The 57,671-nt window shown below is 41.7% G+C and carries 58 protein-coding genes, 4 tRNA genes and 2 pseudogenes (2 of these 64 running past the window's edge); 30 read left to right on the top strand and 34 right to left on the bottom strand.

Annotated features, from left to right (window positions below):
• The 7 genes and pseudogenes from C3F22_RS18545 to C3F22_RS09070 form a co-directional block, all read right to left on the bottom strand.
• A protein-coding gene (locus C3F22_RS18545; protein ID WP_265735201.1) for an ImpA family metalloprotease crosses the window boundary here: on the bottom strand, positions 1-529 show its 5' portion. 320 nt of this gene lie to the left of the window's left edge; the window shows 529 of its 849 coding nt (coding positions 1-529); it begins with the start codon at positions 527-529; the stop codon falls past the left edge of the window.
• A gap of 99 nt (positions 530-628) precedes the next feature.
• A complete protein-coding gene (locus tag C3F22_RS09095) occupies positions 629-892 on the bottom strand; it encodes a hypothetical protein (protein ID WP_158651676.1) in 264 nt (87 codons plus the stop codon).
• Positions 864-1,073, bottom strand: coding sequence for a hypothetical protein (locus tag C3F22_RS09090; protein WP_104426364.1), 210 nt, complete (start codon positions 1,071-1,073; stop codon positions 864-866). The genes C3F22_RS09095 and C3F22_RS09090 overlap by 29 nt, the downstream gene beginning before the upstream one ends.
• A 105-nt stretch (positions 1,074-1,178) precedes the next feature.
• Positions 1,179-1,469 (bottom strand): hypothetical protein, encoded by a 291-nt coding sequence (locus tag C3F22_RS18270; protein WP_158651675.1) that lies wholly within the window; start codon positions 1,467-1,469, stop codon positions 1,179-1,181.
• Positions 1,470-1,705: 236 nt separating this feature from the next.
• A pseudogene (locus tag C3F22_RS09080) lies at positions 1,706-2,685 on the bottom strand (methyltransferase).
• A 305-nt stretch (positions 2,686-2,990) separates the two neighbouring features.
• On the bottom strand, positions 2,991-3,689 hold the full coding sequence (locus tag C3F22_RS09075) for a pirin family protein (protein ID WP_104426362.1): 699 nt from the start codon (positions 3,687-3,689) through the stop codon (positions 2,991-2,993).
• 164 nt (positions 3,690-3,853) lie between these two features.
• Positions 3,854-5,071 (bottom strand): L,D-transpeptidase family protein, encoded by a 1,218-nt coding sequence (locus tag C3F22_RS09070; protein ID WP_104426361.1) that lies wholly within the window; start codon positions 5,069-5,071, stop codon positions 3,854-3,856.
• Between the two features lie 206 nt (positions 5,072-5,277).
• On the opposite strand from C3F22_RS09070, the gene hemE reads away from it, so the two are divergent.
• From hemE to C3F22_RS09045, 5 genes are all read left to right on the top strand, one after another.
• Complete coding sequence (gene hemE, locus C3F22_RS09065) at positions 5,278-6,348, top strand: uroporphyrinogen decarboxylase (protein ID WP_104426360.1); 1,071 nt, start codon at positions 5,278-5,280, stop codon at positions 6,346-6,348.
• 10 nt (positions 6,349-6,358) lie between these two features.
• Positions 6,359-7,162 (top strand): DUF817 family protein, encoded by an 804-nt coding sequence (locus C3F22_RS09060; protein ID WP_104426359.1) that lies wholly within the window; start codon positions 6,359-6,361, stop codon positions 7,160-7,162.
• A 143-nt stretch (positions 7,163-7,305) separates the two neighbouring features.
• Entirely contained in the window at positions 7,306-7,776 is a 471-nt protein-coding gene (locus tag C3F22_RS09055; protein WP_004782788.1) for a DUF3015 family protein, read from the top strand.
• A 73-nt stretch (positions 7,777-7,849) separates the two neighbouring features.
• Positions 7,850-9,736: a DUF4105 domain-containing protein gene (locus C3F22_RS09050; protein WP_104426358.1), complete on the top strand. Its 1,887-nt coding sequence runs from the start codon at positions 7,850-7,852 to the stop codon at positions 9,734-9,736.
• A 204-nt stretch (positions 9,737-9,940) separates the two neighbouring features.
• Positions 9,941-11,338: a diguanylate cyclase gene (locus tag C3F22_RS09045; RefSeq protein ID WP_104426357.1), complete on the top strand. Its 1,398-nt coding sequence runs from the start codon at positions 9,941-9,943 to the stop codon at positions 11,336-11,338.
• Here the strand turns inward: C3F22_RS09045 and C3F22_RS09040 are convergent.
• From C3F22_RS09040 to C3F22_RS09025, 4 genes are all read right to left on the bottom strand, one after another.
• Entirely contained in the window at positions 11,335-11,889 is a 555-nt protein-coding gene (locus C3F22_RS09040) for a DUF4385 domain-containing protein (protein ID WP_005234845.1), read from the bottom strand. The genes C3F22_RS09045 and C3F22_RS09040 overlap by 4 nt on opposite strands.
• Before the next feature lie 267 nt (positions 11,890-12,156).
• Positions 12,157-12,516 (bottom strand): cupin domain-containing protein, encoded by a 360-nt coding sequence (locus C3F22_RS09035; protein WP_104427005.1) that lies wholly within the window; start codon positions 12,514-12,516, stop codon positions 12,157-12,159.
• Between the two features lie 64 nt (positions 12,517-12,580).
• Positions 12,581-13,129 (bottom strand): GTP cyclohydrolase I FolE, encoded by a 549-nt coding sequence (gene folE, locus C3F22_RS09030; RefSeq protein WP_171064799.1) that lies wholly within the window; start codon positions 13,127-13,129, stop codon positions 12,581-12,583.
• Positions 13,130-13,223: 94 nt separating this feature from the next.
• Positions 13,224-13,907, bottom strand: a complete 684-nt coding sequence (locus C3F22_RS09025) for a Smr/MutS family protein (RefSeq protein WP_104426356.1) — start codon at positions 13,905-13,907, stop codon at positions 13,224-13,226.
• Between the two features lie 251 nt (positions 13,908-14,158).
• Here C3F22_RS09025 and C3F22_RS09020 point away from each other — a divergent pair, with 251 nt between their 5' ends.
• On the top strand, positions 14,159-14,593 hold the full coding sequence (locus C3F22_RS09020; RefSeq protein WP_005234852.1) for a GFA family protein: 435 nt from the start codon (positions 14,159-14,161) through the stop codon (positions 14,591-14,593).
• Positions 14,594-14,667: 74 nt separating this feature from the next.
• On the opposite strand, the gene trpC is transcribed toward C3F22_RS09020, so the two are convergent.
• The 4 genes from trpC to C3F22_RS09000 form a co-directional block, all read right to left on the bottom strand.
• Positions 14,668-15,474, bottom strand: a complete 807-nt coding sequence (gene trpC, locus C3F22_RS09015; protein ID WP_104426355.1) for an indole-3-glycerol phosphate synthase TrpC — start codon at positions 15,472-15,474, stop codon at positions 14,668-14,670.
• Between the two features lie 20 nt (positions 15,475-15,494).
• Positions 15,495-16,541, bottom strand: coding sequence for an anthranilate phosphoribosyltransferase (trpD, locus tag C3F22_RS09010; protein WP_104427004.1), 1,047 nt, complete (start codon positions 16,539-16,541; stop codon positions 15,495-15,497).
• A 17-nt stretch (positions 16,542-16,558) separates the two neighbouring features.
• The gene (locus C3F22_RS09005; RefSeq protein ID WP_104426354.1) at positions 16,559-17,143 is read right to left on the bottom strand and encodes an anthranilate synthase component II; all 585 of its coding nucleotides are present in this window, start codon (positions 17,141-17,143) and stop codon (positions 16,559-16,561) included.
• A gap of 298 nt (positions 17,144-17,441) precedes the next feature.
• The gene (locus tag C3F22_RS09000) at positions 17,442-18,404 is read right to left on the bottom strand and encodes an IS30 family transposase (RefSeq protein ID WP_104425752.1); all 963 of its coding nucleotides are present in this window, start codon (positions 18,402-18,404) and stop codon (positions 17,442-17,444) included.
• Positions 18,405-19,025: 621 nt separating this feature from the next.
• Here C3F22_RS09000 and glnA point away from each other — a divergent pair.
• The 6 genes from glnA (at position 19,026) to C3F22_RS08970 (ending at position 23,931) form a co-directional block, all read left to right on the top strand.
• Positions 19,026-20,441: a type I glutamate--ammonia ligase gene (gene glnA, locus C3F22_RS08995; RefSeq protein ID WP_171064793.1), complete on the top strand. Its 1,416-nt coding sequence runs from the start codon at positions 19,026-19,028 to the stop codon at positions 20,439-20,441.
• A gap of 86 nt (positions 20,442-20,527) precedes the next feature.
• Positions 20,528-20,803 carry a hypothetical protein gene (locus C3F22_RS08990; RefSeq protein ID WP_005234859.1) on the top strand — a complete coding sequence of 92 codons (276 nt, stop codon included), beginning with the start codon at positions 20,528-20,530 and terminating at the stop codon, positions 20,801-20,803.
• A gap of 55 nt (positions 20,804-20,858) precedes the next feature.
• The gene (locus tag C3F22_RS08985) at positions 20,859-21,317 is read left to right on the top strand and encodes a chorismate--pyruvate lyase family protein (RefSeq protein WP_171284750.1); all 459 of its coding nucleotides are present in this window, start codon (positions 20,859-20,861) and stop codon (positions 21,315-21,317) included.
• A 6-nt stretch (positions 21,318-21,323) separates the two neighbouring features.
• A complete protein-coding gene (gene ubiA, locus C3F22_RS08980; protein WP_104426352.1) occupies positions 21,324-22,202 on the top strand; it encodes a 4-hydroxybenzoate octaprenyltransferase in 879 nt (292 codons plus the stop codon).
• A 106-nt stretch (positions 22,203-22,308) separates the two neighbouring features.
• Positions 22,309-23,559: an alpha/beta hydrolase family protein gene (locus C3F22_RS08975; RefSeq protein WP_104426351.1), complete on the top strand. Its 1,251-nt coding sequence runs from the start codon at positions 22,309-22,311 to the stop codon at positions 23,557-23,559.
• A 111-nt stretch (positions 23,560-23,670) separates the two neighbouring features.
• Positions 23,671-23,931, top strand: coding sequence for a hypothetical protein (locus tag C3F22_RS08970; RefSeq protein WP_005234866.1), 261 nt, complete (start codon positions 23,671-23,673; stop codon positions 23,929-23,931).
• 5 nt (positions 23,932-23,936) lie between these two features.
• Here C3F22_RS08970 and C3F22_RS08965 read toward each other — a convergent pair whose 3' ends face one another.
• From C3F22_RS08965 to C3F22_RS08935, 7 genes are all read right to left on the bottom strand, one after another.
• The gene (locus C3F22_RS08965; protein WP_004782760.1) at positions 23,937-24,380 is read right to left on the bottom strand and encodes a DUF2726 domain-containing protein; all 444 of its coding nucleotides are present in this window, start codon (positions 24,378-24,380) and stop codon (positions 23,937-23,939) included.
• Positions 24,381-24,442: 62 nt separating this feature from the next.
• Positions 24,443-24,518, bottom strand: a tRNA-Asn gene (locus C3F22_RS08960).
• A 6-nt stretch (positions 24,519-24,524) separates the two neighbouring features.
• A tRNA-Asn gene (locus C3F22_RS08955) sits at positions 24,525-24,600 on the bottom strand.
• 278 nt (positions 24,601-24,878) lie between these two features.
• Positions 24,879-24,954, bottom strand: a tRNA-Asn gene (locus C3F22_RS08950).
• A gap of 6 nt (positions 24,955-24,960) precedes the next feature.
• A tRNA-Asn gene (locus tag C3F22_RS08945) sits at positions 24,961-25,036 on the bottom strand.
• A gap of 147 nt (positions 25,037-25,183) precedes the next feature.
• The gene (locus tag C3F22_RS08940; RefSeq protein ID WP_104426350.1) at positions 25,184-25,810 is read right to left on the bottom strand and encodes a superoxide dismutase; all 627 of its coding nucleotides are present in this window, start codon (positions 25,808-25,810) and stop codon (positions 25,184-25,186) included.
• Positions 25,811-25,962: 152 nt separating this feature from the next.
• Positions 25,963-26,721, bottom strand: coding sequence for a Nif3-like dinuclear metal center hexameric protein (locus tag C3F22_RS08935; protein WP_104426349.1), 759 nt, complete (start codon positions 26,719-26,721; stop codon positions 25,963-25,965).
• Positions 26,722-26,891: 170 nt separating this feature from the next.
• On the opposite strand from C3F22_RS08935, the gene C3F22_RS08930 reads away from it, so the two are divergent.
• The 9 genes from C3F22_RS08930 (at position 26,892) to C3F22_RS08890 (ending at position 34,894) form a co-directional block, all read left to right on the top strand.
• Entirely contained in the window at positions 26,892-28,073 is a 1,182-nt protein-coding gene (locus tag C3F22_RS08930) for a trypsin-like peptidase domain-containing protein (protein ID WP_104426348.1), read from the top strand.
• Between the two features lie 135 nt (positions 28,074-28,208).
• Positions 28,209-28,466, top strand: a complete 258-nt coding sequence (locus C3F22_RS08925; RefSeq protein ID WP_004782755.1) for a hypothetical protein — start codon at positions 28,209-28,211, stop codon at positions 28,464-28,466.
• 80 nt (positions 28,467-28,546) lie between these two features.
• Positions 28,547-29,338 carry a pyrimidine utilization protein D gene (rutD, locus tag C3F22_RS08920; RefSeq protein WP_104426347.1) on the top strand — a complete coding sequence of 264 codons (792 nt, stop codon included), beginning with the start codon at positions 28,547-28,549 and terminating at the stop codon, positions 29,336-29,338.
• A gap of 336 nt (positions 29,339-29,674) precedes the next feature.
• Positions 29,675-30,781 carry a pyrimidine utilization protein A gene (gene rutA / locus C3F22_RS08915; RefSeq protein ID WP_005234871.1) on the top strand — a complete coding sequence of 369 codons (1,107 nt, stop codon included), beginning with the start codon at positions 29,675-29,677 and terminating at the stop codon, positions 30,779-30,781.
• Positions 30,778-31,539, top strand: coding sequence for a pyrimidine utilization protein B (rutB, locus tag C3F22_RS08910; protein ID WP_104426346.1), 762 nt, complete (start codon positions 30,778-30,780; stop codon positions 31,537-31,539). The genes rutA and rutB overlap by 4 nt, the downstream gene beginning before the upstream one ends.
• Before the next feature lie 32 nt (positions 31,540-31,571).
• Positions 31,572-31,952 (top strand): pyrimidine utilization protein C, encoded by a 381-nt coding sequence (gene rutC, locus C3F22_RS08905; RefSeq protein ID WP_004646493.1) that lies wholly within the window; start codon positions 31,572-31,574, stop codon positions 31,950-31,952.
• Between the two features lie 142 nt (positions 31,953-32,094).
• Positions 32,095-32,613, top strand: coding sequence for an NADH-dependent FMN reductase RutF (rutF, locus tag C3F22_RS08900; RefSeq protein ID WP_376745105.1), 519 nt, complete (start codon positions 32,095-32,097; stop codon positions 32,611-32,613).
• Between the two features lie 33 nt (positions 32,614-32,646).
• Positions 32,647-34,002 (top strand): pyrimidine utilization transport protein G, encoded by a 1,356-nt coding sequence (gene rutG / locus C3F22_RS08895; RefSeq protein ID WP_104426344.1) that lies wholly within the window; start codon positions 32,647-32,649, stop codon positions 34,000-34,002.
• Between the two features lie 52 nt (positions 34,003-34,054).
• Positions 34,055-34,894, top strand: a complete 840-nt coding sequence (locus C3F22_RS08890; RefSeq protein WP_265735216.1) for an NAD(P)-dependent oxidoreductase — start codon at positions 34,055-34,057, stop codon at positions 34,892-34,894.
• A 133-nt stretch (positions 34,895-35,027) separates the two neighbouring features.
• On the opposite strand, the gene C3F22_RS08885 is transcribed toward C3F22_RS08890, so the two are convergent.
• The 3 genes from C3F22_RS08885 to lipA form a co-directional block, all read right to left on the bottom strand.
• Positions 35,028-35,420 (bottom strand): carboxymuconolactone decarboxylase family protein, encoded by a 393-nt coding sequence (locus tag C3F22_RS08885; protein ID WP_104427003.1) that lies wholly within the window; start codon positions 35,418-35,420, stop codon positions 35,028-35,030.
• A 166-nt stretch (positions 35,421-35,586) separates the two neighbouring features.
• Positions 35,587-38,091, bottom strand: a complete 2,505-nt coding sequence (locus C3F22_RS08880) for an acyl-CoA dehydrogenase (RefSeq protein WP_104426342.1) — start codon at positions 38,089-38,091, stop codon at positions 35,587-35,589.
• A 351-nt stretch (positions 38,092-38,442) separates the two neighbouring features.
• Positions 38,443-39,456 (bottom strand): lipoyl synthase, encoded by a 1,014-nt coding sequence (gene lipA, locus C3F22_RS08875; protein ID WP_104426341.1) that lies wholly within the window; start codon positions 39,454-39,456, stop codon positions 38,443-38,445.
• Positions 39,457-39,673: 217 nt separating this feature from the next.
• Between lipA and sthA the strand changes: the two genes are divergently transcribed.
• Positions 39,674-41,089, top strand: coding sequence for a Si-specific NAD(P)(+) transhydrogenase (gene sthA, locus C3F22_RS08870; protein WP_104426340.1), 1,416 nt, complete (start codon positions 39,674-39,676; stop codon positions 41,087-41,089).
• A gap of 99 nt (positions 41,090-41,188) precedes the next feature.
• Here sthA and C3F22_RS08865 read toward each other — a convergent pair whose 3' ends face one another.
• The 8 genes and pseudogenes from C3F22_RS08865 to C3F22_RS08835 all read right to left on the bottom strand — a co-directional run bounded on the left by C3F22_RS08865 (position 41,189) and on the right by C3F22_RS08835 (position 48,270).
• Entirely contained in the window at positions 41,189-41,518 is a 330-nt protein-coding gene (locus C3F22_RS08865; RefSeq protein ID WP_005234894.1) for a four-helix bundle copper-binding protein, read from the bottom strand.
• A gap of 300 nt (positions 41,519-41,818) precedes the next feature.
• Positions 41,819-42,779, bottom strand: a pseudogene (locus tag C3F22_RS08860) (TauD/TfdA dioxygenase family protein).
• Between the two features lie 185 nt (positions 42,780-42,964).
• Positions 42,965-43,099 (bottom strand): hypothetical protein, encoded by a 135-nt coding sequence (locus tag C3F22_RS18740; protein WP_034170050.1) that lies wholly within the window; start codon positions 43,097-43,099, stop codon positions 42,965-42,967.
• Positions 43,092-44,306, bottom strand: coding sequence for an MFS transporter (locus tag C3F22_RS08855; protein WP_104426339.1), 1,215 nt, complete (start codon positions 44,304-44,306; stop codon positions 43,092-43,094). The genes C3F22_RS18740 and C3F22_RS08855 overlap by 8 nt, the downstream gene beginning before the upstream one ends.
• Before the next feature lie 179 nt (positions 44,307-44,485).
• Positions 44,486-45,580, bottom strand: a complete 1,095-nt coding sequence (locus C3F22_RS08850; protein WP_104426338.1) for an OmpW/AlkL family protein — start codon at positions 45,578-45,580, stop codon at positions 44,486-44,488.
• Between the two features lie 65 nt (positions 45,581-45,645).
• Positions 45,646-46,397 (bottom strand): IS5 family transposase gene (locus tag C3F22_RS08845; protein WP_414629817.1). Its coding sequence is split into 2 segments (ribosomal slippage): positions 45,646-46,163 and positions 46,163-46,397, totalling 753 coding nucleotides; the frame shifts between segments, so codons are not numbered across the junction.
• A 207-nt stretch (positions 46,398-46,604) separates the two neighbouring features.
• Entirely contained in the window at positions 46,605-47,306 is a 702-nt protein-coding gene (locus tag C3F22_RS08840) for an IS1-like element ISPa14 family transposase (protein WP_001223318.1), read from the bottom strand.
• A gap of 82 nt (positions 47,307-47,388) precedes the next feature.
• On the bottom strand, positions 47,389-48,270 hold the full coding sequence (locus tag C3F22_RS08835) for an IS982-like element ISAba9 family transposase (protein WP_004282326.1): 882 nt from the start codon (positions 48,268-48,270) through the stop codon (positions 47,389-47,391).
• Positions 48,271-48,643: 373 nt separating this feature from the next.
• Between C3F22_RS08835 and C3F22_RS08830 the strand changes: the two genes are divergently transcribed.
• Positions 48,644-48,823, top strand: a complete 180-nt coding sequence (locus C3F22_RS08830) for a hypothetical protein (RefSeq protein ID WP_004782731.1) — start codon at positions 48,644-48,646, stop codon at positions 48,821-48,823.
• Positions 48,824-48,879: 56 nt separating this feature from the next.
• On the opposite strand, the gene C3F22_RS08825 is transcribed toward C3F22_RS08830, so the two are convergent.
• Positions 48,880-49,668 carry a hypothetical protein gene (locus C3F22_RS08825; RefSeq protein WP_034580895.1) on the bottom strand — a complete coding sequence of 263 codons (789 nt, stop codon included), beginning with the start codon at positions 49,666-49,668 and terminating at the stop codon, positions 48,880-48,882.
• Between the two features lie 339 nt (positions 49,669-50,007).
• On the opposite strand from C3F22_RS08825, the gene uvrB reads away from it, so the two are divergent.
• The 7 genes from uvrB to C3F22_RS18540 form a co-directional block, all read left to right on the top strand.
• Positions 50,008-52,029, top strand: a complete 2,022-nt coding sequence (uvrB, locus tag C3F22_RS08820; protein WP_104426336.1) for an excinuclease ABC subunit UvrB — start codon at positions 50,008-50,010, stop codon at positions 52,027-52,029.
• Between the two features lie 142 nt (positions 52,030-52,171).
• Entirely contained in the window at positions 52,172-52,771 is a 600-nt protein-coding gene (locus C3F22_RS08815) for a lipocalin family protein (RefSeq protein ID WP_104426335.1), read from the top strand.
• A 97-nt stretch (positions 52,772-52,868) separates the two neighbouring features.
• On the top strand, positions 52,869-53,732 hold the full coding sequence (locus tag C3F22_RS08810) for an IS982 family transposase (RefSeq protein WP_004729973.1): 864 nt from the start codon (positions 52,869-52,871) through the stop codon (positions 53,730-53,732).
• Positions 53,733-53,930: 198 nt separating this feature from the next.
• Complete coding sequence (gene rarD, locus C3F22_RS08805; RefSeq protein ID WP_005234915.1) at positions 53,931-54,863, top strand: EamA family transporter RarD; 933 nt, start codon at positions 53,931-53,933, stop codon at positions 54,861-54,863.
• A 246-nt stretch (positions 54,864-55,109) separates the two neighbouring features.
• Positions 55,110-56,567, top strand: a complete 1,458-nt coding sequence (locus tag C3F22_RS08800) for a glyceraldehyde-3-phosphate dehydrogenase (RefSeq protein ID WP_004782721.1) — start codon at positions 55,110-55,112, stop codon at positions 56,565-56,567.
• Between the two features lie 209 nt (positions 56,568-56,776).
• A complete protein-coding gene (locus tag C3F22_RS08795) occupies positions 56,777-57,151 on the top strand; it encodes a winged helix-turn-helix transcriptional regulator (protein WP_005234916.1) in 375 nt (124 codons plus the stop codon).
• A 29-nt stretch (positions 57,152-57,180) separates the two neighbouring features.
• Positions 57,181-57,671, top strand: partial view of a hypothetical protein gene (locus C3F22_RS18540; protein WP_228203527.1) — the 5' portion only. Its footprint extends 79 nt past the window's final position; 491 of the gene's 570 nt are visible here — the first part of the coding sequence; the start codon lies at positions 57,181-57,183; its stop codon lies off the right edge, out of view.

Raw genomic sequence — 57,671 nt, 5'->3', positions numbered from 1 at the left:
CATCATCAAAGGGATTGCCCCAAGCACGTAAATAGCTGGTCTGGACTGAAAGCTGTGTACCTTGAGCATCAACAATCTCAATACTGACAGGTTTGCCCGGAATGCTGGCACGACCAATTGCGGTAATTCCGCTGCCTTGCGGAATGGTCACAGTAATGGTTTCAGCGTGAGCACTGACAGCCATGTTTTGTGCAGAGGCTGGCATATAATCGCCAGCACCATTTGGATTCACCAATGTGGTTTTGCGTTTATAGTCCGTCCAGGAATCACTGGCATAAGTACGCATAAAAGTCAGAGTATCGCCATTTTTCGACAGTCCGCTGTAATTCACGTCTGGACGCCAAAGATCTGCCAATAACACCAAAGCTTTTAAAATCTGATTATTATTTTTTGTGCTGAATGCAGTGATTCCCTGTGCATTCAAATTTTGTAGATTGGTAGAAGCTTTATTGATGGTTTGAATCAACGGATTATTGGCATTTAAATCACCTAGACGTGCTGCACTTGGTGACTTGAAATATTCCAGCATTTGGATCGTACTATCGATGTCATTAGACCTCTTGCGAAAGTATCGTTTTACCTAATTTTTGAATTGGCTAAAACCTTATAAATTGTAGCTTTAGGCTGTTTAAATTTTAACTAACGCAAGAAGTCTATTCACTTTATTCCATTGATCTGTGATGGAACGTCCTGTATTACTGCCTAAAATCATCAGGTCAGCCTCTTTCCAGCAGGTATTGGTTTGATCCAGTACATTACATTGTAGAAAGGTAACTTTAACTCCTAAATGCTGGGCAAAATAATTTTCTATCATGCTCAGGTTAGTTTGTGCCAAGCCATTAACGGTAAGTTTTAGTTCTTGTTTAGGCTGTGTTTGTGTTTTCCCCGTCAAAAGCCAGCGCACGGCCTTTACGGATTTGTGATGCGACTCCCAGACCACAACCTTTATTCGCCTGCTGACTTAAATTCCAGCCGCAGGCTTGATCTGAAACTGCGATGGGCAAAGCTGCACTTAAATCATAAGGATAAAGATTAATTGAAGCAGTTGGCGTAAATTGCAGTTGAGGTTGCAAAACTTTGCCATTTGAACTGGTATAAAGTGAGGTAATTAAACCCTTTTGCCATGTTTGTTGTTACTTGGCGAGCTGTAAGGCCCAGTCTAACAATATAGTGGAATCTTACTGAATCAACGGTCGGGCATCACCTGTACTCAATGCCTTATTAATCCGGGTGGTTGTTGGCGTTTGTGGATTTAAAGGTGGTGTACTGCCATCAGGTGTTTCTACAGGTGAGGGGGATGATTCTTCGTTATCAGATGGATTATTTGTTGATGGTGGATTAACAGCAGAATCTGGTGTTTCTGCAGGAGAAGATGTTCCGCTACTGCCACCTCCACCACAGGCAATCAGACTGCTCGATAGCGATAAGGTCAGTAAGGCTGTTCTCAACCTCAAATAATTTCTTTCCACAATTTTCCCCAAGGTATAACCAAAAAGACGACATTATTTTTAAAGTTGTCGTAAATATCAGATGAGAATTATAGAAGTAAGTAGTGATAAAATAGAACTAATATTTAGTTTAAGTATATGTTTTTTAATAATAAATAATTATTGAAAATAATTTTAAATGTGATGCGGGTTGAGTTAATTTTTATTTGTTTTAATTAGGCCGCAGTTTAAAAATTGCCTCAATCCCAGCTGAAAATTCATGTTCTATCAGTTTTGACTTCGAACTTGAGTAGGGCCAGCGCAATTCTTTCTACATGTTGATAAGCAGGTTGCTCTAATTCTTCACCAAAAATATCCGGATCAATTTCCTCATAAGACCAGTCAATATTTTGATGCTGCTTCATCAAAGCTTCCAGATGCTGCAAGAAACGATTGCCATCCTGACAAATAGTGACGCCAGTATATAAAAATAGACGTCCATCTGGACTGAGTCGCTGTAAACCCTGTTTAATAATCTTAAAAGACAATTCATTGCCATTCAGTTCATTGCCACCATGACGGTATTGCCGTTGATCTGGATCAATTAAATAAGGAGGATTGGCAAAAATCATATCGAACTGGCCTTCAAGACCAGAAAATAAATTACTCTGCACAGGATGAATCGTATCAAAACCTGAAAAATCGATATTAATCTGGCTATAGAGAAGGGCTTTCGGATTCAGATCTGCGACAAAGATTTCCTCATGATCTGGAAAATGTTTAGCCATATGAATTGCAGCAGCAGAAGTACCACAGCATATTTCAGCCGCCCGCTTAAAAGAATTGGCCTGGCAAGATAAATACTGCTTTAAATGATAGGCAAAACGGTAAGTATCAGGACCAAAAAAACAGCGTCCTGTTGGATCGTGGGAAAGGCTGAATGAATAAATAATTCGTCTTCGAGTGATGCGACTCTGACCAGACTTTTATATGCATTATCCTGAACTTCTAGAAGCTGATGTTCTAACAATAATGAAAAAAGAACAGGATCAAGATCGGTAATTGTAAATTCCAGATTCCAGCCAAAGATATCCTGTAGAGTTTTCTGTTTATTTTTCTCGCTTCTTTTGCGATCCAGAATTCGTTGATGGGAAAGTGGCGTAATAGCGGTAAACTGATATTGCTGCTGTTTTAAAAAGTCTAATAAAAAGCGCAGAGCTTGTTGCTGGCTATTTTGAATTTCTAAAATCTGGTTCATTAGATGTGCTCTTCGGTTTATTCAGAATAAATGAAAAGGTGCATACACCTGTTTAATCTATACAAGATAATGACCAGAACAGCCATTCGCTATATTGATTCAATCAAAATGGATCAGCTCAATCTTCGCCCAAAATTTACTGTTGTTCGGTAAAAAACTGATGTGAATTGGTTTAATTTGTATAGCGGTATTTTGAAGTTCAAATCCTTATAAAGAATGAATCACTTTTATTTTTATATGTTTTCTATAAAAATGCCGACTGATCAAAATGATAAGTCGGCATAGACTGAATATAAATAGAAGTTTTAATGAGCAGCTTTTGGTAAATCAAACCAGATCACTTGAGCATCTTCAATTGCTTTAATTTCTGCATCATCCATAAAGGCAATCGCACCACCAGCTTCAACTGTATATTCTGCAATTTGTACTGAGCCAGAAATCACATGTACATAATTGATATGCTGAGTCGCTTTGATGTCCAGACTTTGGCCTTGATGGATCACGGCTGTTTTGACTTCTGCATTTTGACGAATGTGCATGGGTGCATTGTCATTCGGTCCACAGATTAAATGCCATTGATTCGGTTGTTCTTTGGCATCCAGACGAATTTGCTGATAATTCGGCTGAGCATCACGTTCATTCGGAATAATCCAGATTTGCAGGAGATGTACCTGTTCATCACCCTGGTTCATTTCACTATGACGTACACCGGTTCCGGCACTCATCAATTGCCATTCACCTGCTGCAATACCGCCATGATTGCCCATACTGTCCTGATGAGTAATCGTACCTTTCAATACACAGGTCAGAATTTCCATATTGTCATGCGGATGGGTACCAAAGCCCTGATGTGCATCAATCAGATCATCATTAATAACGCGTAATGCACTCACGCCCATATAGTTCGGATTGTACCAGTTGCCAAATGAGAAGCTGTGTTTAGACTCTAGCCAGCCCATTTTTACATGACCACGATTTTCACTTGGATGTAGAAAAGCTTTCATGGATTTATCTCACTTTAATTTTTAACTTGAGATCATCATACCGTTGTTTTAATTCTTAAAAAATCATAAACAGGCGACAGATCATTGCATTTTTGCAACGATACAAAAGGATGTAGGTATAAAAAAAGCCCACTCGTAAGCGGGCTTAGGTATTTAAATAAAGATTATTCAAGGAAACGGACAGTTACACCTGATTTCACTTTACGGCCTAAATCATTCGCATCCCAGTTAGTCAGACGGATACAGCCATGTGACGCAGTTTTAGAGATTGCAGAAGGATTCGGTGTACCGTGAATACCAAATGATTTTTTGCTTAAACCGATCCAGATATTACCTACAGGACCGTTTGGACCAGGTGGTAAAGAAAGTGGTTTCTTGTTATTGCCTTGAACGAAGTTAGATGGCGAGTAGCTATACCATGGGTTTTTCGCTACGCCAGTCACCTTATAAGTTCCTGTTGGCGATGGAGTACTTGAACTACCAATCGTTGCCGGGAAAGAAGCAATCATCTGGTTGCGGCTATTGAACAGATAAAGCTGCTTAGCACCTTTATGCGCCACAATCAAATGAATATCTTCAGGAACTTCATTGCGGATATTGGCAACAATCAGCTTTTCCCCAGCTTTCTTAAAGGTAGCTTTTGGATTTAACTTTTTCAAAAAGTCTTCATCCATATGGAATTTTTCACCCAGCATTTCAGTTACGCGAGTGTAATACAAACCTTTCATTTTTGCCTGTAAGGCATAGTCAGAAGGAATAGATTCGGCATAAGGACCTTTTAGGTCTTCTTCAGTGATGGTGTATTCCACAAAAGCAGGCTTAGAACCCTGTTTAGCCAATAGGGCATCCCAAGTTTCCTGAGTCAACGTACCTGTTGGTTTAATACCATTCATTTGCTGGAAAGATGCGATCGCTTTCAAGGTATTTTTACCGCTAGTACCGTCAATCGCACCTGGAGAAGCATGGGCATTATTCAACATGACATGCGCACGTGCATACACCGGAAATTGACCTTTACCAATATCTTCATACCAGCTTGCATTATTAAGGCCATCTAAAGTCCAAGATGCTTTCGCAGCAGCAGAATTCGTCGGTGCTTTAGTCTTGGTTGAAGCAGCACCGATATCGGCCGTCTGGTCTTCAGTATTTTGTAATACATCTAATGCTTCAGAAGCTTTCTTCAGATCTTGTTGTTCTTGAGCACTAATTCGAGTTTCTGCTTGTGCTGCCGAAGCTTCAGTCGCTAAAGGATCAATCGGATCCTGTACCGCAACATCAGTGACAACTTGGGGATTTAATGGTTGTTCAGCAGTAGACGCAGCGAAAACAGTACCTGCGAAAATGCAACCTAGACTCACAGCGAGCATTGTGCGAACGAACATGTAACTCAACCTTAAAAATATTTCGTTAACTATGTGAAAAAACACTATAAGTATTACAGAAAAAATGTGGAGATGCAGTAGTTCTTTTGTGTAATTCCTCACATTTGATCACTTAACATGATCGGTTTTTAAAGTCATGAGAAGTTATTCAAAATGCAGTCATTTTGTTATGATGTGGGCAATATCAAAGATAGATAGGAAAGTGAATGACGACCTTAAAAAATGATCGTTTTCTGCGCGCATTGTTACGTGAACCTGTAGATACTACCCCTGTATGGATGATGCGTCAGGCAGGCCGTTATTTACCAGAATATCGAGAAACACGTGCCAAAGCAGGGGATTTCCTTTCTCTTTGCAAAAATACTGACTTTGCCTGTGAAGTGACTTTGCAGCCTTTACGCCGTTATGAGCTGGATGCGGCCATTTTATTTTCGGACATTCTGACTGTTCCGGATGCTTTAGGTCTGGGTCTTTATTTTGAAGCAGGTGAAGGTCCGAAATTCCACAAAACTGTGCGGACTGAACAGGATGTGGCTAATTTACCCAAATTTAATGCCAAGTCTGACCTTGATTATGTAATGAATGCAGTATCGACCATTCGTTCGGCTTTGGGTGGGCAAGTACCATTGATCGGCTTCTCCGGCAGCCCGTGGACCTTGGCGACGTATATGGTTGAAGGGGGTTCGAGTAAAGACTTCCGTTTCACTAAAAACATGATGTACGCACAGCCAGAAGTTCTGCATGCTTTATTAGAGCGTTTGGCAGATGCCGTAACCGAATATTTAAATGCCCAGATTGATGCCGGTGCTCAGGCGGTACAGATCTTTGATAGCTGGGGCGGGGCACTTGCTCATCGTGAATATATTGAATTCTCACTTAATTATATGCAAAAAATTGTGGCAGGTTTGCAACGTGAAAAAGATGGTCGCAAGATTCCAGTGATTCTGTTTACCAAAGGTGGCGGTCAATGGCTAGAGCCAATGGTTGCGACCGGTGCAGATGCCTTTGGCCTGGACTGGACCACACCGCTCAATGTTGCACGCCAGACTGTTGCAGGTCGTGCTGCGTTACAAGGCAACCTGGATCCAGCGACTTTATATGGCACTCCGGACGCGATTGCTAAAGCAACCAAGCTGATGCTGCATGATGCCTATGCCAACGGTGAAAAAACTGGCTATGTAGCCAACTTAGGTCATGGCATTACCCAGTGGGTGGATCCAGCCAATCCTAAAGTATTTATTGATACCGTACATGAGTACAGCGCTAAATATCTTTAGGATGTAAACGTTGATCGACTTTTTTAAATCAGGGTTTGAATTTACCTATAAGGCAGCTTCGGCTGCCTTATTTGGGATTCTGCTCCTTCTTGCTTTTGCACAAACCGCATCTATGGGTAGTGAACTGTTTTACGGTTTCTACCGCTATGACTATTTATTATTTTTCGCTTTACTGATTCAGGTGATATTGCTCTATACCAAACTAGAATCCTGGGCTGAAGCCAAAGTAATTGCCTTGTTCCATATCATGGCGATGGTCATGGAAATTTTCCTGACCCATCCGGCGATTGCATCCTGGCAATATCCGCAACCTGCAATTTTTAAAATACTGACTGTGCCTTTATTTGCCGGTTTTATGTATTCGGCTGTCGGCAGTTTTTTCGCACGTTCCTTACGCTTATACCAAGTCTCATTTGAAAAATTGCCGCGCTTTAGCCATATGCTGGCTTTGGCAGTCTTGTCCTACATCAACTTCATGAGCAAATTCTTCATTCCGGACTATCGCTTGCTGTTATTTGTCTGGAGTGTAGTGATGTTCTGGAAAACCAAAATCCGATTTCAGTTGAATCAGCACGCTTTTCAGCTGCCGATGTTACCTGTCCTGTTGATTTTGGCCTTTATTATCTGGGTGGCTGAGAATATCAGTACCTTTTATCAGATCTGGCTATATCCAAGCCAGGTAGAAAAATGGCATATGGTCGGTTGGGGCAAGCTCGGTTCCTGGTATTTACTTTTATTGCTCAGTCTGGTGCTGGTATTAAAGATTCTAGGACAGCGTAATTCTCAAGGTAACTGGAGCCTAAAAAACCGGTAAAACTATTCTGTTTATGTTTATGTAAATTGGACATTTTTTTCATTGCGCCAAATTAGACTTCCCGCTACTCTCCTGAATGTGTAATGAAGATTACATCATTAGCGTAATAACAAAAGATGCATGAGAATAACCGGAGAATAAGTATGTTAAAAAAGATTATGCTCGCTGTGGTATTGGCAACGGGTTCTGGTATGGCGATGGCGGATAGAGATGTAGGTTGTGGTATTGGTAGCCAGGTATGGGCAGGCCAGTCAGGCATTATTCCTAAGCTGCTTGCAGGTACAACAAACGTGCTGTTCACTAACCAGTGGCTAGGTATTACTTTCGGTACTTTAGGATGTAGCCAGGGCGGTACAGTAACGGCTCAAGTTGTGACTTTTACCAATGAAAATGCTGAGGCATTGGCACGTGATATGGCCGTAGGTGAAGGTGAAAGCCTGAATGTACTGGCTGAACTGCTAAATATCAAGGCAGAAGACAAAGCACGTTTCTTCACTGTATCTAAGCAGAATTTTTCTGAAATCTATTCAGAAGAAAACCAGAATACTTTACAAGTGTTAAGTACTCTACAAACAGTCATGGCTAAAGATGAAGTATTAAAAGCTTATATCTAAGTATCGCTGTAAAAACCCTGCTGTCCTGGCAGGGTTTTCTTATAAATAAAAATTGAAAAGAACCGTAGACTGAATGAAATATGCTGTTTTGCTCTCAGCCTTGCTGTGGAGTCCGCTAAGTTTTGCATCCGAAATTTCTCCAGATATTCAAGCTTATCTAGAACAAGCCACACAAAAAAAATTGCACCAGACTTCGACCTGGCAGCGTTTGATGTATGCCAATGCTGAAGGAAAAAGTGAAGTCAGTTATGCAGGCTATTTTCTGGCAAAGCAGGGCAAGACAGACCTGCAACTTGAATTGGAGCAAAATATACAGGCATTGTTTGAGCCTGCAGAACCCAATCAGTCTGTACGATGTAAATTCCCGGCACGTAGTCAATGGTTAATGCAACAGCTGAATATTTCTGAACAGCAACTGCCTGAAGCGAGTTGCCCGGATTTTGATCGCTGGATGAATGAAGTCAAGCCTTATCAGGCGACCCTGATTTATGCCACCGATTATATGGGTAATCCCAGCTCCATGTTTGGTCATACTTTGCTGCGTCTGGATCCCAAAGACCAACAGCAACTGAATCTGGTTTCTTATGCAGTCAATTATGCTGCCACAGTCGACAGCAATGATAACTGGTCCTTTGCCTGGAAAGGGCTGACCGGCCAATATCCGGGTGAATATTCCTTGATGCCGTATTACCGCAAAGTCAAGGAATATGGTGACTTTGAAAGCCGTGATTTATGGGAATATGAACTTAATCTGACGCCTGAAGAAACCGGATTTTTGGTGAAGCATCTCTGGGAAATGCAGCAGGTAAGTTTCCCTTATTATTTCATTAATGATAACTGTGCCTATCGTCTACTAGGGCTTTTTGATCTGGTGCGTCCTGAACTGAACTTGCAGCAGCAATTCGATACCGCCGCGATTCCGGTCGAAACTTTAAAAGTTGTGGAACAGCAGGGACTGATCAGGAAGAAGACTTACCGTCCGGCCCTGGAAACTCAATTGCTGGCTCAAGCCCGGCAACATGGCAAATCCTTGGCAAAAACTGCGCATCAGGTAGCGTATGCAGAAACCTCTGAAATGGAAGCCAGGCTGCAAAGTTATCCGGCTGAAGATCAGGCCAAGATTCTGGAAATGGCCTACGACCATTTATATCTGGATTTTCTTCGTCAAGAAGTAGATGAATCTTTTGCCCAGCCACGCTTTCGCAAATTATTGGGCCTAAGAAGTCAGTTGGCGATAGACAAACAGCGTCAGCAGCCAGAGCGTCCAAAAATAGATCCGGTTCAAAGCCATCATGCCCGAAATATCGTTCTTGAAACTGGGCAAGTACAGGGTGAGACTTTTGTGCAGCTTGGTCATCGTCAGGCTTATCATGACCTTATGGACCCGCAAGGCGGGCTGCGTACAGGAACCCAATTATTATTCCTGGATGGTTCATTGCAATACCGTGATGACCGCGTGAAGCTGGAGCACCTGGATCTACTGACAGTAAATTCCTATAACCCAATTAATGCATTTAAAGCACCGTTATCTTGGGGCTTTAATTTAGGCTGGAAACAGGAAACACTAGATCAGCATGGCCAGTTTAGTACCGAGCAGCAGCATGGTGTAGCCAATTTTCAGGTTCGGGGTGGCTATAGCTGGGCAAATGAAGCACTTGAACATCTCTGCTATGTGCAGCTACAAAATCATGTACAGGCCGGAAAAGCGCTAGACAAAGGATGGCGTATTGGTATGGGGCCAACGGTGGGTTGTCAGAATATCTGGACGGATCAGATCAATAGCCTAGTACAGGTGGAATTACCGTATTGGGAAGACTCCCATCAGTGGCAGCTGAAATTAAAAAGCCAGTTGCAATATGCATGGAATGCACAAAATGCCATTCGGGTGAGCTGGGAATATCAGCAACAGGACTCGAAAGACTGGGAAAAATGGAGTCTGGGCTTAGTCCATTATTTTTAATTTGGCTAACACAACATCGAATATTGAGTAAATAAAGTTTATAGATCAAATGACTTGTATTTGAATGTTTAAAATAAATTCATGTTCGGAGACTTCTACCGATATTATCAAAGATTGTATTCAGTAATTGGGTTAAAATGCCTGAATATTGTTGTATTTTTCACATAATATCACTGAAAATCGCAAAGTATCGGGAAAAGTTATATGAATAATGAGTGTATGGCTATGCTGGCGGAGCAGTGGAAGCAGATCTGTCAAAATTATTCATCGGATGATTTGCTACACGCATTTCAGTTTATTCAAGACCACTCGTCGGTACTGGTAGAAGAATTCTATAAAAATATGCTTCTGGAAGAAGAAGCCTCTCAATATTTTACTGATGAGCTGATTCAGCAGCGTTTACGCGATACTTTACATCAATGGCTTTCAGAAAGTTTCAGTGTGGCGCTGAATAAGCGTTATGCAGAAGCCGTGCAAAAACAGAATATCGTTGGACATGTGCATGCACGCGTTGGGATTCCATCCTGGCTGATTATGCGCGGTGTACGAGAAATTCAGCGCAAAATGTTTGAATTGCTGAGTTTAAATCCGCAGCCGAACATGCTTACTACCTGTAGCTATATTGTACAAATCATGGGATTTGCCACAGAAATTATGTGTCGTTCCTATGAGGCAAAATCAGTCCAGAATCAGGAAATGAAGCACAGTTACCGGGTATTTTCTGCAATGCAGGATGTCGCGGTACAAAAAGATAAGCAGCGCAGTTCATTGCTGGATTGGGAAAATGAGCTGATGTTCAAGGTCTTTTCTGGCACTACAGGCATTAGACATCAAATGCTGTCCAAGTCAGAATTTGGCTTATGGTTTATTCATAAAGCGTCTTATGCCTTTACCGGTTCTGATCAGGTCGATTTAATTATCGAGCGAATTTATCAGATCGATACGCTAAATCAGGCAGTGCTGAAATGTACTGAAAAAGATCAGATGCTGAATCTGATTCAAAGTATTCGTGATTTAAACCGTGAAATACAGCACCTGGTCGATCAATTATTCCAGGTTGCAGATTATATCGAATCTGGAAATGACTCGTTAACCCAGTTATTGAATCGCCGTTATTTAAATACCATTATTTCACGTGAAATCAATTTCTCTCGTGATAACCAGACACCATTATCCTTGCTAGCGATTGATGCCGATTTCTTCAAAGCCATTAATGATAAATATGGTCATGCAGCTGGCGATCTGGCCTTAAAGTTTATTGCGGATGCCCTACAGAAATACATTCAGGGTAGTGACTATGCATTCCGTGTCGGTGGTGAGGAATTCCTGCTGCTGCTGGTCGATTCCGATGAAAGACGCGCGCTGAACATTGCTGAAAATATCCGTAAATATGTAGAGCATGGCTTGATCAATACGGTTCAAGGACAGCAATTCAGACTCACAGTCAGTATTGGCTGTGCGTTATTTGATGGTCATCCGGATTACCAAAGATTTCTGGATGCCGCAGATGCTGCATTGTATATGGCTAAAAATACGGGGCGTAACCGGGTCTATCTGGCGCAACCTTCTCAAATTCAGGGCGCACAAAAAGCGTCTGTCTAATTTAAAATTTGCTGCTGAATCGCAGCCTGAAATTGCTGTTTTTGCCGCACATATTCGGGATGGATTTTGGCTTCATCCCATTTTTGTTTAAATATTTTGGCTGCAGCAGCTTTAACCGGATCTTCAGAACTGCGCGGCAATTCCTCACGCCCATGTGCACCACTTAAGCCCTTTTTATCATCTGGAACCGGGCCATCGTATTTTTTGCCGCCTTTATGATTGGCATAACGCCGGGCGCGGGTATAACCCATTTGTAAAAACTTGCGTGCCATATCAGCCCCGACGAAATCTTCCTGTTTTAAATATTCCAGAAATAGAGCATAAATTTTTTTACTACTGACTTGGGCTTTTTCAGCATCTGCAAAACGCCAGTGGGGCAGGATTTCCGACTTATAAGGTTCTACTAAAAGCACGCCTTGCTCACCGCGTCCAATCCGGTATAAGTCCGGACGTTTACGGAAATCAATTTTCTTAAAATCCAGACTATAGTCAAAACTATTTGAATGAACACGTGAAGGGCGTTTAGGCGGATCAAGCTGCTTTTTACTCATGGCTGTTTCCAGAATTTATATACTTGGATCATGCAGACTTCTAAACAAAAGGTCTGTATTTAAACATGGCAGGAAATGTAGTCAGGAAATTAATTATGCAGCATCAATCTGTTTATTTTTTAAAGGAAGGAAACTAAGTTAATAAGATAAATTTTTGAAAAGAATGTAGGAATTAAATTTTAAGAAATTGAGTGAATACGTAGAAAAGTTAAGGAATTGATCGCAAAATTCCTTAACTGATGAAGATATTAAACTCGTACTTATGTTTTAACTTTCTACCACGACATAATATTTTTTAACGGCTTTAACCACTTCAAAAGTGCCAACAAAACCGGGTGGAATAATGCCAGCTTCACCTGCCTTGATTTCAACAAAGGATTGTCCTTGAGCATCATGTAAACGGACGATCCCTTCGATTATCTGAAAGAATTCCTGTTTATTTTCAGCGAATACGATATTCCAGGCACCCACTTCACATTGCCAGATCCCGCAATCCATATTGGGATGTTGATAGGCACTCTGGGTCAAGCGTTTAGGATTACCTTTAACCAGCCGGTCTGGACGTGGATAATCGATACTTTCTTCAGCCTGACCTAAACCTCGACCCGCAATCCAAATAGATGACATTTTCATAACCTCATCGTGTAAAAAAGCCCCAATATCAATTGAGGCTTTCATTTATGAATCTATATTAATAACTTTCTGGTACAGCGCCTAAAAACTCACGGCGGACTTCTTTATCGGTTTTAAAGTCACCGATAAATGACACCGTACGCGTCGTTGATTCCTGTTTGCCAACACCACGCATCATCATACACATATGTGCTGAATCAATCATTACAGCCACACCACGTGCATTGGTGACTTCAGCAACCGCTTCTGCGATTTGCTGGGTCAGATTTTCTTGAATCTGCAAACGACGGGCAAACATTTCAGTAATACGTGCAAATTTAGATAGCCCCAATACTTTGCCTTCAGGTAAATAGGCAATATGTACACGGCCATAAAATGGCAATAAATGGTGTTCGCAGAGTGAATAAAATTCGATATTTTTCACTAAAACCATTTCACGGTTATCTGATGGAAAAACCGCACTATTGGTCACTTCTTCCAGAGTCTGGCTATACCCTGAGGTTAAATACGAAAACGCTTTCGCAGCACGCACGGGCGTATCTTTGAGACCAGGGCGATTGAGATCTTCACCAACGGCAGTAAGAATGTTTGCGTAAGATTGCTGCATAGTCATATGACGTATTCACTTAAACTGAGAATGAACAAAGACGGCATTGTAGCAGAAATCTTTTACAATGCCTTGTTTTGTGGGGTAAATCCGCTTACTGTTTAAACTTTGGATTTTTTTCTGCACGTTTTAGCAAAACTAAAACTGCACCAGTGCCACCCTGTTTTTCAGGAGCACTGACAAAGGCCAGAACATCACGGTGCTGACGTAGCCAGCCGTTGACATAAGTTTTTAAGATTGCTTCTGGCCCTTTGCCATGTACGATCTTGATCACGTTCTGGTTTTCATCTTTAGCGATCTGGATAATCTGAAGCACAGCCTGACGTGCTTCTTCGACCGTACAACCATGCAGGTCGACAGCTTCGAACCAACGCAGATTTCCCGCTTTCAGGTCTTCAAAAACCTTATGCTGCAAGGTCGCAATGCGGTAGCTTAAGCTCGCCTGACTGCCAACCGGATTGAGCACGGCTTGTGTATCAGACAGCACGGTTTCATCGGTATGCATGGGACCTTCGGCAGCAGCACGCTTGGCCAAGATTTGTGCATCGACTTTTTTCTTGGAAGATTTTTCAATTTTCGCAATATTGCCGGCATCAATTTTTTGTACGCCTTGCATCTGTTTGCGAAATAGATCGAGGTCTTCCGCCTGTTCCTGCTCCGCTGTTTTCACGACAGGGGCAACAGGTTCAGCCTTAGGCTGAGGATGACTAATTTGCTTTTTAAGATCTTTCAGTAAATTGTACTGATCTTTAGAAAGCGAAGAATCGTGTTTGCTCATAATCTGGAAACGGGAGGGATACTGAATTTGGTAAATTATAGTCTTAAATGACTGAAAGGAGAAATGAATTGCATTAAATACAACATATCCTAAACCCAGCTTTAATTTCTGGGTGGTTTTCTAATATTGTATAGTTTGATGAACCTTAAATAGAAAATAATTCATGAATATTCTCCTTTTATTATTTTAACAGTTGCCTCGATGGAACATCTCTCTTTAAATATAAATCAATCAAACCTGGAAAATTAAAAATGAGTTATTCAGGCAGTTGTTTGTGTGGCAATGTCCAGTTCAAAATAAATACGAATATTCAGACCATGTATCATTGTCACTGCAGTTTATGTCGTAAACAGAGTGGTACGGCCGCGAATGCAGCAACTTTAGTTCATCAGCAATATTTTGAATGGACCTCAGGACACGCTTCCATTTCCTGTTATCAAAAAGAGACCGGATTTCGTTCTCATTTTTGTCAACACTGTGGCTCGCCTGTACCGAATCAGGTAGGTACTATTGCATTGATCTGGATTCCTTTAGGGCTTCTGGATCAAGTACCCAAAATTCAGCACAGACTGAATTTTTGTCTGAACTCTAAAGTAGATTGGGCAAATGAAATCAAGGCGGATGAGTACTATTCTGAACTGCCAGAATTTGAAAAATTAATCTCTTATTTTGATCATTTAACTTAGTATTAAATGAATTAAATTAGTTAATAGAAAAAAAAGCCCCATGCTGAGCCGGGGCTTTTTTTATACTTAATATTTTAAACTGATTCAGGCTCACCGAATAAATCACGGAAAGCATGATCCGGGCGTGGCTGTTTCATGAAACTTTCACCGACCAGGAAAGCATGAATATCATGTTCTTGCATCATCGCAACATCAGCAGGGATCGCAATACCGCTTTCAGTGACCAGCAGGCGTGAAGGATCCAGTAGTTTTTTCAGACGTAATGATGTATTCAGGTCGACATCAAAAGTTTTTAAATTACGGTTATTCACACCCAGCAGACAACGATCAGAAAGTTTTAAAGCACGCCCTAATTCTTCTTCATCATGTACTTCAACCAGTACATCCAGATTATGCTCGAACGCAGTTTTAGACATTTCCTCTAACTGCTGATCAGAAAGACAGGCCACGATCAGCAAAATACAGTCTGCATGCAGGGCACGCGCTTCAATCACGCCATAAGGATCGATCAGGAAGTCTTTACGCAACGCAGGCAAGTCACAGTGCGAACGGGCAATCTGAATATATTCATCAGCACCCTGAAAAAAATCCACATCAGTCAGTACAGATAAACAGGCAGCGCCGGCATCCTGATATTGCGCCGCAATTTCTGCAGGATTGAAGTTTTCACGAATCACGCCTTTGGACGGAGAAGCCTTTTTAATTTCAGCGATTACACCTGGGCATTTAGACATTAAAGATTGGGCAAAGCCACGGACTGGTGTCGCACCTTGTGCCAGTTCTTCGATATCCTTATAGCTTTTCTGCTTAAGACGGAGAGCGAACTCTTCTTTCTTACGATCAACAATTTTACCCAAAATTGTATTTGCAATATCAACCATGATTCAAATTCCTGACCGTATTAAGCTTCGTATTGTTTGATGGTTTTGGTGAATTCAGAGAGCACGCTCATTTTTTCCAGCGCCTGGCCACCATAAATAATATCCTGTGCCAATGCCACACCTTGCTTATAGCTTGAAGTCAGGCCTGATACATAAATACCAGCACCGGCATTTAGGGCAATCATATTGGCAGCTTTATGACCGATCTCAGATTTCTTCTTGCCTAAGGCATCTTTAATCAAAGCCAGACTTTCTGCTGAGCTTTCAATAATTAAACCGGTTAAGGTTTGTGATTCAATATCAACCTGTTCAGGAATGATTTCCCATTCAGTGATTTCACCGTTTTTCAGCTCAGCCACATGGGTAGAAGAAGCCAGACTGATTTCATCTAAGCCATCACGTGAATGTACGACCATCACATGTTCAGCACCGAGCTGTTTCATGACTTCAGCGATTGGACGGCAAAGTTCATTGGAAAATACGCCGATGACCAAACGTTTTACACCGGCCGGATTCGTAAGTGGGCCGAGCAGGTTGAAAATACTACGAATACCCAGTTCTTTACGTGGACCAATCGCATATTTCATGGCTTTGTGATGGTTAGGCGCGAACAGGAAGCCAACACCGATATCACGGATACAGCGTTCGGTTTGCTGCATATTCAAATCAAGATTAATGCCTGCCTGTTCCAGTAAATCTGAAGAACCTGATTTGGTGGAAACACCACGGTTACCATGTTTGGCAATGGTTGCACCAGCTGCTGCAATTACAAAAGCAGAAGCGGTAGATACGTTAAACAGGTTTTGTCCATCACCGCCTGTACCGACGATATCCACCAGATGAGGGACATCATTGACATCGATTTTGGTTGCGAGTTCACGCATGACACGTGCTGCAGCGGTAATCTCGTCAATACTTTCACCTTTCAGGCGTAGACCCATGAGCAGAGCACCGATCTGGGCATCGGTTGCTTCGCCAGACATAATGGTGCGCATCACGTCTTCCATTTGTTCCTGAGTCAGGTGAATGTTTTTAGTAATATTGCTTAAAGCTTGTTGAATATTCATGACTTGCGTTTTGCCCATTATGCGTAAATTTCAAGAAAGTTTTTAAAGATCTGATGACCATGCTGGCTCAGGATTGATTCCGGATGGAACTGCACACCTTCAATCGGTAGTGTCTTATGTTTAATCCCCATGATTTCTTCCATAGAGCCATCTTCTTCATTGGTCCAGCAGGTCACTTCCAGACATTCTGGTAAAGTGGCCTGATCAATCACCAGCGAGTGGTAACGCGTTGCAGAAAAAGGATTCGACAGGTTGCTGAAAATACCTTTATCGCTGTGATACATGTCAGATAAGCGACCATGCATGACGCGTTTGGCACGAATAATATCGCCGCCAAAAGCCTGACCAATACTTTGATGCCCCAGACAAACACCGAGCAGGGGAATCTTGCCGCCAAAATGCTGAATGGCAGGAATCGAAATTCCAGCTTCACTTGGCGAACATGGACCAGGACCAATCACAAGATACTTGGGTTGCCATCGCTCAATATCCTCCAATGTCACGGCATCATTGCGGACTACTTTTACTTCTTGATTCAGTTCGCCAAAATACTGGACGATGTTATAAGTAAAGGAGTCATAGTTGTCGATCATTAGAAGCATGAGCTTAACCTATTGAAATTATTGCACTTAACTGTGCTAAAGTGATCCAGATTGAGCTTTATCGGGACTTGTTGCAAGTCTAGGGAATACACGACTAAATCGTTGATTTCATTGTGTGAAAATAAAGCACGCCTCATCATAGCAAAAAATAGCCACATCGGGCGCAATAATTTTTCAATTTTCAGGCTGGTGATTAGCTCACAGCCTTTTAGGCATTTTAAATGTGCGTATAAGTAATTAACTGACGAAAAGTAAGTTTAAATAAATATTGCAGTTATTATTTTTTTAATTGGCGGATTCAAGCAGCAAGTGCAACAGTATAAAAACCAGCCATAACTTCACTAGGCGTATACCAGCCTAGTGTTTTTCTAGGGCGATGATTGAGAGCAAATTCTATCTGCTCTATTTGTTCATTTGACACTTCATCAAACGAAGATGATTTTGGCAGATATTGCCTGATCAGACCATTGGTATTTTCATTTCTGGCTCGTTGAATCGACTTGTATGGATCTGCAAAGTACGTCTCTATTCCTGCTTCCGTTATCCGCCGGTGCTCGGAGAACTCCTTACCATTATCAAAGGTTACACTGTAGGCATGACTGCTGCGCAAACATGCTAAAGCACACGAGATCGTTTTAGTTGTGGTTCTAGTTTGTCCCAAATGAACGATATGTACATACAAGCTTTTGCGCTCAACCAGAGTTAATAATGCCCCCTTGTGATTCTTGCCTATCACGGTATCACCTTCAAAATCACCTAGGCGTTGACGTTTCTCGATGACCTCATCGCGACAGTGAATACTTGTTCTATCAACGAGTTGGCCTCTACGGTCTGTATTTTTATAGCCTCGTTTACGATATTTCTTTTGATGTCTTAAATGAATGTGGAGCTTACCGCCTTTAGATTTATCTAGATAGACGTACTGATAAATCCATTCATGTGAAGGCACATCAAGCCAACCTCGTTGTGTTAAAGCACCTGAAATTTGCTCAGGAGACCAATCTAAGCCAATCAGATAACGAATATAAACGAGAGCAAAATCCGTCATTTGTGAAGAGGATCGATATCGTCTTTGACTTGAAAATTTCTCTGCCTGTTGAGCTCGATATCCACGTTTTCCAGTATTTCTTTTGATCTCACGATAAAGGGTTGATCGAGAACGTCCAAGCTCCCTGGCAAGGGTAGAGATTGAAGATTTGCTTTTCAAAGCAGCATAAATTTCGTATCTTTCATCTTGAGAAAGTTGGGTGTATTTCTTCATTGGGTGCTTTCCAATTGCGAGTTGAAAAAAGTCTAATGATTTTAATACACCTAACTTTTTCAACTAACTACAAATATGTCGCACTTGGTATTTGAATCTGCGATTAAAAATAAATAAGTTTTAAATGATTAAAATAATGATGCTGAAAAAAAACATCATTTGAATAATAATGCATGGGATAAATCAAACGATAAGATCGACAATTTGAATAAAAGTGACTCAAAATAGTGATCTTTTTAAGTACATAAACCTACAGATCACGCTTTGTAACTGATAAAACTTAACCAGAATTAAACGGAATTGAATATTTTTTAAACTAAATTAGCATAAAAACGCAAATCCTCACTGAAAAGTGCTCCTATTCTTACCTAATATGAAATCATTGCACTATTTAGGTGCGCTAAAAAAATACCTGCAACAAATCTCAGGAAGAATGCTTGAATATAGTGCATTTAGTTTAAGTCACAGTATAATAGCGACAAGGTATTTTTATCTTTCTATGTTTTCTTATAAAGATTTCAAGATTTTAGATATACTTTTAAAAGTTGGTACGCTAATTGCTTAATAGATACCAACTTCTAACACGCACTTTGCGAGTGCAACAAAAAACATCGGAGCAAAATGAGCATGGCGAACAAGGTCCTTCAACTCATACAAGAAAGTGGCGCAAAATGGGTCGATTTTCGCTTTACTGATACCAAGGGTAAAGAACAGCACGTTACTTATCCAGCAGACAGTATTGATGAAGATACGTTTGAAGACGGCAAAATGTTTGACGGTTCTTCAATCGCAGGTTGGAAAGGCATCGAAGCATCGGACATGATCTTACGTCCAGATGCAGAAACAGGTTTCATCGACCCGTTCTTTGCAGAGCCAACTGTTGTTGTGACTTGTGACGTTATCGAACCATCAACTGGTCAAGGTTATGAACGTGACCCACGTTCGATTGCTCGCCGTGCAGAAGAATACCTGAAATCTACAGGTATCGGTGATACTGCATTCTTCGGTCCAGAACCAGAATTCTTCGTATTTGACGAAGTGAAATGGGACATCGACATGTCTGGTGCTCGCCACACATTGATCGCTGAAGAAGCTGCTTGGTCTACTGGTAAAGATTACGAAGCAGGTAACTCAGGTCATCGTCCACGTGTTAAAGGTGGTTATTTCCCAGTTCCTCCTGTTGATTCTCATCAAGATATGCGTGCAGACATGTGTGCAAAAATTGAAGAAATCATGGGCCCAGGTCGTGTAGAAGTACATCACCACGAAGTTGCGTCTTGCCAGTTAGAAATTGGTGTGAGCTTCAACACAATGGTTCGTAAAGCTGACGAAGTACAACAGTTCAAATATGCTGTTTGGAACGTTGCGCACCAATACGCTAAAACTGCAACCTTTATGCCTAAACCAATGGTAGGCGATAACGGTTCTGGTATGCACGTGCACATGTCGATCTCTAAAGATGGCAAGAACTTGTTTGCTGGTGATGAATATGCAGGCCTTTCAGAAATGGCATTGTACTTCATCGGTGGTGTGATCAAACATGCTCGTTCATTGAATGCGATCACTAACCCATCTACAAACTCATACAAACGTTTGGTACCTCACTTCGAAGCACCGATTATGCTTGCTTACTCAGCGCGTAACCGTTCAGCTTCTATCCGTATTCCTTACGTTTCTAGCCCTAAAGGCAAACGTATTGAAGCACGTTTTCCTGATCCAATGATGAACCCGTATCTAGGTTTCGCTGCATTGTTGATGGCGGGTATCGACGGTATCCAAAACAAGATTCACCCAGGTGAAGCTGCTGACAAGAACCTGTACGATCTTCCTCCTGAAGAAGAAGCGAAAATCCCTACAGTGGCGCACAGCCTTGAAATGGCACTTGAATCTCTTAAAGAAGATCATGACTACCTGCTTAAAGGTGGCGTGTTCACTAAAGAAATGCTTGATGCCTATATCGAACTTAAGACTGAAGATGTACGTCGTCTGAATACGACTACTCACCCAGTTGAATTCGACATGTACTACAGCCTGTAATTCTGATCTGAATTTCACTGTAAAAAAGACCCGCCTTTGTGCGGGTTTTTTTGTATGATGCTGTTATTGATCAAAGATATGAAGTTATGGCACAACGTAAAAGACATACCGGCTTTTTTCCTTGGATTGATCCTCAGGATCATAGTAAAGGCTTTAAACTGAATTTTTCTGAAGTGACCTATGTAGATGTTGCGCGTACACCTGAAGGTTATAAACAGGTTGAGTTTGTGGCATTACGTCATCCTGAGCTGGCTCTGGACTATGACTACCCCCAAAGTTTTTATCTCACCACAGATGGCATGATTTTGAAAAAGCTGCCAAGTGGAAAATATGAAGTGATTGCCAAGACAGATAATGCCTAATCGTGAAGTTGATAACATTGTGAGTGTAAAATTTAAAAATCCGAATAGACAGCAGATGCCTACAGCACTTCGAGAGTGGCTGTATGCCTCAGGATCATTGACGCAGCAGTTAACAGATCTGGCTGGTGGTCAGTTCCGGGTAGAACCACAGCAGGAACATTTTCAGCGTCTGGAATTTGTGGATGCCCGTTGGATGCAGATGCCACATCATCATACGTCTTGGGTACGGGAAAGCTATTTATATGGCTGTGAAGAACAGCCTTGGGTCAAAGCCAAAAGTATATTTCCAATTTTAAGCCTGCAAAAACGTGCGCGGATATTCCAGCATATTGGATCGAAGCCGATTGGCTGCCTATTATTCCAGCGTACCAATCCACAGTGTGAACGGCGTGTGATTTATCTGGAAGAGGGCTGGACCCGCCAGAGCTGCTATACTTGGCATGGTTGTAAATTTATCGTACAAGAAACATTTTTACCGGCATTTGAACACTTTATACAAAATCAACAGGCTTAACTTGATATGGCAACTGTACAAGCAATTAGCTGGCGTGAACGTCTGAGCGCCTATTATTATCTTTGTCGTTTTGATAAGCCAATTGGCACAGAGCTGGTCTTCTGGCCGACCATGTGGGCGCTATGGGTCGCAGCAAAAGGAATTCCTGATCTCAGTATTCTAGTGCTGATGATTCTAGGTGTAATTTTTATGCGCGCAGCGGGCTGTGCCATTAATGACTTTGCCGACCGTAAAGTGGATGCGTATGTCGAGCGTACCAAAACCCGTCCCTTAGCCACCGGTATTATTAGTGCTAAAGAAGCAGTGATGGTCTTTCTGGTGCTCGTCGTAGCCAGTGCCTGCCTGTTATTTTTCCTGCCGATTGAAACCTTTTACTGGTCCTTTGGAGCCTTGTTTTTAGCGTTCATTTATCCGTTTATGAAACGCTATACCCATTTGCCGCAGGTATTTTTGGGAGCTGCATTTTCCTGGTCAATTCCAATGGCCTATACTGCCGTCGGGCAGACGCCAGATTTAACTTGTTGGCTTCTCTATTTTGGCAATCTGGCTTGGACCGTGGCCTATGACACGCAGTATGCAATTACCGATCGTGAATATGATTTAAAGATTGGCGTGAAATCCACAGCCATTTTGTTTGGTCAGCATGATATTCAGATCATTAGTACCTTACAGGCTTTAAGTCTGGTCTTGATTGGCGCAGCATTATGGATTGAGGATTTGCTGATTCCATTTGGCTTGATGGGTCTGCTCGCAGTCGCAATTGATTTTATTTATCAATGGTCAAAAACTCGAGATAAGGACCCGCAGCGCTGTTTCTGGGCCTTCCGTCATAACCGCTGGGTGGGGCTAATGATTTTCCTTGGAATCTTTGCCGCGCTTCTGTAAATGCACCTTGTCGACTCATAACAAAAGCATCCTATAAGGGTGCTTTTTTTTATGCTTAATTCAAGATTCTTCATGAAAATCATAAACAACAATAAGGGATTAGAATATGAATAATGTAGTGAAAAACGGTTTCAAAAAAACCTGTCTGGCACTGGTATGTTCCATGTCATTGTTCATGACTGCGTGTAATGACGATGATAATGATTCGTTCCGACCACAGGAAAGGGTATTTTTAAGTCAACAATCTTATGATGAGGATACCTTGCCTGAAGCTTCGGATATTCAAGTCATACGCTATAATATGCCAAACGTAAATGGTGAGCGGGCTGAAGCGACAGCCACGGTGTTTTATCCAAATACACCTCAACCTCAAGACGGATGGCGGGTGGTGGTTTGGGAACATGGCACGGTGGGTAGCGGTGATTCTTGTGCACCAAGTAATAACCAGCTGAATAATAATTTTAGAGGATTGGCCAGCAGCTTGCTTGCAAAGGGATATGTGATTGTTGCACCCGATTATGAAGGATTAGGTACTCGGGGGATCCATCCTTATTTAAATTTAAAAAGTGCGGCACAATCGGCTATCTATGCAGTAAGAGCCTTTAAGGAACAACAGGGAAATCGATTTAATGGTGCCTGGGTCTCAGTGGGACAATCCCAGGGAGGGCACGCATCACTTGCCACAGCCCAGTTTGCCGATGAAGATCCAAATTATAAGGCAGCAGTTGCAGCAGCTCCGGCTTCAAGTCTGGGTTATATTATCAGTGAAGTAGCACCGCAAGCGCTTAGTGCCTTGGTTGAGGCTGGGCAAGATAATGCTGCGAAAGCAGTCTATGCAGAATTACTGGCTTATGCGGCTTATGTTGCTGTCGGGATTAAAGCTTATGAACCAGGCTTTAACTATCGCAATATATTTTCAAGCCGTGCAGGGATTGTGGCTGAAAAGGCGGAAGGCACGACTGGAGAAAATGGACTTTGTTTAGGGCCATTGATTACTGAATATGTGCAAGATATTGATGATTATCTGGTGAATAATCCGGAAAAAACGGTTGTAGACTATCCAGGATTAGTAGAAAACTTCCAGAATAATTCGTCGGTTGAAAAGTTCCTTGAGAATAATCAGCCTGCAACTGAAAAAATTAATGTTCCTGTGATGATCATTCAAGGTACTGCAGATATGGCTGTTCCATATCCAGTGACAAATACTTTACAACAAGGCTTGAAAGATATGGGAACCACAGTGACTTTTGTACCGGTACAAGACGCATCACATACCGAGGCTATTGTACAAAGCAGAACCCAGCTGCTGACCTTCATCAATACCTATATGCCTTCAGGTATTTCTGTCAGTCCTTAATCCTAAAAGGAGCTTCGGCTCCTTTTCTATTCCTTGTAAGGCTAGGCCTTGAGCAATCATTTAAGTTTGTTATAGTGACTCAGGATTATAGGTTATCAGTATAGGCTTGTTATGTCGGAACAGACAAAACCCCGCAGTATTAAAAAACTGCTTATCTTTGGAACCCTGGCTTTATGTGTGCCGATTTTTTTAGTGACGATGGCATTTCTGGCAGTTAATAGCGATGCAAAAAATCAGGAAAAATATAAGCAGCAACAGGCAGATATGATTGCCCGGATTGAAGCGCGCGAAGCGGCTGAAAAATCAAAGGCAGAGCAGGAGGCTAAAGCAACCCAAGCTGCTTCCGAAGCTGAAACGAATTCCTCTCATTAAACTATTTATCTTAAATCTCTTTGTAGCTGCCGGATCGTTGGAATTTCAGTGTAGCGGACGACTGTATAGCCGGCAGCAATCAGCATTGCATCGCGTTCCGCATCTTCCTGTTCCTTGCCAATATGGGTGGGGTCATCCAGTTCTATAATCGCCACCACATTATATTCCCGGTCCATCACCACAAAATCGGTCACCTTGCGGTTAAACTTGCTGCGCATTTTCATATTGTCATGCGTAATCAAAGCACTAAATGCGACCTGTGCCAGAATGTGATGATGCGGAAAAGCATCTTTCAGGCGAGTAAACATCTTGCTTTCGAAAGCTGTAATGACACGCTTGGGATAGAATTTCTTCTGGCGGGTAAACAGATGAGGGAAGAGCAGGCAAATTAAGGCAAAGCTTGCCAGACAGCCAATCACAAAGAATATAAACTGACTCAAATCAAACACGGATCATAAAAGAGAAAAGAATAAAAAAACCCACTTCGCAATGAGTGGGTTTTTCAGAATCTTGGCTCTCCCACCTGGGCTCGAACCAGGGACCTGCGGATTAACAGTCCGTCGCTCTACCGACTGAGCTATGGGAGAATAGATTGGCTCTCCAACCTGGGCTCGAACCAGGGACCTGCGGATTAACAGTCCGTCGCTCTACCGACTGAGCTATTGGAGAATCTGCAAGCGATTATAGAGAGATTTAAAAAGGGGTCAAGGCACTTTTATAAAAAAGCTGAAAAAACTGAATCAAGTGTTTTAAAAATAATCAAAAATGATTGTAGTTCAAAATGTTATGTTTATGTAACCCAGATTAAAGGTAGAGGGGGTGCGTGATTATTCTCTGCCATGGTTGCGAGTCGCTAAAACTACAAACAAGACTCATATAGATATTTAATCCGAAAAATACCGGCATAAAAAAACCCACTTCGCAGTGAGTGGGTTTTTTTAGAATCTTGGCTCTCCCACCTGGGCTCGAACCAGGGACCTGCGGATTAACAGTCCGTCGCTCTACCGACTGAGCTATGGGAGAATAGATTGGCTCTCCAACCTGGGCTCGAACCAGGGACCTGCGGATTAACAGTCCGTCGCTCTACCGACTGAGCTATTGGAGAATCTGATGCGCATTTTAGGCAGGAAAACAAAGACCGTCAATCAATTCCTGTAAAGAAATGAATCATTTGCTTTTTTAATATGCATCTCAGACCTAAAAATAAAAAAATCACCCATAAAGGGTGATTTTTTTAAGCTGGAAATAAAAATTATTTCTCAACACCAGCAGGTTGACCAGCATATTTCGCGTTTGCGTAATCCCAGTTCACCAGGCTTTCTAGGAAAGTAGAGATGTATTTAGGACGAGCGTTACGGTAGTCGATGTAGTAAGCGTGTTCCCAAACATCGATTGTCAACACAGCAATTTTACCGTGTGCCATTGGAGTGTCAGCATTTGAAGTTTTAAGGATAGACAGGTTACCGTTTACTTCATCAGCAACTAACCAAGCCCAACCTGAACCGAACTGAGTTGCAGCAGCAGTTGCGAACTCTTCAGCGAATTTTTCGTAAGAGCCGAAAGCTTCGTCAATTTTTGCAGCCAAAGCGCCAGTTGCTTTACCGCCACCGTTTTTAGTCAAGCAGTTCCAGTAGAATGTGTGGTTCCATACTTGTGCAGCGTTGTTAAATACACCTGCTTTAGATGGATCACCAGCAGTTGCTTTGATGATTTCTTCTAGAGTTTTGCCTTCAAGCTCAGTACCAGCGATCAGGTTGTTCAGGTTAACCACATAAGTATTGTGGTGTTTGTCGTGGTGGTATTCTAAAGTTTCTTTGCTGATGTGTGGAGCAAGAGCGTCGTAGTCGTATGGTAATGGTGGTAAAGTAATGGTTGTCATGTTTTCAATTCCTTGCATTTTGCTGGGTTTTGACAATAAGTGGCGTTATTGTAATAGATTCTTAGGCAAAAATGGGACTGTGTATAAATAACAATACAGAATAAAGCCTGAAAATTTAAAGATAAAGCCACTCATCTACTTGCCAATCGAAATTAAATCGGATTGTTTAATTCGAAATAACTATACTCAATATTAAATTGTTCTGAAATAGCTTTAGCCAGACGTTGTACACCATATTTTTCAGTGGCGTGGTGGCCGCAGGCATAATAATGCACATCCAGTTCCTGAGCATCATAAAAAGTACGCTCACTGACTTCGCCAGAAATATAAGCATCACAGTCTTGTGCCGCTGCTTTATGAATATAATCCTGTGCACCACCAGTACAGAAACCGACTTTTTGAATCAGGCTTTTTTCGGCAGGTAAATGCAACGCATCATAGCCCAGTCTTTCTGATACATAGGCCTTGAATCCTTCTGGCGTCATGGCCTGTTTTAAATAACCAATATTCCCAATTGGACGGCGCTCACTCGGATCAAGCTGTTCCAGGTTTTCCAGTTCCAGCAGGTCTGCAATCGCAATATTATTTCCCAGAGTTGGATGGCTATCTAAAGGCAGGTGATAACCAACAAGCGAAATATCATTTTGGATCAGGCTTTTAATTCGTTTACCACGCATCCCGGTAATCGGGTAGGCTTCACCTTTCCAGAAATAACCATGGTGAACCAGTAACAAATCGGCACCTTGTTCAATCACAGCTTCGATCGCAGTTTGGGAAGCAGTAACGGCACATAAAATTTTATTGACTTCAGCGCGGCCTTCGATCTGTAAGCCATTCGGTGCATAGTCCTTAAATTCGGAAGATGCCAAAGTCTGATCGCACCAGCGGATAATATCGTTTAAATTCGCCATAAAATTCCTGTCAGTTTATGAACTTGCCAATTCTTATTCATATGTCCAATTGTAACTAAAGCAGCACAAATCTCTGTGGATTTTTTTGTGTTTAGTTATGTATTTGGCATTACAATAGGATACAAATTACTTAGTCATCAACGAATTAAAATATTTTAGAGGATAGCAAAGTGCGCCGTACCTTTACATGGTTACCTTGGGTGTTACTGATTTTAGTCATTATCGGTTTTTTGGGGTGGCAGCAGCTGCAGAAACCTAAATCACCGATTGCGCCGGATGGCGTAAAAATGCCTGCTGAAAAAGTAGAACCGTTGATCGATACTTCGCGTTCTGGAGGCGTTGTCTCCTATAGTGCCGCAGTGAAAGTCGCAGCACCTGCGGTGGTAAATATCTTTACCACACAAAAAGTAAAACAGCAGGCGCATCCTTTACTGACAGATCCAGTCTTCCGTGAATTTTTCGGTGATCAGTTACCAGACCAGTTTGGTCAAAGTCCAAATGAAAATAGTTTAGGTTCAGGTGTAATTGTACGTCCTGATGGTTATATCCTGACCAATAACCACGTGATTGCACAGGCAGACCAGATTGTAGTGGCTTTGCATGATGGACGTCGTGCCGAAGCCAAAGTCGTGGGTACAGACCCGGATACGGATTTGGCTGTAATCAAGATCGAACTTGAACAATTACCAGTTTTGCCATTCAAGCTGAGTGGCAATGAAGTCGGTGATGTTGTTCTGGCTATTGGTAACCCGTTTGGTGTCGGTCAAACCGTGACTCAGGGGATTATTTCTGCGACAGGCCGTTCTGATCTGGGCATCAATACTTATGAAGACTTTATTCAGACAGATGCTGCAATTAACCCGGGCAACTCGGGTGGTGCATTGATTGATGTTGCCGGTAACCTGATCGGGGTGAATACAGCAATCTTCTCGCAAACAGGTGGCTCACTGGGGATTGGTTTCGCGATTCCAGCTAAAATCTGTCAACAGGTGATGAATGCAATCCTGAAAGATGGCCGTGTCGTTCGTGGCTGGCTGGGTATCAGTCTGTTGCCGACAGAACGTAATGATGTACTGCAACCTAAAGAATCAGGTGTAGTGGTCGCTGAAGTGCTAGAAAATGGACCAGCAGCAAAAGCGGGTATCCAGCGTGGTGATAAAATTATCAAAGTAAATAATGAAGTGATTACTTCTGCCTCACATCTGATTAATTTTGTCGCTTTACAGCCACCAAACAGTACCGTTCAGATTGAAGTAGAGCGCGCTGGAAAAACCATGACACTGGATGTGGTGATTAGTGAACGTAAAACGCAAAGCAGTTCTTCACAATATATTCCTTTACCAGGTCAGTAATTTTTTCTAAAAAAATCCCTCCATGTGAGGGATTTTCTTATGCATGATTTATTTAATTAGATACAAAACAAAAATATTTTATGTGAATTAAATCATTTAACTTCATTGAATAAAAATCAAAAAGAGTGAAGAACAATGAGTTTTATGACTGCAGATCAGGCCAAAATTTTATCGAACGTGGCTAATTTAAATATTGAAATGTACAAGCCTCGCTTGGCTCAACTGATTGAAGATAATGCCCGACTGGGCAATACCGCTGTGCTAACGGTATTTCCCAAACATTTGCCCTTGGAAGAAATTCGTGGTCTTTCGGCGGAATTGACTGAGCTTGGTTATAACGTACGCTTTGAGGTGCAGGAATTTTATTATAGCTTTAATGTCTACTGGCTATAATTTTATCAATTGTTCAAAAAAAATCCTGTTCAGGCATATATTTTGCTGCATTTACCTCATAACGAAACTATGAGAAATTTATGTCTTTATTTATTCATCCTGCAGCACAGGCAGATGCACCTTATGTGGTACTTTCATCCGGACTGGGTGGGCATGCCAGTTTCTGGAATCCTCAAATTAGAGTTTTACAGCAGCATTTTCATGTAGTCACTTATGATCAGGAAGGCTGTCATTCAGATTCTGAGCTATTGCCCACGTCTTATTCGATCGACCATATGGCCGGCCAGATTCTGGATTTATTGATCAATGATGGCATTCGAGAGTTTCATTTCATCGGGCATGCATTGGGCGGACATATCGGCATGCAACTAGCGACCTATCAGGCTGAAAGAAAGTTTAAGCTGCTCAGTCTGACCATGTTAAATGCCTGGGGAGAGCTGGATGCTCATACTCAGAAATGTTTCGAGGCACGAACTTCCTTATTAGTGAATAGCGGACCAGAGGCTTATGTGCGGGCACAGGCTTTATTTCTTTATCCGCCGCAGTGGATCTCGACACATATTGATCAGTTAACTGAAGCAGAAAATAGGCAGCTCTTAGACTTTCCACCGATCCAAAATGTTCTGGCCCGCCTACAAGCCGTGCAGGCTTTTAAACTAAACGAAGAGCATCAGCAAGTATTAAAAGATGTTCCAATCCATCTGATTGCCAATCAGGATGATTTTCTGGTGCCTTATCAACGGTCACAGCAATTACAACAATGCCTGCCGCATAGTTACCTCAGTTTGCTTGATACAGGTGCACATGCATCTACCGTGACCAAAACGGATCAGGTCAATCAGCTGATCCTTTCCTTCCTGATTTCCACTTAGTTTGAAGATTTTTTAAAAGCCAGACCTCCTGTCTGGTTTTTTATTTTCTCTAATCAATCATTTTTGTAGCATCAGCATGGTTTTTACTTCGAATTGATGCATGAACTGCAAATGCACAAATTGCTACGAGTGCACTTGAATGAAACAGTATGTTCAAAATTGACTCATAGGTAAAAATATATATTTTACTAAAAATTCAAAAAATAAAATATTAAATGTATGATATTTATAAATTAAATATAGTTGGCACACGCTTTGCAATGTTTATCTTGTAAATAAAATTCCCGAAGTGGAATTAGAATTTTGAATAAGTGTTAAAAATGATGAGGTGTGAAAATGAAAATAGGTGTCTTCTGTCCAATCGGAAATAATGGCTGGTTACTCTCTGAAAATGCACCGCAGTACATGCCGACTTTTGAGTTAAACAAACAAATCGTACAGCGCGCTGAGCACTATGGTTTCGATTTCGCACTTTCTATGATCAAGCTGCGTGGCTTTGGCGGCAAGACTGAATTCTGGGAACATAACCTGGAAACATTTACCCTGATGGCGGGTCTTGCAGCTGTCACCAGCAAAATTAAAATTTTCGCAACTGCCGCAACTCTGGTGATGCCACCTGCAATTGTCGCGCGCATGGCATCTACCATTGATTCGATTTCAAATGGTCGTTTTGGTCTGAATGTCGTGACCGGCTGGCAACCACCTGAATATACCCAAATGGGTATGTGGCCAGGTAATGACTATTTTGGTAAACGCTATGAATATCTGTCTGAATATGTACAAATTCTGCGTGAACTTTGGGCGACTGGTAAATCAGACTTTAAAGGTGAACATTTCCAGATGGAAGACTGTCGTGTGAGCCCACGTCCACAAGCAGATATGAAAATTATCTGTGCAGGTCAGTCTGATGCAGGTTTAGAGTTTTCTGCACAATATGCCGACTACAACTTCGTATTTGGTAAAGGCCTGAATACTCCAACAGCTTATGCAGAAATTAATGACCGTCTAAAAGAAAAAACGGATGTGACTGGCCGTGATGTACAGACTTATGTGCTGTTTATGGTGATTGCAGCTGAGACCGATGAAGAAGCGCAAGCAAAATGGCAGCACTATAACGATGGCGCCGATATGGAAGCGATTAACTGGCTAATGAATCAGGGCGGTAAAGACACCACCTCGGGTACAGATACCAATATCCGTCAAATGGCTTCGAGTGTATCTCCAGTGAATATCAACATGGGTACCTTGGTAGGCTCTTATGAAAATGTGGCAAGAATGTTGGATGAAATTGGCGAGATCAAGGGTACCGAAGGTGTGCTACTGACTTTTGATGATTTTATTCAAGGAGTTGAAGATTTCGGTCAAAAAATCCAGCCACTGATGAAATGTCGTGAGCATATTGTCATTGAAAGTGCAGCACCGGTTCTGGAGAAAAGCGCATGAGTGAATCAGTCGTAACAGCCGGTTTTACTGAAAAACTCGGCACAGGAAAAACGCTTAAAGCTGAACCCGAAGCGCTTCGTCTTGCACCAGAACAGACAGCCTTGATTGTGATTGATATGCAAAATGCCTATACCTCGCAGGGTGGCTATCTGGATCTGGCGGGGTTTGATGTCTCAAAGACCAAACCAGTCGTAGAGAACATTAAAAAGGCAGTCGATGCAGCGCATGCAGCCGGTATTCAGGTGATTTATTTCAAAAATGGCTGGGATGCAGAATATAAGGAAGCGGGTGGAACCGATTCTCCAAATTTTCATAAATCAAATGCCTTAAAGACCATGCGTAAACATCCTGAATTACAAGGGAAATTATTAGCAAAAGGCGGTTGGGATTTTGAACTGATTGATGAGTTAAAGCCATTGCCACAGGACCTGGTCATTGAAAAGCCACGTTATAGCGGTTTCTTTAATACCGCGCTGGATAGCATGTTGCGTGTGCGTGGTATTCACAATCTGGTCTTTGTCGGGATTGCCACCAATGTCTGCGTGGAATCGACGCTACGTGATGGTTTTTTCCTAGAGTATTTTGGTGTCGCACTTGCCGATGCCTGCCATCAGGCAGGTCCTGTTGAAGCGCATGAAGCCAGTCTGTATAACATCAAGACCTTCTTTGGCTGGGTATCCGATACCGCAAATTTTATTGAGACCTTTCAAAAAGAAAGTGAGTCACTAAAAGAAACTAAATTAGCTGTAAGCGCATAAAGAATTAAAGATCAGGATTAAGGAAAAAAAGTATGCCTAAAGAAATCATTATTCCAGCAGGAACATCGAAACCATTAGCACCGTATGTACCGGCAACCAAGGCCGACAATATTGTCTATGTGTCCGGTACATTGGCCTTTGATGAAAATAATAATGTAGTGCATGTCGGTGATGCCGCAGCACAGACCCGTCATATTCTGGAAACCATCAAGCGTGTCATTGAAGAAGCCGGTGGCAGCATGGATGACGTAACGTTTAACCATGTCTTTGTCAAAGACTGGGCAGATTATGCTGCGATTAATGCAGTGTATGCAGAGTATTTCCCGGGAGATAAGCCGGCACGGTATTGCGTACAGACAGGTTTGGTCAAACCTGATGCGCTAGTCGAAATTGCTTCGATTGCCCATGTATAAGCCGATCCACCTGATTCAATCTCATTACTAGATGCCCCAAGTCTAAAACTGAATATTGACTTGGGGTCGGGAGAACAGCATGAATGCCAAATTATCTAAAATCATCACAGAGACAGTTGCAGAAAACAGTGCATTAAATAAGGTGGTAAAGACGGAAAACGCAGCTGAAATATTTACTCAGGTCGATCAGCAGATTTTCCGCCAAGGCATGTCTAATCTGGGGGCGGCAGTGAATGTCATTACTACACAAGGTTGTTCAGGCATGGCTGGATTTACCGCATCCGCCGTGTGTAGTGTGACTGATACACCACCAACGTTGCTGGTGTGCCTGAACCGTTCTGCTTCAGTCTATGAAACCTTTAAAAAGAATCAGGTGTTGTGTGTGAATACCTTGGCATCACATCAACAACATCTATCCAATCTGTTTGGTGGAAAAACACCAATGGCAGAGCGTTTCAGTCAGGGGAACTGGAAAACCTTGGTGACCCAGTCACCTGTACTTGAGGATGCCTTAGTCAGTTTTGACTGCGAGGTGGTCCAATGTTTATCCGTAGGCAGTCATGACGTGCTGTTCTGTGAGGTGAAAGCCATGTGCCAGCGTCAAGGCAATGCGCTGATGTACTTCAATCGTTCTTACTGTGAGCCACACAAAATGTGCTAATTCAATTCAATCCTAATCAAGGAGGGGAAGCCGATGCAAGAAAAAGAAACATGGTTTCCAAAATTTAAGCCTTACCAAGGCAATATAGATACAACACCAGTTCAAACAGATGAATATCTGCCGGCTGGGAAAAGTATCATTCTCGGATTACAGCATGTGTTTGCCATGTTTGGCGCTACCGTGCTGGCGCCACTTTTAATGGGGTTTGATCCCAATCTCACGATTTTTATTACCGGGATTGGCACCATTTTATTTTTCCTGATTACGGGCGGTCGATTGCCAAGTTATCTGGGGTCGAGTTTTGCATTCATTGGTGCCGTGGTAGCGGTTACCGGCTATTCAGGAGTAGGCGCGAATCCCAATATTGCACTCGCACTTGGTGGGACCATTGCCTGTGGTATTGTTTATGCCTTGATTGGTTTGCTGGTCATGAAAACTGGCACAGCCTGGATTGAAAAGCTGATGCCCCCTGTGGTCACGGGCGTCATCGTGATGATTATCGGTTTGCATCTCGCACCAGTCGCGATCAAAAGTGTATCTGCCAACCCGTTTGATTCCTGGATGGCATTAATCACCATTCTCTGTATCAGTGTGATTGCCGTGTTTACCCGCGGAATGGTACGCCGTCTGCTGCTGTTACTCGGCTTATTATCTTCCTACCTGCTTTATTTTCTTTTCACCAATATTATGGGCTTTGGACCTGCGATTGATTTCAGTAAAGTCAGCGAAGCGGCATGGTTTGGTCTGCCGACTTTCCAGAGTCCAGTCTTTGAAATGAATGCCATGCTGATGATTGCACCGGTGGCCATTATTCTGGTTGCGGAAAATCTGGGGCACTTTAAAGCGGTATCCGCAATGACCGGTAAAAATCTGTCGCCGTATATGGGACGCGGTTTCTTTGCCGATGGTGTTTGTACTTCCTTATCCGCTTCTGTGGGAGGTACGGGAATGACCACCTATGCTGAAAATATCGGTGTTATGGCAGTGACCAAAGTGTATACAACCACTGTGTTTGTCTTCGCCGGGATATTCGCTATCTTGCTCGGGCTTTCACCGAAATTTGGTGCGGTAATCAGTACGATTCCTGTGGCCTTGCTTGGTGGAGCCTCGATTGTAGTATTCGGTCTGATTACGGTTGCAGGTGCCAAAATCTGGATAGATAACCGTATTGACTTTACCAAGAACAGCACAATGATTATTGGCGCAGTATGTCTGATTATGGGAACGGGTAATTATAGCTTGCAGATTGGTAGCTTTGATTTAGGTGGAATTGGTACTGCGACTCTGGCTGCAATTTTACTCAATCTGTTCCTGAATCGTGGTGAAGATAAAGAATCGCCTGTAGCTGCATCAACCGCAACGGACATTGAAGTGAAACCGGTTGCTTAAATATAAGGAGTGTTTTTTGAGTCATACAATTGCATTTTTAGGACTTGGCGCAATGGGCTGGCATATGGCTTCCCATTTGCCAAAACTCGGACACCCGGTTTGGGTCTGGAACCGGATTGAACAGAAAGCTGTAGAGCATGCCACACTGTTCGCCACTCAGGCTGTCCGTATTGAGCAGGCGGTTCAAGCCGACTTTATCTTTTCCTGTTTGCCGACCAGTCAGGATGTCGAAAATCTAATCGCTGCACATCCACCCAAGTCAGGTGCAATCTGGATTGACTGTACTAGCGGTGTACCAGAATCGGCCCAAAAACTGGCACAACAATTGGAGCAGCAGGGAAGTTATTATCTGGATGCTCCAGTATCTGGTCAAACCATTGGCGCAGAAAAAGGCACTTTAACTGTGATGGTGGGTGGCAATGAACAAGCATTTGAACGAGCCAAACCGATTATTGATGCCTTTGCTGGCCTGATTGAATATGTGGGAGAAAGCGGTTCTGGCTTTGCGGTAAAAGCTGTGAATAATACCTTAATGGCGACTCACTTATGGGCATTGGCTGAAGGGCTGACTGTACTGAAAGGGCATGGTGTTGATTTAAGCAGTGCACTAAACTGTATTAATCATTCCAGTGGTAAAAGCAGCATGTCGGAAAATATCATGGCACAGCGTGTACTAAGCCGTGAATTTAATAAGACCTTTGCACTGGATCTATTACAGAAAGATATTGGCATTGCCTTGGAGTTGGTACAGCAACAGCAACTGGATTTATCAGTAATGTCTTTGGTTCAGCAAGAGTTTCAGCAGATTGCCAAACCACAGGCCAGTCAGCTGGATTTCTCCGCTGCGGTGCAAGGACTGGAACAGCGGACTCAAATTGAATTAAGAGGATAATCTTTTCAAACAATATTAAAGACAGTGTTAAAGACGTTATAGCTATAGATATATCAGTTTAAAATTTAAAAAGCCGGGAATTTTAATTCCCGGCTTTATTATTGATAAGCCAGTTAAATAGCCTAGGCAGTTCTTAATTCTGCTGATTTGTCTGATATTCCTGAATCACTTCAAGCGCTGCACGGAAGGCTTCCTGAGTAGCTGGAGCACCGCAGTAAGGCAGGCTATGCAGTAGCACTTCTTGAATTTCTTCAACTGTTGCACCATTATTCAAAGCGCCACGAACATGGCCTTTCAATTCAGTCGGGCTTTTTTGCGCGGTAAGAAAAGCAACGGTAATTAAAGAACGGTATTTACGTGGTAAAACCCCTTCACGTTGCCAGGTTGAACCCCAGGCATGTTCATTAATCCAGTCCTGCAAAGGCTGAGTAAAAGGAACCGTATTGTCCTGGGCACGTTTTACAAAACTTGCACCCATCACTTCAGTACGGACTTTCAAGCCATTTTCATAATCTTGTTGTGACATCATTGACCCTCAATTTTATTATGGGTGTAGCTTAACGTTTTATCTCTTAAATACCATCGTGCAATAGTCGTAAAAAAGTGGCTGAATAGCCACTTGAGATATCCAAAGTGAAATCAGGAAATAACTTCACTTTGTAATCAAGGTCTGATTTAGATAAGAAATTTATCTAAGGGCTGGTTGAATGTGAAGGTGCACTTTGAACTGAGGTATCAGTACCTGTTGCATCTGCTTTCGAAATATGAGGATTTTCCAGTTCCAATACTTCCTGTAAATGCAGATCAAAGACATCAGTCAACATGCTGTCATAACGACGCGCATTATAGTGCAGTAACTTATTGGCTTCTTCTTCATTAATAAAGCCTTGTCCATGCGCATCAGCCACATGATCAGCAAAACTAAGTCCCTTAAATTGACCTTTGTTTTCAGCTTTCTTAAACCGATCCCAAAGCTGCTCAATCTCCAATAACATGGTGAAGGTTGATTCCATACGACCATTCACATCATCTTCCGCCGTGCTATAGAAAACATGCTTTTTCAGTACCTGCCGGAAAGTGTTATCTTCCATCATGACATTTGCGACTTCCTGTTTAAGTCGGTCAGATGGTTTCGCGACAGGTCGGCCAAATGGGAAACAGATGAGTTTGACCATGCCAGCAGCAACACCCACCGGGAAGTTCGCAAACAGGTCATAAAACGCTTCCTGAGCGGTATATAAAGATTTCTCAATTGCCAATTGTGCATGCAGACGTTCAGCTTCAGTTTTTTTACTATGTTCAAAAAATTTCAGAATTGCTGTCGCAATGAACAGATGGGCATGGATATCAGCCAGACGGCCAGAAAGCATTTCCTTGCGTTTAATATCACCTGCCAATAGACCTAAACACATATCTGCAGTCAGAGCAAAGTTAGCACTGAGTCGGTTAATGATCTTGTAATAAGGACGGGTAAAATCAACCGCACTTTGTGGCGCAGCACTTGAACCACCGCTAAAAGCATAGGCAAAAGAGCGGGCAGTCCGGTTAAAGGTATAACCCAGATGCTTAAACAACATAGTATCGAATGGATTCAGAGCGGCTTTTGGATCTTCAGCTTGCAGAAGCTGTAATTCTTCATACAGATAAGGATGGCAACGCATCGAACCTTGACCAAAGATCATTAATGAACGGCTCAGAATATTGGCGCCTTCAACTGTAATGGATACTGGAATGGCTTGATAGTTGAGAGCCAGGAAGTTACGAGGCCCCATCTGAATGGCGCGACCACCCACGACATCCATACCATGATTGACGATTTTACGCATGGTCTCAGTGGCGTAGTATTTGGCCATCGCGGTCATGACTGCCGGCTTACCACCTTGATTCAAGCCACAAGTCACTAAATAACGGAATGCTTCCAGCATATAGGCATCACTGGCAATTTCGCTATTGGCTTCCTGTACGCCTTCAAATTTACCCACCGAAATCTTGAATTGCTGACGGATTCGCGAGAATGCACTGACATTCAGGTAAGTCATTTCGGCACTGGAGGTAGACAAAGCCGGTAGGGAAATACCACGGCCAACCGCCAGACATTCCATCAGCATACGCCAGCCTTTACCGGCATTTTTCACGCCACCAATGATCCAGTCTAAAGGAATAAATACATCCTTACCTTCAACAGTACCATTCATAAAAGGGGAGCCAGGATTATGTCGTGGACCGACTTTTACCCCTTCATGATTGGCCGGTAGCAAGGCACAAGTAATCCCATAATCTGTTTTATCACCGAGTAGATGATCAGGGTCATACATTTTAAAAGCCAGACCGACGACAGTGGCAATCGGTGCTAAGGTAATCCAGCGTTTAGAAAAATTCATTCTCAAACCGAGAACTTCCTGACCTTCAAACTGCCCATAACAGACCACACCGGTATCTGGAATTGCACCGGCATCTGAACCGGCTTCAGGACTGGTCAGACCAAAACATGGGATTTCTTCACCTTTGGCCAGACCGGGTAAATAACGATCTTTTTGCTCATCGGTACCATAATGTAGTAACAACTCACCCGGCCCGAGAGAGTTAGGCACCATACAGCTCACAGCAGCAGTGAGAGAGCGTGAAGAAATTTTGCTCATCACTCGGCTTTGAGCAAAGGAACTAAAGGCACGCCCGCCGTATTCTTTGGGAATAATTAGTCCTAAGAAACCGTTATCTTTAATATATTGCCAGATATGTTCAGGCAGCATTTTCTTCTCATGAATTTCCCATTCATCCAGCATGCTACAGAGCATTTCGACTTCGTTATCCAAGAATGCCTGTTCCTCAACGGAAAGTTTTGGATAGGGATAGCTATTAAAGGTTTCCCAGTTCGGCGCACCCATAAAGAGTTCTTTTTCCCACCAGCTGGTGCCGGAATCAAGAGCCTCACGTTCTGTCGGGCTAATGCTCGGCATGGCATCCGCTAAAGCTTTATAGGCTGGCCTGGAAATGAAAGACATGCGCAAAGGTTCGATCATGACGACCAGACTGATCAGGATCAAAGGAATGCCCAGAATCAGTGACCAAGGACTGATAAAGGCACAAACCACTGACATGACAATCAGGGTAATTGTACCAGTGGTACGGGAGAGTTGAAAAAAGAAAATCGCCCATAAACTGGCAATGAGAAGAAGTACGGCGAAAATAAATAGCATTGTTATATTTCTCCAGGGTCATACAATTGTGATGCTGCCGATCTCCCTAAGGTGTCTTCATAAGACTTGATCAATTTTTTTACATCGCTTAAGCAATTGGCAAATTCACAATTGTTCTTGTGAGAACAATCGTTATTAAATATTTCAACGATATATTGAAGTGTTTTATCTGTTTTTGAGATTGTTTGAAAAATGCGCAGTCTTCAAGTGAGAACACGCAAAGAAATGTGAAGATAAGTAATAACTTAATCTCCAAGAGAGGGTAGATAAAATAATTAAAAAGTGAACAAATATAAATTTAGTTAGGCATAAAAAAGCCCTCTACTTGAGAGGGCTTTGATCTAAGTCATTTTAAGCTTCAATTGCCTGTACAGCGATTTTTTTTGCTGGATCAACTTTACGGCGTACTTCTGGAACCGGTTCACCATAGTATTGACGATCCGCAAAGTAACTTGAACGTACCATCGGTGCTGACCAGATATTCTTAAAGCCAAGCTTACGGCCATGTTCTGCATAACGTTCGAATTCTTTTGGCGTTACAAAACGGTCGATTGGCGCATGCTGTTTAGATGGCTGTAGATACTGGCCAATCGTTACATAATCCACGTCATGTGCTTTCAGGTCGTCTAACAGAGCGAGAACTTCTTCTTCAGTTTCACCGATACCGACCATCAAACCACATTTGGTTGGAATTTCTGGGCAATAATCTTTAAACATTTTCAACAGATTTAAAGAGTGCTGATAATCAGAACCTGGACGCATGGCTTTATACAGACGTGGCACAGTTTCAATGTTGTGGTTAAACACGTCTGGTGGACATTCAGTCATGATGCGTAAAGCGATGTCCATACGACCACGGAAATCAGGTACCAGAATTTCTAGCAAAGTCTTTGGACTCAAAGCACGAGCTTCTTTAATACAGTCTACAAAATGCTGTGCACCGCCATCCAATAGGTCATCACGGTCTACTGAAGTGATGACTGCATATTTCAGACCCAGGTTGGCAATCGTTTCTGCCATATGACGCGGCTCGTCTGGATCAAGTGCATTTGGACGACCATGTGCCACATCACAGAACGGACAGCGACGCGTGCAAATATCACCCATAATCATAAAGGTTGCTGTACCCCCACCAAAACATTCAGGCAGGTTCGGACAGGCAGCTTCTTCACATACGGTATGCAGTTTTTGCTGACGAAGTGTAGTTTTAATACGCTGAACTTCCTCGGGAGCGGCCATTTTCACGCGGATCCAGTCCGGCTTACGTGGCGTTTCAACCGTAGGAACAACTTTTACAGGAATACGGGCGACCTTTTCTGCGCCGCGAAGTTTGATACCCTGTTCAGGTTTACGGTTTTCAGACATATATAACTTTTCCACTGTTTTGAAGGAGGGAGATAAATCAAAGTTAACACTTTTTTAATTATAACGAAACTCGGGTGAAATAGGGTGAAAAGGATTATTCATTTAAAAAATGTTCTTATCACACAATATATGTAAGTTAAATACACCAAATTGGCAGCAATTACGTCATAATATAGCGTAGATTAAAGCAAAATTTTTTAATTTTAAGGAGCGTTGAATGCCACGTAAAAAAGAGGTCGTTAGTGGGACTTTCGTTAAGTACGATGCGGTAGTTCTAGGTTCAGGCCCTGCGGGCGAAGGCGCGGCAATGAAACTTGCCAAATCTGGTAAGCGTGTTGCAATTGTGGATATGCGTGAACAGCTGGGTGGTAACTGTACTCACGTAGGTACGATTCCAAGTAAGGCATTGCGTCAAACAGTATCCAGCATCATCCGTTATCAACGTGATCCAATGTTTCAAAAAGTAGGTGAATGGAAACAATTCACCATGAAACAGGTACTGCGCAATGCACATAAAGTGATTCAGCAGCAGGTGGATACTCACTCACGTTTTTATGACCGTAACAAGATTGATATCTATCATGGTCGTGCTTACATTCAAGACGAAAATACGATCTTTGTATTTACACCAGATGGCATAAAAGAAACCATTATGTTTCAGCAACTGGTGATTGCGACCGGTTCGCGTCCATACCGTCCAGAGATTCTTGATTTCAATCATCCACGTGTATTTGATTCAGACAAAATTCTGGATCTGGATTTCTCGATCCAAAAAATCATTATTTATGGTGCAGGTGTGATTGGCTGTGAATATGCATCGATCTTTATTGGTCTGGGACATAAGGTTGACCTGATCAACACCCAACCAAAACTGCTCAGCTATTTGGATGATGAAATCTCTGATGCGCTGTCTTATCACTTACGTGAACAGGGTGTATTGATCCGTCATAATGAACAGATCGACTTCCTTGAAACTTCTGATGATTATGTCGTTCTGCATACACAAAGCGGCAAGAAAATTAAGGCAGATGCTATTCTGTGGTGTAACGGCCGTTCAGGGAATACTGACGGTTTAGGCCTTGAAAATATTGGCCTGAAACCAAACAACCGCGGTCAATTAACCGTGAATGAACAGTATCAGACTGAAGTCGAAAATATCTATGCTGCGGGTGACGTGATAGGCTGGCCATCATTGGCTTCTGCTGCCTATGACCAAGGTCGTTGCGCAGGTGCCAACATGAGCGGTGAGCAAGACGTTGCACCCGTGACGGATATTCCGACTGGTATTTATACCATTCCGGAAATCTCTTCGATCGGTAAAACTGAGCAGCAGTTGACTGAAGAAAAAATTCCGTATGAAGTGGGTCAGGCTTCTTTCCGTCATCTGGCGCGTGCACAGATTACCGGTGATACAGTTGGTGAATTAAAAATCCTGTTCCACCGTGATACGCTGGAAGTTCTAGGTGTGCATTGTTTCGGTAATAACGCTTCGGAGATTATCCACATTGGTCAAGCAGTCATGAATAGCCCGAATAATACGATTAAGTATTTTGTGGAAACCACATTCAACTATCCAACGATGGCAGAAGCTTATCGTGTGGCAACATTGAATGGTATGAACCGTTTATTCTAAATTGATTTATTTAGGTTAGATCAAAAACCCGCAAGTTCGATTTGCGGGTTTTTTATTTTCTAAATTGAAAAAGTTCAATCTAGCCAGTAATGCTGGAAATTAAGCTGCCATTTTGCGGCATTCTTCAGCACAGCGACGGCAAGCTTCTGCACATTGCTGGCAATGATCATCCTCATGATGGCCACATTCTTCTACACAATAATCGCAAGCTTTAGCACATAGCTCGCAAATCTCTTTCATAAATGGAGATTGCTTTTGTTGCATGCGGGCGCAGAGCTGACACAGATCAGCACAGTCCAGACAGCGCTGAATACATTCCCGCATCATTTCTAAATCTTCTTCTTTCAGGCAGGCACTAGCACAATTAGTACAGGCCAGCGAACAGGTCATACATGCGCGGACACAATCTGAAAATTGAATCTCGTTCATTTTCTTCTCCTTTTTGCAGCTATAGCAATCGCTTGTTTTTTAATACGCTAAGCAGAAAAGGAAAAATACACTAGGCAGTTTGAGTGAGAAAAAGTAATCTAATTACCGATTTTGTTAAAAGCTGTATTTCTAAAAAATTTAATTCAAAGCATCTCTCCTGATATTGCCAAAATAGGATGATTGAAGATTTAAAAATAAAACCATTGAGGTGGTCATTCCTCAATGGCGGAAAATCTACATGATGAGTCGTTATTGTCGAAGGCTTAAATAACCTTTCTCTTTATTATATTTTTATGGAGATTAAAATGGACGACTACCTGCCAAGCTGATCCGTTTTAATAAACGGCGTTGATCAGCGGGGAAAGGACGGCGTGAATGTAAAGTAACCTGATTATCCCAGAACACGATATCGCCTGCTTCCCAATTGTGCTCATAAGCGAATTCAGGTTTTAAGACATGCTCACGTAATTTTGCAATCAGTTCACTGCCTGCCTGATCGTCATAATTCACCAGCTCAACTTCGGTATGGGTATTTAACCAAAGTGCTTTACGGCCAGATTCAGGATGGGTACGTACCAGTGGGTGCGGGTAGGCGTGACCTAAAATTGGCTGATCTTTAAAGCGATACTTTGGAATATTACCCGCATAAGCATTACCACCTTTATTGCTTTGGAAGCGCACAAATGGATTATAGGTAATGAGCTGTAACTGGTTGATTTGTGCTTTGGTTTCTTCATCCAATGCTTCATAAGCCTTGATGGTATTAATCCAGGACGTCTGGCCAACATCTTTTGGCAGTTCAATGGCATAGAGTAAAGAGCCAAAAGATGGTAGGGGTGTCCACTGGTGATCGGCATGCGGTGCAAGTTCACCATGGCCGGTGTAATCCCCTTGACCGACTGCATTGGAAACTGGTACGACATCAGGTGGGGTGCCCGTATCAGTTTTAGAAGCTAGCACTGGCGTGTCAGCATCTGGACGGAAGATTGAACCGAAATAGGTGGCAAAGGCAAGATACTGTAGATCATCCAGACTTTGGTTTCTAAAGATCAGGATCAAGTGTTCGGCCAGAGCTTGCTTCAGACGCAGGATGGTTTCACCAGATTGGGCTTTGCGGGCATCGAGGCCATAAACCACTGCGCCTAGCGCTTGATCTGCCTGCAGAACAAATTTTAATTTCATCAGTATTCTGGAACTGATCTTGCTGATGCCAGCGTGGTGCATCGTGAATGGCTTGTGAAAGTTGGGTCAAGCTTGTCATTGGAAAGTCTCTGAATTTTCTTGTTGTAGAAAATCTAAAAAAATCCAGAGCAAAAATAAAATCACAAGAATTGCTAAACTTATGAAAATTCGGATAAAAATATCTAAATGATTGAATTGAAATCTTTTAATTAATATGGCAAAACAAAGTCCTAAAACTGCTGAAAAATGTCAAATATTTGACAATCAGTGTGCGCAAAAAGCCTGGTTAAAGTACTCAAACAGTTCTGGAGTCTGGCTCCAGAGCAATAGAGAAATAGCGAGGAGAAGTACCATCGCTACCGCAATGGAAAGCTTGAGCAGAAAGGTGGAATCAGTCATGTACAATTTGCTCCTCATTTACCCATAAGTGCACCAGTACGCCAAAAATACTTAAGGCAATCGACAGCATCCATACTGCATTATAGTTACCACTCATGTCATGGTTTACACCGCCGAGCCAGCCGCCAAAGAATGAACCGACCTGATGGGTAAAGAATACAATCCCGCTGAGCATGGTCAGATATTTCACGCCAAACATATTGGCAACAATACCATTGGTGAGCGGTACGGTAGAAAGCCATAATAATCCCATGATGACACCAAACGCATAGACCGTCCAGGTGCTTAAAGGCAGCATCAGAAAGGCGATAATCGTAATCCCGCGCAAACCGTATAAACCCATTAGCAGATGTGGTTTGGAATACTTTCCACCGAGCCAGCCAGCCGTATAGGTACCGACAACATTAAACAGACCCACCAGCGCCAGGAAAATCGTGCCAGTTGTAGCATTGAACCCATGATCAATCAGATAACCCGGCAGGTGAATCCCGATAAAGACCACCTGAAAGCCACAGACAAAAAAGCCCATCGCCAGAAACCAGAATGGCTTATGGTTTTTGACTACCACTAAAATCTCCTTAAAGCTTAGTGAAACTTTATTCGGTGTAGGAGTCGCATTCGGATCGACATACATCGGGGCTTTTAGCATCCAGGCCAAAGGTACAATCAAAGCGATTAAAATTGCGCTGACAACAAGTGCTGCTGACCAGCCGACATTCTGTAAAAGTAACAGCGTTGAAGGCAGCATAATAAACTGGCCGAAGGAGCCTGCTGCACTGGCAATCCCCATTGCCAGACTGCGTTTTTCAGGTGGTGCAGCTCGTCCGACTGCAGACAATAAAACCGGGAAAGAAGTCGCAGACAGGGCCAGACCTAAAATCAGTCCGACGCTGAGATTCAACAATAATCCGGTTGAACTGACGGACATTAATAACAGGCCAAGCGCATATAAGGCACCGCCAACGGCAACAACAATCTTGCTGCCATATTTGTCAGCGAAGGCACCAGTAATGGGCTGAACAGCACCCCAGATCAGGTTCTGCATGGCAATGGCTAAACTAAAGACATTATGACCCCAACCAAATTCTTCACTCATTGGCACTAGATACAGGCCAAATGCATGGCGAATCCCCAAAGATAAAGCCAGAATAATGGCAGCGCCAATCAGCATAAAAATCAGGGTTCTAGAAAATTGACTGTCAGCCATAAGTCATTCATGCATATAAAGTTGATAGGTATAGTATTCGATTCAACCTAGAGAGGCGATAAAATAAAAATTAATCAAACGATAAATTTTTTTTATAGCTGTATAGAACGTCAGAAAACAAAACAACGGCCGTAGCCGTTGTCCTGAAGTATTCAGTTTTTTAATAAAGAATTAATTGATTAAAAACGCATCCCGAATCCGGCATAGGCCAGAATTGGATTGACTTCAATATCAGCTTTGGAGCGAATCAGTTCACCTAGATTTGCATCTGTTACCTTAATCGTAGTGTCATTTTTCAGATGAGCATAAGATACAGAACCTACCGCGAACCAAGTATCATTAAAGTCATAAGTGAAGCCGACAGTCGCGACAGGAGCAAAGGCATCAGACGCTTCCAGATCAACTTTTGGATTAGCACTACTTTCTATGCCATCTAGAGAAGCGCCAGCTTTGCCTTCCTTGATGTTGGCAATCATATGACCGGCTTTAATCAGGTCCTGTTCAGTACTTGAATTGATTTCCAGTTCATTGAAATAGGCATACATGAGTCCAAGCCCGATATAAGGACGGAATTTATTGACACCTGTTTTGCCAAAATGGTACTGAAATTCAAAAGCCGGAGTCCAGGCACGTGCAGATGCAGGCGGTCCATACGCTTCCAAATCCGTAATCGGGATGTCATTTTTTAAGTCAATACTCGGTAAATCAATGCCACCTGGTATTTGAGGAATTAAATCAAGACTTGGCGTTGCCATTGCAGAGAATGGTGCATAAATCTTGCCTTTACCTTGCAAGTCGACTTTGGGAGGAATGCCGGCTTTTATTTCCAGTGAGACATTGTCGGTAAAGAAATAATTGGTCATGATCCCGAGGGTGGTGACATCATCGGCTTCTAGACCCGTTCCGGCATTATTCCAACTTTCTAGACCATAAATCTCTGCACTGCCACTTAAATTGCCAGATAAAGTTTTTACGCCTAAGCCATCGATGAGGTTAATGAAGCCGGTTGAAAGATTCGATTCCATGGCAGGATCAAGATTGCCTTTGACTGCAGCGATCGAGATGTCACCGACTTTAGCCGTTTCACCATCTTGAACTGCTGTATTGACCTCAAATGGTTGTGCTTTTCCTTGTGGCATGACATGCAGTGCACCAACTGAAACGGAAAATCGCTTAAAGCCATCGCCATCCTGTAGACTGAAATATGGGGATTCTGCATGTGCAAGCAGGGGTAGTGTGGCTAGACCTGCCATGCATACCATGATTGTCTTCATTGTTCAGAGGACTCCTTGTCCGTGCTAGTTATTTTTTTTTCTATTGAACAATTTAGGGCGTGTCCTCATTTGGCTTTACACCAAATAAACATGCAAGCAATGTAAATCATAGACTGGTAATTTCGTGCAAGCTTATCAAATCGGGTTGCAATCGCTCGGAAATGCTTCAATCTCGCAAACACATTTTCAACTAAATGTCTTAATTTATATAGATATTTATCAAACTCCTTATTCGATCTTTTACTATTTGATCTCATTGGAATGATGGGAATCATATCCTTGTTCTGGGCATATATTCTAATGTGCTCAGCATCATACCCCTTGTCAGCAATGAGATAAGTTGCCTCGCCTACAGTATCAATCAGTTGTTTTGCAACTTGACTGTCGTGGACGTCACCCCCAGTGATTTTAAAATCAATCGGTAATCCATTCGCGTCGGTTGCAAGATGTATTTTTGTTGTTCGTCCACCGCGTGATTGTCCAATTGCTCTTTCGAAACCATGCCGAGCTCCACTTGCATGTTGATGCACGCGTATGTAGCTTCCATCAATGAATACCCATTCCTGATCCAAGACGCCTCGTAATCTAAAAAAAATTTATCCCATAATCCCTTACTTGCCCAGCGATTAAAGCGATTGTAAGCAGTTTGCCAAGGGCAAAGTTCTTGAGGAATATCACGCCATGTCGCACCCGTACGCAGTTTCCATAAGATCGCTTCCATGATATTTCTACTATTCTTTGAACGGTAGCAACCATGTAATCGCATAGTATCTTGAATTTGCTGCCAGATATCATCGGTAAGAAGAGTACGTGCCATTGAAAATATAGAAATAAAAATAACTCAAAGGAGGATTTTAAGTATTTAAAACCAATTCTTCAAATGAGGACACGCCCTAGTTAAATCTCACCAATTTACACAGTTACAGAACGAGTAGTGAAAAGTTAACAGAAAGTAAAAAATACCAAAATTTGTATAAATTGTATTAATAAAATATATGGTGGTGTTTCAAAAAGTATGCTGACATTAAATGAAGCCATTATTGATGTAAAAAAAGGTTAAGTCGAAAGCTTTAAAATGGTTTTCAATCTTTTTTGAAAAATTACAACTCCTTCTAAAACCGCGCCTAATTCGATGCCTTATTTTGCAATTATTACCTTCAATACCTACAGTAAAAAATTTACCAATACTTTGCTTGCAGTTTTTAAAAGCAGTGATGAAACTGTCCCAATGATCACTTGCAATTCGGGTGTAGTGAATACCTAATTGTTTAAGCTTTGTCTTCAATCGTTGAACTGTAGCTAAGTCTCTTTTACCCCAAACATAAGCAACAATCTCACCTGTTTCTCGATGGTAGGCGTAAATAAGCCATTGTTTATTATTTTTATTTCCCACGAAAGTCCAAAACTCATCAACTTCAAGAGACTCATAATGACTTTGTTTAGGCTGAATTTGGTAGGTCGATTCGGTTAAAGTACGTAAAACTTTACCGATACTGATTCGCTCAACTTCAGCGATATCTCGTATACCACTACCTCTGACCATCAACTGTAATATTTTTCGAGTAATGCCTGAATTACATCCTAGATAGCTCAGAGCATGGTCACCAATAAACTGACGTTTACAGTCTTTGCACTGATAGTTTTGTTTCCCATCTACTTTGATGCCATTTTTCTTTATACTGTCACTGAGGCAGGTTGGACATTTGATTTCTAGAGTTATTCGCATTTCTCTATTTTATCAAAATTCAACCTGCTTTGTTTCAGCATACTTTTTGAAACACCACCAAATATATATTTATACGCCAATCTCAACTTAAAATAAGATTTTCGAATTGAATTGGTGAATGACCAAGCTTTTTATTTAGCACCACACAAATTGTATGCGACAGAATTTTACGAGTTATGCGGTGGGTTAAATGCCATAGATCTTTTGCCCTCACTTTCTGAATGTGAAAGCGATCTGTTAATTGACCAATCACTGTTTCAATCTTTCTTCTGGCTTTCATCAGTATTTGCAGTGTCTCTTTAGGTCTGAAATCTATCATGTTTTTTCTAAAGGGTGTTTGTAAATCAATACCCTGATATTCATAATATCGTTTCAATTCTGGTCTTAAATAGCCCTTATCTGCTCCCAGTAAACCGTAAATATCATTCGTAATTTCAGGTGCAACATCTCGCTCATCACAATGAGCAGGTGCAAAGGTATAACCCGAAATCATGCCTGAAAGATTAATGACGATATGAGCTTTGAAACCATAATATTTTTCTTGTTTTGCAGCACAATAACTAAAACCTGCGTATTCTTTAAAGTTTTTATGCTTTCTAGCTCTGGTATAACTACAGACAGGGAGTGGGAAGCCATCAATAAAGTGAATGTTATCTGAACCATAACGCTGAATGAGCTGTGCCATAATGGATTGACTGACATGCCACAGGTTTGCACAATGTTTACAGAAATTGGGATAAGATCCTAATTTTGGAAACCATTCTAACCAATTGTTTTTGAAATACATCCAAATATTTTTGTCTGTATCTAAACCAAGAAATTCACCTACTATTTGCATAGTGATGATTTCTGCATCAGTAACAGCAGGCGGAAAACCACGAGTTCTCAGGGGCTGAGTAACAACAATGGGATAAAGTTCTTCTATGATTACATAGACAAAAATGATAAATTCTTCAATGGACATAACTTTGCTTTAATTTCTTGGTGGAAACTAAAATAGGGTTATGTCCTTTTTATTTCAATCACTTAAAAAGTTGAGATTGGGGTATTTATGTAAAAATTATCATGAATAGTGAAGATAAATAGGATGTTCATTTTTATAAAATTTTCAATTTTATTGAAATAATAGAATAATAAGTGGGTAACATTTTTATCATTAATCTAAGTTTTAAATAATGATTTAAGCTTTCTGTTCCGGACGTGATATATACAAGAAATCAGCAAATTTTCCGCTTAAAACTTACTAGAAAAAAGCTTTAATAAATTTAGATAACCGATGGTACACAGCAGATAGAGTTTTTTTGTACAATAGCCGCATAAATTATTGAGTATTGCGCATGAGCTCCCAAAATTCTCCCAAGAAAAAGCCACTGGTTAATTTACCGTTTCCATTAAAACAGGCAGAACAATCTGCTTCAGATGAAGTTCTGGAAGATCTGCGACCTAAACCGCAGCGTTATGCTGATCGGACCTGGATGCCACCTCGTGGTACACGCCGTTCAATGGGCAAACGTTAATAAATAAAAAAGCCATGAAGTTCATGGCTTTTTTATGAGTAAAATTTGAGATTTTCTTAGCGAACTGTTTTACGCGCCTTATTTTCAGGTTTTGGCGGGGCAATCTCACGATCGCCTTTCCAGACATCAATAAAGTCTTTTTCATTGATATTATAAAGTTCCAGTAGCGCCAGAATTACGGCACCAAACAGCATGGAACCTTCAGAATTATTCTGAAAGTCAAAAATCTTGCCATTCAGGTTATGCAGAATATCTTCAATCTCGAATACACGGTCACGACCATTGCTATCGACCGGATAAATCTGAGTATTGAGCAGAATCTTGGCCAGACTCTTTTCATTATCGGTCAGTGCCAGAACATCAATCAGCTCATCTGTCGCCGGAGTAAAAATCACTGAATCCCGGAAGATGGTATGCAGGAATTGCGACGTAATTTTTGGAAGCGCTTTTTCTACAAAAGGCCGGAAAGATTGTGGAAAAATGACATTGTGGGAAATGCCTTTGAACATAGGAGCAATTTCTTCAACTTTATAGCCTGCAATGCCACAACCAACCGAAGTAATAAAATATTTAATTTTAGGATGGTTCTTGGTGTAAATCTTGAAGTCATCAATATAGTGCTGGATCTGTGAGAGAGGCATCTGTTGCAAATGCTCATTCATAGTCGGAATGGCATAACTTTGACCTGCCCAGCCACGACCAACCCCCATAACCGCCCCAAAATGCTCATAAGCTGTTCGAGCTGCACCTCCGGCATGTTGTCCAGCCAAGTTGCTTCCGAAAACAAATACCGTATTTTCTGGCAGAGATTTAACAATACTTTCATCGTGATAATGGTAAGTCATGGCTTTTTTATTCGATGTCCTGATTAGCTTCATGTTGCCTTTGAACGCTATAAGGGTCAAGGTGAAATTAATCTTTATTACCTCATCAGATAAAGCAGAACTTTATACAGAAATTTTGGCTAAATATTGAATAAGCCAGAATGAGGTAAGGAACCGAATCAAAACTTATGCTGATTCAATTTTGATAGAAAAGATTAGAACTAAAATGGTTTTAGGCTACGAAAGCATAATATTTCACTCGATTTATTTTACTAAACAGAAACCTGGATAGGGATTGAGTAATTCAATTTTACCCCCATAATAAATTGAGTCGATATCCGCAGTGAAATTATTAAAGCTATGAGTGATAAACAACCCTTTGAACTGGTGACTAATTATCAACCTGCTGGCGATCAGCCACAGGCCATTGAAAAGTTGGTCAAGGGTATAGAAAAAGGCTATCACGATCAGCTTTTGCTGGGGGTTACCGGTTCAGGTAAAACCTATACTATGGCCAATGTCATCGCCCGTGCCCAGCGTCCGACTATTGTCATGGCCCATAACAAAACGCTGGCTGCACAGCTTTATGGCGAATTTAAAGCATTTTTCCCGAATAATGCGGTTGAATATTTCGTCAGTTATTATGACTACTATCAGCCAGAAGCCTATGTGCCATCTTCAGATACCTTTATCGAGAAAGATGCGGCGATTAATGACCACATTGACCAGATGCGTCTTTCGGCCACCCGTGCACTTTTAGAACGACGTGACGCGATTATTGTTGCTTCGGTGTCTGCAATTTATGGTCTGGGTGATCCGAATGCTTATATGAGCATGCTGCTGCATGTGGTGGAAGGGGATCGCATTGGTCGTGATGATATTATCCGTCGTCTGGTCGAAATGCAGTATTCACGTAATGAACTGGAATTCCTGCGTGGTACCTATCGTATCCGTGGTGAGATCATTGATATTTTCCCAGCCGAATCGGATCAGGATGCCATCCGGATTGAACTGTTTGATGATGAAGTCGACTCCATTCGCTGGTTTGATCCTTTAACCGGGAAAATGATCCGTAAAGTGCCGCGTGTCACGATCTATCCTAAAAGTCACTATGTAACACCGAAAGACAATCTGGCTCGCGCGATTGAAACGATTCGAGATGAGTTAAAAGAACGTCTGGTCTTTTTCCGTGAAAATGACAAGTTGCTGGAAGCTCAGCGGATCGAGCAGCGTACCCGTTATGATCTGGAAATGATGCAGCAGCTCGGTTATACCAACGGGATCGAAAACTATTCACGTCATTTATCTGGCCGTCCGGCAGGCGAAGCACCGCCGACACTTTTTGATTATGTGCCTGATGATGCCTTGCTGATTATTGATGAATCGCACGTGACTGTTCCACAAATTGGAGCCATGTACAAAGGTGACCGTTCCCGTAAAGAAAATCTGGTGAATTATGGTTTCCGCTTGCCAAGTGCGCTGGATAATCGTCCGATGAAATTTGAGGAATGGGAACGTATTGTACCGACGACCGTGTACGTCAGTGCCACACCTGCAAGATATGAACTGGAAAAATCTGAACAAGTGGTCGAGCAGGTGGTTCGTCCAACCGGTCTGATTGATCCGGAAATTGAAATCCGTCCAGTCCTAACTCAGGTCGATGATGTACTGTCTGAAATCAATATCCGTAAGGAAATGAATGAGCGTGTGCTGGTGACGACCTTGACCAAGCGCATGGCAGAAGACCTGACATCCTATTTAAAAGAATATGGAATCAAGGTGGCCTATTTGCATTCCGATATTGATACCGTTGAGCGTGTGAAGATTATTCATGAGCTACGTACCGGTGTGTATGATGTTCTGGTCGGCATTAACCTGCTGCGTGAAGGTCTAGATATGCCAGAAGTTTCACTGGTTGCAATCCTGGATGCGGATAAAGAAGGTTTTCTGCGTTCAGAACGTTCATTGATTCAGACCATTGGTCGTGCTGCGCGTAACTTGAAAGGTAAAGCGATTTTGTATGCGGATCGCATCACCGATTCAATGCAAAAAGCCATTGATGAGACTGAACGCCGTCGTGCCAAACAGATTCAGTTCAATGAAGAGCATGGTATTACACCACGTAGTGCAGTACGTCAGGTGATTAAGGAAATTGATACGGGTGAAGTGCTAGATGATGAAACTATTGAGCTGAAAGCTTCGGATCAGGCCCGTGCGATCAGTGCAGATGAACGCCATATCATGGCCGATCCAAAGATGTTCGCGAAGCATATCAATAAACTGGAGAAAGAAATGCTCAAGGCTTCAAAAGAGTTACAATTTGAGCAGGCTGCACGTATACGGGATGAAATTTTACGTTTAAAAGCGCAGATGTTAAGTTAGGTCTGTGTGTAAATTACAGATTTAAATTACGTAAAATCAATCACAAACCTAACATAATGCTACAAAGTATGTCTGCGGATGTCGCTATTATAAGTACGAAATATTCATGTTGAAAATTTTGTCCTGATCAAATAGGTATCGTATGACAACTAAAAATAATCTCCCTCATGCGGGATTGAAACTTGCAAAAATTGCATTGGGTGGTGCAGTTCTACTTGGACTCGGGGCTGCAACTATGGCTTATGCCAAGAACGATTCTTTACCCACTGTAGAGAAAGTTGAACTGGATCGTTATTTGGGCACCTGGTATGAAGTGGCTCGTAAACCACTTACATTCCAGAACAAGTGTGATCGCGATGTTACAGCGACGTATACATTAAATGAAAATGGTAACGTTAATGTAGATAACCGCTGTATCCAGAAAAATGGTCAGGTGACCCAATCAGTGGGTGAGGCATACATTCAGAATGCACCTTATAACACCAAGCTCAAAGTAAGTTTCTTACCAGAGTTTATTCGCTGGTTGCCAGTGGGCCGTGGCGATTATTGGGTATTGAAACTGGATGATAATTATCAAACCGTACTGGTAGGCGAGCCTAAACGTAAATATATGTGGGTATTGTCACGTGATCCTCAACTTGATCAGAACGTGGTGAATGAATACCTGCAATATGCGCAATCTGTGGGTTATGATTTGAGTGATGTGATACATACCAAACAGACCCAACAGGCAAGAAAATAAATAACCTGAGTTCGACATAAAAAATAAATAAAAAAAAGCCTTAGCATCTGTAATATCTTGGTTACGAAGACAAAACATTTCAGAGCAAGGCTTTTTCATGGACTATATTACCGAATTATTTTGTATCTTGGATGATTTCTGCAAAAAGTTTAATGAATCTTTAGAGAAAGCTCTAATTTCTGATCAAAAAACAACAATGAAAAAGTCAGCTTTAAGTTTGTCTGAAGTCATGACCATTGTCATTTTATTTCATAAATCCGGGTTTAGATTTTTCAAATATTTTTATTGTCATATGATCATCCCATTTTGGAAATCAGCTTTTCCCAAGCTTCTTAGTTACAATCGTTTTATTGAAATTATGCCGCGTTGTTTGCAAGCTTTGAGTAGTTTCTTCCATCAAGTTAAAGGAGAAGATACCGGAATTTGTATTATTGATTCGACTAAATTGGTCGTTTGCCATAATCTTAGAATTAAAAGACATCGTGTATTTAAAGGCTTAGCTGGTCGTGGTAAAAGTAGCACAGGTTGGTTTTATGGATTTAAAGTCCATATTGTTATCAACAACTTGGGTGAAATTATTAATCTCAAGATTACATCGGGAAGTGTTCATGATGTTGCTGTACTTGAATCTTTAACCCAAGAGTTAAAAGGTATTTTACTGGGCGATAAAGGCTATCTGAGTAAAGCAAAAACTGAAGCTTTAGCAGCAAGGGGGCTCAGACTATTAACCCCGTCACGCAAGAATATGAAAAATAAACCCATCCAAACTGAAGAAGAAAAACAATTGCTTTGCAGAAGAGGATTGATCGAAACAGTGAATGATCAGTTAAAAAACTTACATCAAATTGACCATTCACGTCATCGTTCGGTGAATAACTTTATGGTGAATATTATGGCTGCTATAGTGGCTTATTGCTTAAATCCAAATAAGCCAACTTTCCAAAACTTGCTAAAAAGCTAAAATATTTCATCGAACTCAGGTTAAATAAAAGGCCAATCGGGTTATGTATAAAAAACCCTGCTTCGGCATGGTTTTTTTTAATCCATCTCTTTTTTGAATTATATATTTTGCCTTGCTATTACCTTTGGTTAGATGAATCTTCAAGCTTTATTTTAGACTAATCGTTATAATGTGCTGGAATGATCTTGGATTTGAAGCATGTATAAAGGTATTGCATTATCGGTATTGGCATCAGTGGTATTTGGTGTTCTTTATATATTCACGCCATTGTTGCAGCCTTTAGACAGTGAACAGACCTTTGCCTGGCGGATGCTGGCGACCATTCCATTTTTGACTGCGTTCATGTGGTGGTCAGGCGATTTGAGTCATATCACTCATATTTTTAAACGCATTCTCAAACAGCCTGCTTTTCTGATCTGGTTGATCATCAGTTCCCTGTTATGTACGACACAGTTGTGGCTCTTTTTATGGGGACCAATTAATGGCCGCGGTTTACAGGTATCCTTGGGATATTTCCTGTTGCCTTTAGTCATGGTCTTGGTCGGATGTGTGCTCTATAAAGAGAAGTTGTCTCGCTGGCAAATGGCAGCAGTCGCACTGGCCATATTAGGTGTAGGACATGAAATCTGGAGGATCGGTTCGATCGCGTGGGAAACGGTGTATGTAGCACTGGCATATCCGCTGTATTTCTTTATGCGCCGTAAATTCCAGACGGATCATTTGGGCGGTTTCTGGTGGGACCTTTTCATCATTCTGCCTGTCGCGATTTATCTGGGCTTTATTCATAGCGATTCTATGCAATTGATTCTTAATGCACAGCATCTGATTTTTGCGGTATTGGGTCTAGGCTTTTTAAGCGCACTGGGGTTGGGAAGCTATATTCTGGCGAGTCGCTATTTGCCTTTTGTCATCTTCGGATTATTAAGTTATTTAGAACCAGTACTTTTGGCTTTTGCGTCTATGGCATTAGGGGAGCGGGTTGAAGCTGGCGAATGGCTGACTTATCTTCCGATCTGGCTGGCCGTTGTATTGTTGGTGATTGAAGGTATACTACACATTATTGAACAACGAAAAAGACGCTTGGCACTAGCACAAAATTTAGAGCGTTATCAGAAACGTTTAGATTCTTGAATGATAAATTTGACTGAATAAACAACATTTAACAAAAATCTGGTTTTTATAGTTAGTAGATGATTTTTCAAATTTTAAATGCAAAATCATCTGACTAATTACAATTATTTTCAAAATTTATAGTGAATATATCGGATTTTCGGCCAGAGTTAATCAGCTTTTGATTCAAACTTGCGGCCAATTCCATTACAATTATCGGGTTTTGAAATTTATGCTTAGATTTACAATTAATTAGAGGACGTATCTGTGAGCAAAGACACTATCGTTGCCCTCCATGCAGAGCACCAAGGTCGTTGGAAAAACCGTGAAGAACTTGCGGAACGTATGATTGCCCTAGTAGGTCAGTTATATCGTGAAAAAAATATCGTAGCTACAGTTTACGGTCGCTCTTTAATTAACCGTTCTGTAATTCAGATCCTTAAAGCGCATCGTCGTACTCGCGTATTAGACGTTGAGCTTTCTGTTGTAGACACTTTCCCAATCCTTGAAGCATTGGCAAAAGTGGAAAACATCGGTACTGCTGAAATTGATCTAGGCAAACTTGCTGTTGAATTCAAAGCGAAAGGTGGTGATGTTAACGCATTCGTTGCTGATGCTGTGAAATCACTTGAAGGCAATGCAACTTCTGTAGAAGGTAAAGACGTTGTGCTTTACGGTTTCGGTCGTATCGGTCGTATCCTTGCCCGTTTGATGATCAGCCAGTCAGGTCTAGGCCGTGGCTTGAACCTGAAAGCAATCGTAGTTCGTAAATCATCTGACGGTGACCTTGAAAAACGTGCGTCTTTATTACGTCGTGACTCAATCCATGGTCCATTCGCGGGTACGATTTCTGTAGATGAAGAAAACGAAGCAATTATTGCAAACGGTCAGTTCATCAAAGTGATCTATGCATCTAATCCATCTGAAGTGGATTACACTGCATACGGTATCGAAAATGCATTAGTGATCGATAACACTGGTAAATGGCGTGATGCTGAAGGTCTTGCTCAACACCTTAAATGCCCAGGTGCTGCCCGTGTAATTCTGACTGCACCTGGTAAAGGTGACATGAAGAACGTTGTATTTGGTGTGAACCAGGCTGACATCCTTGATGAAGATCAAATCATCTCTGCTGCAAGCTGTACAACCAATGCGATCACTCCAACATTGAAAGTGTTAAACGACAAATACACAGTGATCAATGGTCACGTTGAAACAGTTCACTCGTTCACAAACGACCAGAACCTGATCGACAACTACCACAAAGCTGACCGTCGTGGCCGTGCTGCAACATTGAACATGGTCATCACTGAAACTGGTGCTGCTAAAGCAGTTGCGAAAGCACTTCCTGCACTGAAAGGCAAGTTGACTGGTAACTCTGTACGTGTTCCTACACCAAACGTATCTCTTGCGATCCTGAACCTGACTTTAGATAAAGAAGTTGATCGTGATGAAGTGAATGAATACATTCGCCAAATCTCAATCAATTCTAACCTTCAAGGTCAAATCGGTTATACAAACTCTACTGAAGTTGTATCTTCTGACTTTATCGGTTCGCGTACTGCAGGTGTATTCGACGCTCAAGCGACTATCACTTCAGGCAACCGTTTAACTTGCTACGTTTGGTATGACAACGAAGTAGGTTATAGCTGCCAGGTACTTCGCATTGCTGAACAAATGGGCGGCGTAAGCTATCCAAAAGTTCCTGCTGAAACAAATGCATAATTTGTAGAAGTGATCTAAAAAAGAGCCTCTTTTGAGGCTCTTTTTTATTGTGGAAGATAAAGGTGGCAAATCAGCTTTATAAAACTATTGCATTAATTGATGGAAAATTCACCTTGATACGTCCATATGAATCTGTTAACTTACAAATGGTAAGTACATAATAATAGTAAGTAATAACTAAAAACTGTGATCAAGAAAGGAACTTTTCAATGACCAAGTATGCAATCAGTCCATTGTTGGGACAGGTGCTATCTAATGAATGTTCATCCCGTGAAATACTGGAACATCTCACCAATAAATGGTCAGTGCTGGTATTGCGCTGTTTAAGTGAGGGTGTACATCGTTTTAGTGAGCTGAAGCAGCGAATTGAAGGGATCAGTGAAAAGATGCTTGCACAAACCTTAAAAATGCTGGAGCAGGACGGTTTTATTTTAAGAACGGTATATCCGATTGTACCCCCTAAAGTGGAATATCAATTGACCATTACTGGTTCGCAAGCGGCAGAAAAAATAAATTATTTGATTGGCTGGGTAGAGCGGAGTTTGCCAGAGATTTTGGAAAATAAAGAGCGTGTTGCTAAATAAAACTTAAATTGCTTTTGGGGAAGCAATAAATGGATAAATCAGAAAATTTAGTTGCTCGATTATTGGCAGTGTACGCAATTATCCTAACTTTATGCATCGCTATTTATGCGATCTTTCAACTTTTAGAAGTTGATCTCACTTTAGCGACTAATCTTTTACTTTGGTCAGCTGCAATCTTTGCTCCAATAGCCGTATTAATGACTTATACAAGCTGGAGAGAGCAGAAAGGGAGTGAAATTCTATCTAGTATGTCTAAAGATAATTATGCATCTTTGCTTGCATTAGAGAGTCATTTGATAGATGTAGCAAATAGCGTGAAATATCAATTTAAATCATGGCAATTAAGTGAAAATAGAGAAAAACTTTTTAATAACCAGTATCTTTTTGAAATTGAAAAATTAAAAGATCGAACGTCTTCACTCAAAAAAAATCTGGATATGATAGTTCGGTATCAAAAGGAAAATATAGAATTAAAGACATTGGTAAATAATTTTAATTCTGAATGTGAGTTGGTGAATGA

The sequence above is a fragment of the Acinetobacter sp. ACNIH1 genome (assembly GCF_002934695.1).
GTDB lineage: Bacteria > Pseudomonadota > Gammaproteobacteria > Pseudomonadales > Moraxellaceae > Acinetobacter > Acinetobacter variabilis.
The sequence above is the reverse complement of the archived record's forward strand: the minus strand, read 5'-3'. Positions and strand labels throughout refer to the sequence as shown.

Excerpts from the sequence above, each read along its gene's own strand:
- C3F22_RS09070 (WP_104426361.1), bottom strand. The coding sequence starts at position 5,071 with ATGTTCGTTCGCACAATGCTCGCTGTGAGTCTAGGTTGCATTTTCGCA.
- C3F22_RS08940 (WP_104426350.1), bottom strand. The coding sequence starts at position 25,810 with ATGACAACCATTACTTTACCACCATTACCATACGACTACGACGCTCTT.
- C3F22_RS09005 (WP_104426354.1), bottom strand. The coding sequence starts at position 17,143 with ATGCTTCTAATGATCGACAACTATGACTCCTTTACTTATAACATCGTC.
- C3F22_RS08835 (WP_004282326.1), bottom strand. The coding sequence starts at position 48,270 with ATGTCCATTGAAGAATTTATCATTTTTGTCTATGTAATCATAGAAGAA.
- hemE (WP_104426360.1), top strand. The coding sequence starts at position 5,278 with ATGACGACCTTAAAAAATGATCGTTTTCTGCGCGCATTGTTACGTGAA.
- uvrB (WP_104426336.1), top strand. The coding sequence starts at position 50,008 with ATGAGTGATAAACAACCCTTTGAACTGGTGACTAATTATCAACCTGCT.
- C3F22_RS08935 (WP_104426349.1), bottom strand. The coding sequence starts at position 26,721 with ATGGCGAATTTAAACGATATTATCCGCTGGTGCGATCAGACTTTGGCA.
- C3F22_RS08925 (WP_004782755.1), top strand. The coding sequence starts at position 28,209 with ATGAGTTTTATGACTGCAGATCAGGCCAAAATTTTATCGAACGTGGCT.
- rarD (WP_005234915.1), top strand. The coding sequence starts at position 53,931 with ATGTATAAAGGTATTGCATTATCGGTATTGGCATCAGTGGTATTTGGT.
- trpD (WP_104427004.1), bottom strand. The coding sequence starts at position 16,541 with ATGAATATTCAACAAGCTTTAAGCAATATTACTAAAAACATTCACCTG.
- glnA (WP_171064793.1), top strand. The coding sequence starts at position 19,026 with ATGAGCATGGCGAACAAGGTCCTTCAACTCATACAAGAAAGTGGCGCA.
- C3F22_RS09045 (WP_104426357.1), top strand. The coding sequence starts at position 9,941 with ATGAATAATGAGTGTATGGCTATGCTGGCGGAGCAGTGGAAGCAGATC.
- C3F22_RS09050 (WP_104426358.1), top strand. The coding sequence starts at position 7,850 with ATGAAATATGCTGTTTTGCTCTCAGCCTTGCTGTGGAGTCCGCTAAGT.
- C3F22_RS08825 (WP_034580895.1), bottom strand. The coding sequence starts at position 49,668 with ATGACTTACCATTATCACGATGAAAGTATTGTTAAATCTCTGCCAGAA.
- ubiA (WP_104426352.1), top strand. The coding sequence starts at position 21,324 with ATGGCAACTGTACAAGCAATTAGCTGGCGTGAACGTCTGAGCGCCTAT.
- C3F22_RS08990 (WP_005234859.1), top strand. The coding sequence starts at position 20,528 with ATGGCACAACGTAAAAGACATACCGGCTTTTTTCCTTGGATTGATCCT.
- folE (WP_171064799.1), bottom strand. The coding sequence starts at position 13,129 with ATGCAGCAATCTTACGCAAACATTCTTACTGCCGTTGGTGAAGATCTC.
- C3F22_RS08975 (WP_104426351.1), top strand. The coding sequence starts at position 22,309 with ATGAATAATGTAGTGAAAAACGGTTTCAAAAAAACCTGTCTGGCACTG.
- C3F22_RS08885 (WP_104427003.1), bottom strand. The coding sequence starts at position 35,420 with ATGTCACAACAAGATTATGAAAATGGCTTGAAAGTCCGTACTGAAGTG.
- C3F22_RS09055 (WP_004782788.1), top strand. The coding sequence starts at position 7,306 with ATGTTAAAAAAGATTATGCTCGCTGTGGTATTGGCAACGGGTTCTGGT.
- C3F22_RS09020 (WP_005234852.1), top strand. The coding sequence starts at position 14,159 with ATGAGTTATTCAGGCAGTTGTTTGTGTGGCAATGTCCAGTTCAAAATA.
- rutB (WP_104426346.1), top strand. The coding sequence starts at position 30,778 with ATGAGTGAATCAGTCGTAACAGCCGGTTTTACTGAAAAACTCGGCACA.
- C3F22_RS08985 (WP_171284750.1), top strand. The coding sequence starts at position 20,859 with ATGCCTACAGCACTTCGAGAGTGGCTGTATGCCTCAGGATCATTGACG.
- C3F22_RS09000 (WP_104425752.1), bottom strand. The coding sequence starts at position 18,404 with ATGAAGAAATACACCCAACTTTCTCAAGATGAAAGATACGAAATTTAT.
- C3F22_RS08865 (WP_005234894.1), bottom strand. The coding sequence starts at position 41,518 with ATGAACGAGATTCAATTTTCAGATTGTGTCCGCGCATGTATGACCTGT.
- C3F22_RS08830 (WP_004782731.1), top strand. The coding sequence starts at position 48,644 with ATGAGCTCCCAAAATTCTCCCAAGAAAAAGCCACTGGTTAATTTACCG.
- C3F22_RS08810 (WP_004729973.1), top strand. The coding sequence starts at position 52,869 with ATGGACTATATTACCGAATTATTTTGTATCTTGGATGATTTCTGCAAA.
- C3F22_RS08795 (WP_005234916.1), top strand. The coding sequence starts at position 56,777 with ATGACCAAGTATGCAATCAGTCCATTGTTGGGACAGGTGCTATCTAAT.
- C3F22_RS08880 (WP_104426342.1), bottom strand. The coding sequence starts at position 38,091 with ATGCTATTTATTTTCGCCGTACTTCTTCTCATTGCCAGTTTATGGGCG.
- rutA (WP_005234871.1), top strand. The coding sequence starts at position 29,675 with ATGAAAATAGGTGTCTTCTGTCCAATCGGAAATAATGGCTGGTTACTC.
- C3F22_RS08855 (WP_104426339.1), bottom strand. The coding sequence starts at position 44,306 with ATGGCTGACAGTCAATTTTCTAGAACCCTGATTTTTATGCTGATTGGC.
- rutC (WP_004646493.1), top strand. The coding sequence starts at position 31,572 with ATGCCTAAAGAAATCATTATTCCAGCAGGAACATCGAAACCATTAGCA.
- C3F22_RS18740 (WP_034170050.1), bottom strand. The coding sequence starts at position 43,099 with ATGACTGATTCCACCTTTCTGCTCAAGCTTTCCATTGCGGTAGCGATG.
- C3F22_RS08850 (WP_104426338.1), bottom strand. The coding sequence starts at position 45,580 with ATGAAGACAATCATGGTATGCATGGCAGGTCTAGCCACACTACCCCTG.
- C3F22_RS09075 (WP_104426362.1), bottom strand. The coding sequence starts at position 3,689 with ATGAAAGCTTTTCTACATCCAAGTGAAAATCGTGGTCATGTAAAAATG.
- C3F22_RS08840 (WP_001223318.1), bottom strand. The coding sequence starts at position 47,306 with ATGCGAATAACTCTAGAAATCAAATGTCCAACCTGCCTCAGTGACAGT.
- C3F22_RS08815 (WP_104426335.1), top strand. The coding sequence starts at position 52,172 with ATGACAACTAAAAATAATCTCCCTCATGCGGGATTGAAACTTGCAAAA.
- C3F22_RS08970 (WP_005234866.1), top strand. The coding sequence starts at position 23,671 with ATGTCGGAACAGACAAAACCCCGCAGTATTAAAAAACTGCTTATCTTT.
- rutD (WP_104426347.1), top strand. The coding sequence starts at position 28,547 with ATGTCTTTATTTATTCATCCTGCAGCACAGGCAGATGCACCTTATGTG.
- rutG (WP_104426344.1), top strand. The coding sequence starts at position 32,647 with ATGCAAGAAAAAGAAACATGGTTTCCAAAATTTAAGCCTTACCAAGGC.
- C3F22_RS08890 (WP_265735216.1), top strand. The coding sequence starts at position 34,055 with ATGGGCTGGCATATGGCTTCCCATTTGCCAAAACTCGGACACCCGGTT.
- C3F22_RS09035 (WP_104427005.1), bottom strand. The coding sequence starts at position 12,516 with ATGTCATCTATTTGGATTGCGGGTCGAGGTTTAGGTCAGGCTGAAGAA.
- C3F22_RS09040 (WP_005234845.1), bottom strand. The coding sequence starts at position 11,889 with ATGAGTAAAAAGCAGCTTGATCCGCCTAAACGCCCTTCACGTGTTCAT.
- sthA (WP_104426340.1), top strand. The coding sequence starts at position 39,674 with ATGCCACGTAAAAAAGAGGTCGTTAGTGGGACTTTCGTTAAGTACGAT.
- C3F22_RS09025 (WP_104426356.1), bottom strand. The coding sequence starts at position 13,907 with ATGAGCAAACACGATTCTTCGCTTTCTAAAGATCAGTACAATTTACTG.
- lipA (WP_104426341.1), bottom strand. The coding sequence starts at position 39,456 with ATGTCTGAAAACCGTAAACCTGAACAGGGTATCAAACTTCGCGGCGCA.
- trpC (WP_104426355.1), bottom strand. The coding sequence starts at position 15,474 with ATGGTTGATATTGCAAATACAATTTTGGGTAAAATTGTTGATCGTAAG.